At 69.9% G+C, this 40,998-nt stretch carries 37 protein-coding genes and 1 pseudogene (1 of these 38 running past the window's edge); 21 read left to right on the forward strand and 17 right to left on the reverse strand.

Annotated elements, in window-relative coordinates; genetic code table 11:
- The 4 genes from FMP39_RS13545 to FMP39_RS13560 all read left to right on the forward strand — a co-directional run.
- Positions 1 to 664: the 3' portion of a GNAT family N-acetyltransferase gene (locus FMP39_RS13545; RefSeq protein WP_141590303.1), read on the forward strand. Its footprint begins 314 nt before the window's first position; only the last 664 of its 978 coding nucleotides appear in the window; its start codon lies off the left edge, out of view; it ends in the stop codon at positions 662 to 664.
- The gene (locus FMP39_RS13550) at positions 665 to 1,720 is read left to right on the forward strand and encodes a DMT family transporter (RefSeq protein WP_141590304.1); all 1,056 of its coding nucleotides are present in this window, start codon (positions 665 to 667) and stop codon (positions 1,718 to 1,720) included.
- 120 nt (positions 1,721 to 1,840) lie between these two features.
- On the forward strand, positions 1,841 to 2,818 hold the full coding sequence (locus FMP39_RS13555) for an MBL fold metallo-hydrolase (protein ID WP_141590305.1): 978 nt from the start codon (positions 1,841 to 1,843) through the stop codon (positions 2,816 to 2,818).
- Between the two features lie 37 nt (positions 2,819 to 2,855).
- Positions 2,856 to 3,449 carry an MOSC domain-containing protein gene (locus FMP39_RS13560; protein WP_141590306.1) on the forward strand — a complete coding sequence of 198 codons (594 nt, stop codon included), beginning with the start codon at positions 2,856 to 2,858 and terminating at the stop codon, positions 3,447 to 3,449.
- A gap of 99 nt (positions 3,450 to 3,548) precedes the next feature.
- Here FMP39_RS13560 and FMP39_RS13565 read toward each other — a convergent pair whose 3' ends face one another.
- Positions 3,549 to 5,015, reverse strand: coding sequence for a pentapeptide repeat-containing protein (locus FMP39_RS13565; RefSeq protein ID WP_026114249.1), 1,467 nt, complete (start codon positions 5,013 to 5,015; stop codon positions 3,549 to 3,551).
- Positions 5,016 to 5,059: 44 nt separating this feature from the next.
- Between FMP39_RS13565 and FMP39_RS13570 the strand changes: the two genes are divergently transcribed.
- Together FMP39_RS13570 and FMP39_RS13575 are read left to right on the forward strand one after the other, a co-directional pair.
- On the forward strand, positions 5,060 to 6,016 hold the full coding sequence (locus FMP39_RS13570) for an RluA family pseudouridine synthase (RefSeq protein ID WP_011555863.1): 957 nt from the start codon (positions 5,060 to 5,062) through the stop codon (positions 6,014 to 6,016).
- Between the two features lie 27 nt (positions 6,017 to 6,043).
- Positions 6,044 to 8,617 (forward strand): penicillin-binding protein 1A, encoded by a 2,574-nt coding sequence (locus FMP39_RS13575; protein WP_141590307.1) that lies wholly within the window; start codon positions 6,044 to 6,046, stop codon positions 8,615 to 8,617.
- Here FMP39_RS13575 and pyrF read toward each other — a convergent pair.
- From pyrF to FMP39_RS13590, 3 genes are all read right to left on the reverse strand, one after another.
- Complete coding sequence (pyrF, locus tag FMP39_RS13580) at positions 8,598 to 9,464, reverse strand: orotidine-5'-phosphate decarboxylase (RefSeq protein ID WP_141590308.1); 867 nt, start codon at positions 9,462 to 9,464, stop codon at positions 8,598 to 8,600. The genes FMP39_RS13575 and pyrF overlap by 20 nt on opposite strands.
- A 32-nt stretch (positions 9,465 to 9,496) precedes the next feature.
- Positions 9,497 to 10,258: an SDR family oxidoreductase gene (locus FMP39_RS13585; RefSeq protein ID WP_141590309.1), complete on the reverse strand. Its 762-nt coding sequence runs from the start codon at positions 10,256 to 10,258 to the stop codon at positions 9,497 to 9,499.
- A gap of 88 nt (positions 10,259 to 10,346) precedes the next feature.
- Positions 10,347 to 11,390: a histone deacetylase gene (locus tag FMP39_RS13590; protein WP_141590310.1), complete on the reverse strand. Its 1,044-nt coding sequence runs from the start codon at positions 11,388 to 11,390 to the stop codon at positions 10,347 to 10,349.
- 93 nt (positions 11,391 to 11,483) lie between these two features.
- Here FMP39_RS13590 and FMP39_RS13595 point away from each other — a divergent pair, with 93 nt between their 5' ends.
- From FMP39_RS13595 to FMP39_RS13615, 5 genes are all read left to right on the forward strand, one after another.
- Positions 11,484 to 13,532: a HAMP domain-containing methyl-accepting chemotaxis protein gene (locus tag FMP39_RS13595; RefSeq protein WP_141590311.1), complete on the forward strand. Its 2,049-nt coding sequence runs from the start codon at positions 11,484 to 11,486 to the stop codon at positions 13,530 to 13,532.
- A 10-nt stretch (positions 13,533 to 13,542) separates the two neighbouring features.
- The gene (locus FMP39_RS13600) at positions 13,543 to 14,820 is read left to right on the forward strand and encodes an MFS transporter (protein WP_141590312.1); all 1,278 of its coding nucleotides are present in this window, start codon (positions 13,543 to 13,545) and stop codon (positions 14,818 to 14,820) included.
- Between the two features lie 132 nt (positions 14,821 to 14,952).
- Complete coding sequence (locus FMP39_RS13605; protein WP_141590313.1) at positions 14,953 to 15,501, forward strand: twin-arginine translocase TatA/TatE family subunit; 549 nt, start codon at positions 14,953 to 14,955, stop codon at positions 15,499 to 15,501.
- A gap of 48 nt (positions 15,502 to 15,549) precedes the next feature.
- The gene (locus FMP39_RS13610; protein ID WP_141590314.1) at positions 15,550 to 16,755 is read left to right on the forward strand and encodes a twin-arginine translocase subunit TatC; all 1,206 of its coding nucleotides are present in this window, start codon (positions 15,550 to 15,552) and stop codon (positions 16,753 to 16,755) included.
- A 13-nt stretch (positions 16,756 to 16,768) separates the two neighbouring features.
- A complete protein-coding gene (locus tag FMP39_RS13615) occupies positions 16,769 to 17,866 on the forward strand; it encodes a TrkA family potassium uptake protein (RefSeq protein ID WP_141590315.1) in 1,098 nt (365 codons plus the stop codon).
- Here the strand turns inward: FMP39_RS13615 and FMP39_RS13620 are convergent.
- On the reverse strand, positions 17,838 to 19,157 hold the full coding sequence (locus FMP39_RS13620) for an alpha/beta fold hydrolase (protein WP_141590316.1): 1,320 nt from the start codon (positions 19,155 to 19,157) through the stop codon (positions 17,838 to 17,840). The two genes, FMP39_RS13615 and FMP39_RS13620, sit on opposite strands and share 29 nt — an antisense overlap.
- 287 nt (positions 19,158 to 19,444) lie before the next feature.
- Entirely contained in the window at positions 19,445 to 19,813 is a 369-nt protein-coding gene (locus FMP39_RS13625) for a nuclear transport factor 2 family protein (protein ID WP_228557962.1), read from the reverse strand.
- Between the two features lie 166 nt (positions 19,814 to 19,979).
- On the opposite strand from FMP39_RS13625, the gene FMP39_RS13630 reads away from it, so the two are divergent.
- Complete coding sequence (locus FMP39_RS13630; RefSeq protein ID WP_194858385.1) at positions 19,980 to 20,840, forward strand: methylated-DNA--[protein]-cysteine S-methyltransferase; 861 nt, start codon at positions 19,980 to 19,982, stop codon at positions 20,838 to 20,840.
- Here FMP39_RS13630 and FMP39_RS13635 read toward each other — a convergent pair.
- From FMP39_RS13635 to FMP39_RS13650, 4 genes are read right to left on the reverse strand one after another with little or no spacing between them, the layout of a single operon-like run.
- Entirely contained in the window at positions 20,827 to 21,519 is a 693-nt protein-coding gene (locus FMP39_RS13635) for a histidine phosphatase family protein (protein WP_141590318.1), read from the reverse strand. The two genes, FMP39_RS13630 and FMP39_RS13635, sit on opposite strands and share 14 nt — an antisense overlap.
- Positions 21,519 to 22,592, reverse strand: a complete 1,074-nt coding sequence (locus tag FMP39_RS13640; RefSeq protein WP_141590319.1) for a phosphotransferase family protein — start codon at positions 22,590 to 22,592, stop codon at positions 21,519 to 21,521. The genes FMP39_RS13635 and FMP39_RS13640 overlap by 1 nt, the downstream gene beginning before the upstream one ends.
- Before the next feature lie 18 nt (positions 22,593 to 22,610).
- On the reverse strand, positions 22,611 to 23,435 hold the full coding sequence (locus FMP39_RS13645) for an SDR family oxidoreductase (RefSeq protein WP_141590320.1): 825 nt from the start codon (positions 23,433 to 23,435) through the stop codon (positions 22,611 to 22,613).
- 5 nt (positions 23,436 to 23,440) lie between these two features.
- On the reverse strand, positions 23,441 to 24,676 hold the full coding sequence (locus tag FMP39_RS13650; RefSeq protein ID WP_141590334.1) for an acyl-CoA dehydrogenase family protein: 1,236 nt from the start codon (positions 24,674 to 24,676) through the stop codon (positions 23,441 to 23,443).
- Positions 24,677 to 24,735: 59 nt separating this feature from the next.
- On the opposite strand from FMP39_RS13650, the gene FMP39_RS13655 reads away from it, so the two are divergent.
- Positions 24,736 to 25,641 (forward strand): LysR family transcriptional regulator, encoded by a 906-nt coding sequence (locus FMP39_RS13655; RefSeq protein WP_141590321.1) that lies wholly within the window; start codon positions 24,736 to 24,738, stop codon positions 25,639 to 25,641.
- A gap of 173 nt (positions 25,642 to 25,814) precedes the next feature.
- On the opposite strand, the gene FMP39_RS13660 is transcribed toward FMP39_RS13655, so the two are convergent.
- Both FMP39_RS13660 and pruA read right to left on the reverse strand, forming a co-directional pair.
- Complete coding sequence (locus tag FMP39_RS13660; protein WP_141590322.1) at positions 25,815 to 26,663, reverse strand: aldose epimerase; 849 nt, start codon at positions 26,661 to 26,663, stop codon at positions 25,815 to 25,817.
- A gap of 7 nt (positions 26,664 to 26,670) precedes the next feature.
- Entirely contained in the window at positions 26,671 to 28,326 is a 1,656-nt protein-coding gene (pruA, locus tag FMP39_RS13665; RefSeq protein WP_141590323.1) for an L-glutamate gamma-semialdehyde dehydrogenase, read from the reverse strand.
- 170 nt (positions 28,327 to 28,496) lie between these two features.
- On the opposite strand from pruA, the pseudogene FMP39_RS13670 reads away from it, so the two are divergent.
- Positions 28,497 to 28,634, forward strand: a pseudogene (locus FMP39_RS13670) (hypothetical protein); the annotation flags it as partial.
- 47 nt (positions 28,635 to 28,681) lie between these two features.
- Here FMP39_RS13670 and FMP39_RS13675 read toward each other — a convergent pair.
- The 4 genes from FMP39_RS13675 to FMP39_RS13690 all read right to left on the reverse strand — a co-directional run bounded on the left by FMP39_RS13675 (position 28,682) and on the right by FMP39_RS13690 (position 30,910).
- The gene (locus FMP39_RS13675) at positions 28,682 to 29,101 is read right to left on the reverse strand and encodes a DUF488 domain-containing protein (protein ID WP_141590324.1); all 420 of its coding nucleotides are present in this window, start codon (positions 29,099 to 29,101) and stop codon (positions 28,682 to 28,684) included.
- 135 nt (positions 29,102 to 29,236) lie between these two features.
- Positions 29,237 to 29,650: a response regulator gene (locus tag FMP39_RS13680; RefSeq protein ID WP_167371092.1), complete on the reverse strand. Its 414-nt coding sequence runs from the start codon at positions 29,648 to 29,650 to the stop codon at positions 29,237 to 29,239.
- Positions 29,651 to 29,800: 150 nt separating this feature from the next.
- The gene (locus FMP39_RS13685) at positions 29,801 to 30,136 is read right to left on the reverse strand and encodes a hypothetical protein (protein WP_225888097.1); all 336 of its coding nucleotides are present in this window, start codon (positions 30,134 to 30,136) and stop codon (positions 29,801 to 29,803) included.
- A gap of 111 nt (positions 30,137 to 30,247) precedes the next feature.
- Entirely contained in the window at positions 30,248 to 30,910 is a 663-nt protein-coding gene (locus FMP39_RS13690; protein WP_141590326.1) for a serine protease, read from the reverse strand.
- 379 nt (positions 30,911 to 31,289) lie between these two features.
- On the opposite strand from FMP39_RS13690, the gene FMP39_RS13695 reads away from it, so the two are divergent.
- The 7 genes from FMP39_RS13695 (at position 31,290) to FMP39_RS13725 (ending at position 39,137) form a co-directional block, all read left to right on the forward strand.
- The gene (locus FMP39_RS13695; RefSeq protein ID WP_141590335.1) at positions 31,290 to 34,874 is read left to right on the forward strand and encodes a protein kinase; all 3,585 of its coding nucleotides are present in this window, start codon (positions 31,290 to 31,292) and stop codon (positions 34,872 to 34,874) included.
- A 66-nt stretch (positions 34,875 to 34,940) separates the two neighbouring features.
- Positions 34,941 to 35,597: a 2-hydroxychromene-2-carboxylate isomerase gene (locus FMP39_RS13700; RefSeq protein WP_141590327.1), complete on the forward strand. Its 657-nt coding sequence runs from the start codon at positions 34,941 to 34,943 to the stop codon at positions 35,595 to 35,597.
- Positions 35,598 to 35,733: 136 nt separating this feature from the next.
- A complete protein-coding gene (locus FMP39_RS13705) occupies positions 35,734 to 36,381 on the forward strand; it encodes a hypothetical protein (RefSeq protein ID WP_141590328.1) in 648 nt (215 codons plus the stop codon).
- Between the two features lie 75 nt (positions 36,382 to 36,456).
- Positions 36,457 to 37,653: an acetyl-CoA C-acetyltransferase gene (locus tag FMP39_RS13710; RefSeq protein ID WP_090490422.1), complete on the forward strand. Its 1,197-nt coding sequence runs from the start codon at positions 36,457 to 36,459 to the stop codon at positions 37,651 to 37,653.
- A gap of 29 nt (positions 37,654 to 37,682) precedes the next feature.
- Positions 37,683 to 37,898 carry a hypothetical protein gene (locus FMP39_RS13715; RefSeq protein ID WP_026113800.1) on the forward strand — a complete coding sequence of 72 codons (216 nt, stop codon included), beginning with the start codon at positions 37,683 to 37,685 and terminating at the stop codon, positions 37,896 to 37,898.
- A gap of 163 nt (positions 37,899 to 38,061) precedes the next feature.
- Positions 38,062 to 38,259, forward strand: a complete 198-nt coding sequence (locus tag FMP39_RS13720; protein ID WP_013938428.1) for a hypothetical protein — start codon at positions 38,062 to 38,064, stop codon at positions 38,257 to 38,259.
- Positions 38,260 to 38,408: 149 nt separating this feature from the next.
- Complete coding sequence (locus FMP39_RS13725; RefSeq protein ID WP_140866253.1) at positions 38,409 to 39,137, forward strand: DUF1751 domain-containing protein; 729 nt, start codon at positions 38,409 to 38,411, stop codon at positions 39,135 to 39,137.
- Positions 39,138 to 39,155: 18 nt separating this feature from the next.
- Here FMP39_RS13725 and FMP39_RS13730 read toward each other — a convergent pair whose 3' ends face one another.
- Positions 39,156 to 40,793 (reverse strand): sigma-54-dependent Fis family transcriptional regulator, encoded by a 1,638-nt coding sequence (locus tag FMP39_RS13730; RefSeq protein ID WP_141590329.1) that lies wholly within the window; start codon positions 40,791 to 40,793, stop codon positions 39,156 to 39,158.
- Positions 40,794 to 40,998: the final 205 nt, after the last annotated feature.

Below are 40,998 nucleotides of genomic sequence, written 5' to 3' on the forward strand. Positions count from 1 at the left end.
CCGCTGGGTGGTTCCACTGCCCAGACCGCTGCGTCCGGCGCTGCGGCTGGCGCAGCAGGCCGCGTCCACGGCGTGGGCCTGGCCTCGGACCCGGCTAGTGTCTCGGGGTGTGTGGGACTTCCTCTTCGCCGGATGGTCGCTGCCGCTTCGTCGCCGCCTGGTGGGGCCGTTGGAGGTGCGGCTCCTGACGGCCGGCGACCTGGACGCGCTCCTGGCGTTCGCCCGTGAGCGGCTGGTGGTGTCTCCAGGCTTCCTGCGCCGTCAGCTGCGCGAGCGCTGGGGCCTGCAGGCCACGGAGCGCCGGGGCGCCGCGGCGGGCGCCTTCGACGCCCAGGGACGGATGCACGGCTTCGCCTGGGTGGACTCCTACCGGCAGGAGGGCTTGCAGTTGGAGGGCGTCTGGGTGCGCTCCCTGGTGGTGGCGCCCCGCGTGCGGCGAATGGGCGTGGCCACGGGGCTGCTGGAGTGCCTGATGGAGGAGGCCCGACGCCAGGGGCAGTCGCACGTCTTCGCGGACGTGGACGACGACAACACGGCGTCGCTGCGCACCTTCGAGCGGCTGGCATTCCGGCGAGCGGACGCCACGCTCACCCAGCAGGCCAACGAGGCCTGGGATGCCACGGGCCGCTCCAAGCGGCTGGTCGTCGTCGAGCGCACCCTGTAGGTGCGCCGCCGGAGGTTGCGCGGCCGCCCGGGCTGCGTCAAAAAGCCCGCGGCCGTGGCCGCCGTGACGTCACCTGGCGAGCCCGGCGTCATCCTCTCCGGTGGACCGCGCGATATGAGCACCTCGACGTCCGACATGCTGGAGGGGGGCACGGAGCCCTCGTCGCGGTCGCAGCGACTTCGCGCGGATGGGGCGCTGGCGCTCATCACTTCGTTCTGGGGCGTCACCTTCGTGGTGGTGAAGGACGCGCTCGGGCACGGCGACCCGTTCAGCTTCCTCACGCTGCGCTTCATCGTGGGCGCGGTGGTGTTGAGCGCCCTGGCGGGGCGGCAGGTGCTGACGGCGCGCAACCTGCGCATCGGCACGATGCTGGGCACCTTCCTCTTCCTGGGGTTCTCGCTTCAGACGGTGGGGCTCACCACCACCACGCCTTCTCGCTCGGCGTTCATCACTGGGCTGTGCGTGCTGCTGGTGCCACTGCTGTCGATGGTGCTCTACCGGAAGGCGCCGAAGTTCACCTCGCTGCTGGGGGTGGGCACGGCGGCGGTGGGGCTCTACTTCTTCACGCAGCCGGACGGAGGGCTTGGCAGTGGCGGGCTGTCGTCCGGAGATGTGCTGTCGCTGGGCTGCGCGGTGGCCTACGCGTGCCACATCCTCATGACGGAGCGGCATGCGCCGAAGCAGGGGGTGATGGGGCTGGTGGCGGTGCAGCTCTGGACGGTGGCGCTGCTGTCCGCGCTGTGCCTTCCCTTCGTGGAGCGGCGCGTGGCGTGGCATCCGTCCTTCGTGGGGGCGGTGTTCATCTGCGGTGTGTTCGCCAGCGCGGTGGCCATCAGCCTCCAGACATGGGGGCAGGCGCGCACCACGGCGGTGCGCGCGGCGCTCATCTACTCGTTGGAGTCGGTGTTCGCCGCGCTGTACTCGGTGCTGCTGGGCTACGAGACGCTCGGGCCTCGGGAGTGGCTGGGCGGCGCGCTCATCCTGTCGGGCGTGTTGATGTCGGAGGTGGGGGCGGCGGCCTGGGGATGGTGGCGTGCGAGGGCGCCAGCGCGGTAGCGGCCCTGCCGCGGGGCATGCGCGCAGCCATCCTGGGGCCTGTCCACCAGCCGGGCGGGCAGGGTGGTGAAGTGAAGGCGGCCACCGGCGAGTGGACGCGCTATACCCGGGGCCCTTCCCATGAGTGTGGAGCTGCGGCGAAACGGGATGCACCTGACGGGCACCCCCCTGTCCCTGGATGCGAAGCGCAAGTCGCCGCTGTGCTTCGTGAGTCACGGGCATTCGGACCACATTGCCCGGCACGAGAGCACCATCGCCACGGCGGCGACGCTGCGTTTCATGACGCATCGCCTGGGGCTGGTGCGTGAGCCGCGCGAGGTGCCCTTCCGGCAGCCCTTCGAGCTGGGGCCGCTGGTGCTGGAGTTGCTGCCGGCGGGGCATATCCTGGGCAGCGCGCAGCTCCGCGTGACGCGGCCGGATGGGCGCCGCATCGTCTACACCGGGGACCTCAACGTGGCGCCGTCACTCACGGCCGAGGCGACGGAGGTGGCGGAGTGCGACACGCTCGTCATCGAGTCCACCTTCGGTCATCCGCGCTACCGCTTCCCGCCGCGTCCGGAGGTGCTGGGGCAGGTGGAGACGTGGCTGCGGATGCAGCTGGAGCGTGGCGCGGTGCCGGTGCTGCTGGGCTATCCGCTGGGCAAGAGCCAGGAGGCGATGAAGCACCTGGCGGGACGTGGCTTCCCACTGGTGGCGCATTCCTCCATCTACGAGGTGGCGCAGCTCTACGCGGAGCTGGGCGTGCCGATTGAAAATCTGCGCTGCTACGACGGGAAGGTGGAGCCGGGTGAGGTGCTCTTCTTCCCGCCGCACCACGCGCGGGGCGGGGCGCTGGCGCCGCTGTGGCCTCGGGCGACGGCGGTGCTGACGGGGTGGGCGGTGGACCGGGGCGCGGTGCGGCGCTACGGCGCGGACGTGGCCTTTCCGCTGTCGGACCACGCGGACTTCCCGGGGCTGGTGTCCTACGCGAAGTCCACCGGGGCGCGGGAAGTGCTGACGTGCCACGGCTTCGCGGAGGAGCTGGCGCAGGCGCTGCGCGACGCGGGAATGGACGCGCGCCCGCTGGGCGGGAAGCCGCAGCAGCTCGGGCTGTTCTGACAGGCGGCGGGAGACGGGGTTCGGTAGAAGGACGGCAATGGCCCGCAAGACGCCGCAGTGGGAAGGACGCATCGTGCGCGTCCTCGTGTGTACCGAGCGCAAGAGCTTCGTCACGAAGGAACTGCCCGAGGCGAGGGTGTCCTTCGAGGGCTTGGAGGGCGACCGCCACGCGGGCCTGACGCGGGCGGCGGACGTGCGCACGCCGTGGTTTCCCAAGGGCACGCCCATCCGCAACACGCGGCAGTTCTCTCTGGTGTCGACGGAGGAGCTGGCGCAGGTCGCGGAGACGCTCGGCATTCCGCGCGTGCTGGCGTCATGGCTGGGCGCGAACCTGGAGGTGGTGGGCGTGCCTCGGCTGACGCATCTGCCTCCGGGCACGCGCCTGTTCTTCCCGGAGGACACGACGCTGGTGGTGGAAGGGGAGAACGAGCCCTGTATCGGCCCCGGGCGCGTCATCGAGGCCCATCATCCGGACGTGCAGAAGCTGGCGAGCCGCTTCGTGAAGGCCGCATGGCAGCGCCGGGGCCTGGTGGCCTGGGTGGAGCGCCCCGGCATCATCCGCGCGGGGGACACCGTGAAGGTGGTGCTGCCCAGGCCCGTGACGTACGTGCTCCCTTCGTCCGGCGTGTAGCACCGCGAACCCGTGCTCCAGAAACACCACGGGGCCGCCAGGTCCGGGAGCGTATCCCGGACCCCGCGGCCCCGCGGGCTTCGACTTGCACCGGGGCGGTTACTCCTCCGGTGACTGGACGATGAGCTTCTCCTTGCCACACACGTCACAGCGCAGGTGGACGAAGAGGTCGCCGTCGCTCTCCTCGGGAACTTCACCCTCGGGCACGCCCAGCTCCTCCTTCGCCAGCGCCGCCACCTTGGCGGGAATCTCCTCCGCCTTCAGCGACTGGACGTACGTCATCTCCCGCTCGTGGCACTCGCGCGTCTCGGGGCCCGTGAGCCACGACGGCTCCATGCCCTCCGGCAGCCGGCTCACCAGCTCCAGGTTGGTGACGGACTCGGCCAGGTAGGCCAGCCGCCGCAGCCGGGCCTCGTCCGGCAGCGCCGCGAAGACCTGGAAGCCCTCCAGCAGGGCATTGCGGTCCTCACCCGTGGCCAGCTGCGCCAGCTCCATCGACGCGTCGCTCGACTCCAGCGCCTCGTCCCAGTTGTTCTCCGGGTTGAAGCCCGCCTCCAGCAGCGACGTGTAGAGCTGCGTGGCCGCCAGCCGGCGCCGCGCCTCCTGCAGGTGCTCCACGACTTCGTGCGTCAAGCGCAGCTCCAGGAGCGCGCCCGTGGTGCGCGGGTCGATGGAGCCCGTCAGGTCATCCACCTCCACCTCTTCCCGCAGCGCACCCTTCAGCACCTGCGCCGCGGAGAAGCGGAACAGGGGCAGCACGCCCACCTCGCGCAGGTACATGGCCGCCACCGGGGCGTCCTTGGCGCCCATGCGGAGCGCCTTCTGCGCGCGGTCCACCACCGCCGGGTCCGCCGCGGGCTTCTTGTTCTCCAGTCGCGTCTTCACCGCCTCACGGTAGAGCGTCTCCATCGAGCTGCCCGGGGGCAGCCGCTGCGGCAGGAGCGGGCGCAGGCCCGGCACGTCCAGCACCCACAGCGGAGGCACGCCCATCCGCTTCAGCGCCCGGAAGAAGAGCGAACCAGGAGGGTCCTGGGGCCGGAAGGGGGGCAGCTCATCGCCAACGGGCTCACCCTGGAGCGCCGCGGCGGCCTGTACGCCCAGCGCCTTCTCCCGTTGCTCACGGGTGAAGGCGGTGATGCCCTGGGCGGGGGGCGGCGGAGGCGGCGGGGCCTCCTCGCCGTCCAGACCGACGACGCGGTCCATGTCCACGTCGTCCATCTCGATGTCGTCGAGCCCCTTGGCGCCCGTGAAGTCGCACCGCAGCAGCTTCAGCTTTTCGAACGTCGCGCCTTCGAGGTTCGCACCTCGGAAGTCGCAGTCCTGGAGCCGGCCGCCGTGGAAGTAGGCATTGGAAAGGTCCGCGTCCCGGAAGTTGACCTTGGACAGGTCGCACCGGTCCCATTCCGAGCCGATGAGGCCCAGCCCGGACAGGTCGGTGTTGGCGGAGAACAGTTGAGTGAAGGTGGCGCCGGTATGGTCGGTGGCGACCTGGCCGGACTTCCGCATCCGGTTCCATTCCGCCGAGCCACTCTGAAGAAGCTTCTCGATACTGGGGGCTTTCGCCATGGACCCGGGATTATTCGTATGGTCTGGTCCATGCGCCAGCACAAATGATCGAGTATCGAATCGAAGCCGACACCGCCGGGATGCGGCTGGACAAGCACCTGCGCAAACGGCTCCCCAATGTACCGGTGAGCCACCTCTTCAAGATGATTCGCACCAAGAAGGTGCGGGTGAACGGGAAGCGTGCGCAACCCGAGCAGTTGCTGTCAGAAGGAGACGTGCTCACCATCCGCGGCGACGAGCAGCAGCTCGTGGGGGCGGAACGTCCGAAAGTGGACCCGCCTCCACCACCGGTGGACCCCAGCCGGTTGGTCATCCTTCGAGAGGACGACTGGCTCATGGCCGTGGACAAGCCCAGCGGAATGGCCGTCCATACCGGCAGCGGCATCACCGGCGGAACGCTGGTGGACTACGTGCGCGCCTACCTGGGGCCCAAGGCCGTCCGCAATGACTTCGCGGCCTCGCCCGCCCACCGGCTGGACCGGGAGACCTCCGGCGTCATCCTGGTGGCCAAGCGGCGCCCGGCCATGGTGCATTTCACCGAGGTCTTCACCCACGGCCTGTCCCGCAAGCGCTACCTCACCCTGGTGAAGGGGAAGATGCCCCGGGACTCCGGGGTCATCGACCTGCCCCTGTCAGAACACCAACAGACGGCCGAGTCCAAGGCCCGTCGAGGGGTGAACATGCAGGCGGCCGTCACCCGGTGGAAGGTCGTGAAGCAGTCGAGCGAGGCGGCGCTCCTGTCCTGCGCCATCGAGACCGGGCGCACGCATCAGATAAGAAGGCATCTGGCGGCCATCGGACATCCGGTGGCTGGGGACAAGAAGTACGGTGACTTCGCCTTCAACCGCGACGTGCGGGCGCGCTGGGGGCTCAAAAGGTTGTTCCTGCACGCCGAGCGCATCGAATTCCCGCATCCCGAAGGCGGCGCGAAGGTGGCTGTCGAGGCTCCCCTCGCCGTCGAGCTCCGAGATGTGCTCAAGCGGGCCGCATTGGTGCCCTGACGCCCGCGAGGCACAAAAGAAACGCGTATGTCCGACCCTAAATCCGCTGACCGCAGCCGTTCGAAGCTGGTGCTCGACGGCGTCCCCTCCAAGCGCTGGTGGAAGTTCCTCCTGAAGACCGCGGGATGGCTTTCGCTGACCGGGGCCACGGGCGCCGTGGTTGCCGTGACGGCCGTGTACTACGTGTACGCGGATGGGTTGCCCGCCATCCCCAAGGTGGACGAGTACTGGCCGCCCATCGTCACCGAGGTCTACACGGATGACGCGGTGCTGGCCGGCGAGTTCTACGAAGAGCGCCGCAAGGTGGTGCCCTACGAGCGGATTCCGAAGCGCCTGGTGCAGGCCTTCATCGCGTCGGAGGACTCCAGCTTCTTCGACCACTTCGGCGTGGACGTGCTGGGCACCGCGCGCGCCGGCTTCAAGACGGTGAGCTCCAAGCTGGGGCTGCGCTCGGGCGGCATCCAGGGTGGCTCCACGCTGACGCAGCAGACCGCGAAGGCGGTGCTCATCTCCGCGGAGGGCTACAAGTCCGCCACCGCGAAGACGCTCACCCGCAAGATTCGCGAGGCCATCCTCGCCCGGCGCCTGGAGGAGTCGCTGACGAAGGAGGAGATTCTCTACCTCTACCTCAACAACGTCTTCCTCGGGCACCACAGCTACGGCGTGCAGAGCGCGGCGGAGAACTACTACCGCAAGGACGTGCGCGACCTGACGCTGGGCGAGATGACGCTCATCGCGGGCCTTCCGCAGGCGCCCAGCCGCTACTCGCCCTTCCTGCGCCCGGAGGCGGCCCGCAAGCGCCGCTCCTACGTGCTGCGCCGCATGTTGGTGGAGGGCATGATTTCGCAGGAGGAGCACGACACCGCCAACGCCGAAGAGGTGAAGGTGTACCCGGTGGAGGACGTGTTCCACGAGTTCGCGCCGTACTTCGTGGAGCAGGTGCGCAAGGACGTGGTGGACCGGTACGGCAACCCCGTGCTGCTCAAGGCCGGCCTCAAGGTCTTCACCACCATGGACAGCGAGCGCCAGCGCGCCGCGCAGGACGCGGTGCTCCACGGCCTGCTGTCGGTGGACAAGCGCCAGGGCTGGCGCGGCCCGGTGGAGCAGCTCGCGTCGAAGGAGGCCATCCGCGCCTTCATCGACCGCTCGAAGAAGCTCATGGGCGCGAAGGAGCTGGTGGAGAACCGGCTCTACGTCGCCGTCGTCACGTCCATTGACGGGGACGGCAAGGGCGCGGACGTGCAGGTGGGCGGTCACGCCGGGCGGCTGCCGCTGCTGGGCATGCGCTGGGCGCGCAAGGTGAACCCGGAGGGCTACTACCCGGCGATGATGATTAGCTCGGTGAAGAAGGCCATCTCCGAGGGCGACGTCATCGTGGTGCGCCACGTCACGAAGAAGGACCTGACGGACGACAAGGAGCAGTGGGACAAGAAGCTCGCGGACGAAATCCCCAGCGAGGGCGTGAAGCTCTTCCGCCTGGAGCAGACGCCCGAGGCGCAGAGCGCGCTCGTCTCCATCGACCCCCACCGCCAGTACCTCACCGCGATGGTGGGCGGCTACGACTTCGACGACAACGAGTTCAACCGTGCCTTCCAGGCGTGCCGTCAGCCGGGCAGCTCCTTCAAGCCCTTCGTGTACTCGGCGGCGCTGGAGCAGCTGAACTGGACGCAGGCCACCGTGCTGGTGGACTCGCCGATCGTGGAGCACGACCCGGACACCAAGGTGTCGTGGAAGCCGGCCAACTACAGCGACAAGTTCGAAGGCGAGGTGCTGCTGCGCACGTCGCTGGTCAACTCGCTGAACGTGCCCGCGGTGAAGACGTTCGGCGCGGTGGGCGTGAAGAACATGGCCGCGTGGAGCACGAAGCTCGGCATCACCACGCCCATGAACATGGACTTCTCCGCGGCGCTGGGCTCCTCGTGCGTGTACCCGGTGGACCTGGCCAACGCCTACGCCACCTTCAACCGCTACGGCCGCAAGAAGCCCACGTACTTCATCCGCAAGATTGAGGACCGCTGGGGCCGCACGTTGGAGGACCACACGGCCTTCGACGACGCGTGGGCGCCCCTGCAGGACCGCGTGGCCGCCGGCTACGCGCGCCTCTTCGAGCCGGGCGAGCAGGTGATGAGCCCGGAGGCCGGCTTCATCCTCACGCACCTGCTGCGCGGCGTGGTGCTCCAGGGCACCGGCGGCCCGGCGCAGCGCTTGGGCAAGCCGGCGGCGGGGAAGACGGGCACCACCAACGACTCCTTCGACGCGTGGTTCGCCGGCTACACCCGCGACCTGGTGACGGTGGCGTGGGTGGGCTACGACCTGAACCCGCATCCGCTGGGCCGCTACGAGACGGGCGGCCGCGCCGCGCTCCCCATCTGGCTCAACTACATGAAGAGCGCGCTGGAGGGCCGGCCGCAGTCCGAGTTCTACCCGTGGCAGTCCATGGACCTGGTGCGGCTCCACATCGACAAGAAGACGGGGAAGATTGCCCCCGCGGGCTCCCGGGATTCGGAGCTGATGTTCTTCAAGAAGGGCACCGAGCCGAAGGACGCGGTGCCCGACAAGAACACGGTCGACGTGGATCAGTTCATGATGGGCGCGCAGTAGCGCGGAAGGCGCGCGCTGGGGCCAGGTGCCGCTCCAGCGCCTGGCGCAGGGCGGTGGTGTCCGGCCCCGCCTCCAGCACCGAGCGCGTGGCGGTGGGGATGACCTGCGCCTCGCGCCCGGCGAACAGGCGCTTCAAGTCGTCGAAGCCGGCGCCCTGCGCGCCGATGCCGGGCGTGAGCAACAGCGCGCCGCCGAGCCGCTCGATGACGCCGCGGTCCGAGTCGGGGAGGGTGGCGCCCATGACGGCGCCCGCCACCGGCGCCGCGTCCTGGCCGGGCTTCTCGTTGAAGGCGCGCAGGCCGTCCGCCAGGGCCTCCGCCACGGTGCGGCCGTCCTCGCCGCGCGACATCTGGAGTGACGTGCCCTCCGGGTTGGAGGAGCGCACCACCAGGAAGGCGGCGGCGGCGGATGCGCGCGCCCGCTCCAGCGTCTTCAGCAGCGCGCCCAGGCCCAGGTAGGCGGTGAAGGTGGCCGCGTCCGCTTCGTAGGCGCTGCCCTCGCCGAAGACTGTCTCGGCGTAGGCCTCCATCGTGGAGCCGATGTCCCCTCGCTTCACGTCCAGCAGCGTGAGGGTGCCCACGGACTTGAAGCGCCGCATCAGCTCCTGGAGGACCTGGAGGCCCTCGGGGCCGTGGCGTTCGAAGAAGGCGCTCTGCGGCTTCACCACCGCGACGGAGCTGCCCGCCGCGTCGGCCACGCGCTCGCAGAAGTCGCGCAGGCCCCGCGCGTTGTCGGGCAGGCCCCAGCGCGTCAGCAAGTCTCTCGACGGGTCGATGCCAAGGCAGAACGGTGAGCGCTGCTCGGCTAGCTGGCTGAAACGGTGGGCGAAGGGCTGTGGCGTCGTCACAGGGCGGCTCCGGGAAAGGGGAGGAGGGAAGGTCAACGCAGCCGCCGCGCGGCCGCGTCGAAGAGCGGATTGGGCAGTACCTTCGCCATGCGCGTGGGCACCGCGAGCTGCCAGGGGAAGGACACCTCCGCGTCGCCCCGGACGATGCCCCTGCCCATCAGCTCCACCGCGTCATGCGTCTCCATGAGGAAGGGCATGGGGAAGTTGTTGGTGGCGGTCAGCTCGCTCTTCACGAAGCCGGGATAGATGCAGGTGACGTGCACGCCGGTGCCGCGCAGGTCCACGCGCAGGCTCTCCATGAAGGTGGACAGGAAGGCCTTGGACGCGGAGTAGGCCGCGTGGCCGGCCAGCCCGCGGAAGCCCGCGAGGCTGGAGACGCCCACCAGGTGCCCGCGCTTGCGCTCCACCATCTGGGGCAGCACGGCGCTCAGCGTGGCGGCGGCGCCGGTGACGTTGGTGTCGATGATGCCGCGCACGCGCTCCCACGAAAGGCGCTTCGCATTCGTCGTGCCGCCGATGCCCGCGTTGGCCACCACCATGTCCAGCCCGCCCGCTGCCGCGTCCAGCGCGCGGATGCGCTCCAGGGTGGCGTCCGCCTTCGTGACGTCCAGCTCCACGGGCTCCACGGTGACGCCGGTCGCCTGGGCCTCGTCCCGCAGGGCCTGGAGCTGTGGCAGGCGGCGTCCAGCGGCGAACACGCGGACGCCCCGCCTGGCGAGCCACAGCGCCAGCCCGCGTCCCAGGCCGCTGGATGCACCCGTCACCAACGCCGTCCGGTAGCTCATCTCCGCCATGCAGTCCTCCCGTGTGCTGCCGGGCTTCTGGCACGGTTGGCAGGGGATGAACAGCGGCGCGAGCCGCGGCGCGCCATCCAGCCAACGTCTAGACGCGAGGCCAGTACGGCCGCATCGCCTCGCGGCTCGCCCGCAGCGCGTCCTTTGCGTCCGCGTGCGTTTCACCCGTGGGGAAGCTGTCCTTGCGCCCGGCGAGCACCTCCACGCAGGCATGCACGGATTGGGACAAGCCCTCCAGCGAATAGCCGCCCTCCAGCAGCAGCACCAGCCGGCCCTGGCACACGCTGTCAGCCAGGGACTTCATCGCCGAGCACATGGCCGCGAAGCCGCGCTCGCTGACGTCCATGCCGCCAATCGGGTCGTGCTGGTGCGAGTCGAAGCCCGCGGAGACGAGGATGAGCTGGGGCCGGTACGCCTCCGCCACGGGCAGCAGCAGCTCCTCGAAAATCATCCCGTAGTCCGCGTCCGAGTTGCCGCCCGGCAGGCCCACGTTGACGGTGTAGCCCTCGCCCGCGCCAACGCCCACCTCCGGCGCGGCGCCAGTGCCCGGGAAGTAGGGGAACTGGTGCACCGACTGGTACATGACGTCCCGGCGCGACCAGAACGCCGCTTGCGTGCCGTTGCCGTGGTGCACGTCCCAGTCGAGGACCAGCACGCGCTCGGCGCCCAGCTTCCGGCCCGCCTCCGCGGCGATGGCCGCGTTGTTGTACAGGCAGAAGCCCATGGCCTTGTCGGGTTCCGCATGGTGCCCGGGCGGGCGCACCAGCGCGAAGCCGTTGCGGGCCTCGCCCTTCATCACCGCCTCCACCGCTTGCACGGAGGCGCCCGCGGCCAGCCGCGCCGCGTCCACGCTGTCGGGAGACACCTGGGTGTCCGGGTCGATTTGCGCGCGGTGCCCGTTGATGCGCTGGAGGTACGCCAGCAGCTCCGGCGTGTGGACCGAGGCCAGCTCCGCCTCCGTGGCGGAGCGCGGGGCGGTCATCACCGTGCCCTTCACCGGCGTGCTGGCCAGCACCCCGAGGATGCGGCGCAGCCGGGAGGGCGACTCGGGGTGGCCCTGCCCAGGGTCGTGCTGGAAGAAGAGGGGGTCCGTCAGTAGCAGGGTGGAGGACATCGGGATGACCTTACGCATCCGCCAGGCGGGAAGTCAGCGCCCCCGGGGGACAGGCCGCGTTGGCGCCCTGTTCTTGCCCTGCCGGTGTTTCCCTCCCTACAGTGCCTCGTCTTGGCTCTCCGGTTCAAGAAACCCGGCCTGCGCAGCCTGCTGCTGGGCTCCTTCGCGCTCGTCCTCGCCCTCATCCTGGGGACGCTCTTCTTCGTCGTCCCCTCGCGCGTGGAAGCCCACCTGGAGCAGCGCCTGCAGAAGCGGGGCGAGGCCCGCGCAAGTCAGGCCGTCAGCATGCTGATGGCCCAGCCCGCCGCGGCCCTGCCCGACAGCTTGGAGCGGCTGCGCGCGGGCGACGATGACTTCAAGGTACTGGCCGTCCTCTCCAGCGAGGGTCAGGTGCTGGCCACCCACCCGGCCGAGCCGCCCGCGTGGTTCCTGGCGGAGCTGAAGGCCCGGCAGGGCCAGCCGCTGGATGGCTTCCGCTTCGCCAATGGTGACCGCTCCGTGGCGCGCTCGGTGACGCTGTCGGGCGGCGTGGTGGGGCAGGCGCTGCTGGTGCTCGACAACTCCGGGCTGGACGCGGTCCTCACCGAACTCCAGCGTGTCGTGATGCTCGCGTTCGGCATCGGTCTGGCGCTGTTCCTGCTGGTGGCCTTCTTCATCTCCCGCGCCTTCATCCTGGTGCCGCTGGACGCGATGATGGGCATGGCCCGGCGCTTGGCGGAGGCGGACCTCACCGGCCGCGTGGACGTGGGGACGCGGGACGAGCTGGGCCAGCTCGCCGAGGCGCTCAACCGCATCGCCCAGAGCTGGCGCGACACGCTGGGCCGGGTGCGCGGCGTGTCGGACGTGGTGGCGGGCGTGGTGGAGCAGATTCACCGCACGGGCACCACGGTGTCGTCCGGCGCGGGCACGGTGCAGGCGCGCGTGGAGGAGACGTCCTCCTCCATGGTGGAGATGATGGCCTCGCTGCGAGGCATCGCGGAGAACGTGGAGGTCCTCTACCAGAGCGCCGAGGAGAGCAGCTCCTCCATCATGGAAATGGCCGCCACCAACGACGAGGTGGCGGAGAACGTCCAGGCCATGGCCGCCAGCGTGGAGGAGACCACCAGCGCCATCGAGGAGATGACGTTCTCCATCAAGGAAGTGGCCACCAACATCCAGGAGCTGTCCGCCTCCACGGAGGAGACGTCCTCGGCCATCAGCCAGATGGACGCCGCCATCGGTCAAGTGGAGGCCAACGCGAAGGAGACGGCCCGCCTGTCCGAGCAGGTCTTCGACGACGCGCAGACGGGCGTGGAGTCGCTGCGCAAGACGCTCACCGGCATCGACCGCATCAAGGAGACCAGCCGCAGCGCGGCCCACGTCATTGAAAGCCTGGGCCGGCGCATCTCCGAGATTGGCAACATCCTCAACGTCATCGACGACGTGGCGGAGCAGACGAACCTGCTGGCGCTCAACGCGGCCATCATCGCCGCGCAGGCGGGGGAGCACGGCAAGGGCTTCGCGGTGGTGGCGGAGGAAATCAAGGACCTGGCCGAGCGCACCGGCGCGTCCACGAAGGAGATTGCCGAGCTCATCCGCAGCATCCAGGAGGAGAGCCGCAACGCCGTGGTGGTAATGAACCAGGGCGTGCGCAGCGTGGAGGAGGGCGTGCAGCTGGGCCGGGAGGCGGAAGGGGCGCTGCGCAAAATCAACGACAGCACCCAGAAGTCCACGCAGATGGTGAAGGCCATTGCCCGGGCCACCGTGGAGCAGGCGCGCGGCAGCAAGCAGGTGACGGCCTCCATCCACCGCATCAGCGAGACGGTGCAGCAGATTTCCAAGGCCTCCAACGAGCAGGCCCGCGGCGGCGAGCAGATCATGAAGAGCGCGGAGAAGATGAAGGCGCTCACCGCCCACGTGCAGCGCAGCAGCCAGGAGCAGGCGCACGGCAGCAAGCAGATCACCCGCTCCATCGAGAGCATCAACGAGATGGTCACCCACCTGAACCGTGCCCAGAAGGAGCAGACGAAGGGCAGCGAGCAGGTGCTCAAGGCGGTGGAGACCATCAAGGGCGTGTCCGAGCACCAGACACGCTCCGTGAAGCAGCTGGAGGAGGCCATCGACAACCTCCAGCGTCAGGCGGAAATCCTCCGTGCGGAGGTTCGCCGCTTCCGGGTGTAGACACGTCTTCATGCCGAATCAACGACAGGTCTCCGAGCGCGCCGTGGTGGCCCTCATCGGCGCGGTCCAGTTCGTCAACATCCTGGACTTCGTGATGGTGATGCCGCTGGGCCCGGACTTCGCGAAGGAGCTGGGCATCGCGTCGTCGCACATCGGCATCATCGGCGGCGCGTACACGGCGGCCGCCAGCGTGGCGGGGCTGGCCGGTGGCTACTTCCTGGACCGCTTCGACCGCCGCAAGGCGCTGGCGGTGTCCATGCTGGGCCTGGTGGTGGCCACCGCGGCGGGTGGCTTCGCCACGGGCATGTCCACGCTGCTGCTGGCGCGCGTGGTGGCGGGCATCTTCGGCGGGCCGGCCACGTCGCTGTCGCTGTCCATCATCGCGGACCTGGTCCCCGTGGAGCGGCGCGGACGTGCGCTGGGCGCGGTGATGGGCGCCTTCTCCGTGGCCTCGGTGGCGGGCGTGCCCATGGCGCTGAAGCTGGCCGAGTTCGGCGGCTGGCGCGTGCCCTTCTTCGGGGTGGCCGCCATGGGCCTGCTGGTGGTGCTGGGCGCCATCTTCTACCTGCCACCCGTGCGCGGCCATCTGGACGCGGGGCCCCGCAAACAGGCCGGCGTGCTCGAGCTGCTGGGCAACCGGGACATCCAGCTGTCGTACGTGATGACGGCGTTGGTGATGATGGCGGGCTTCGTCCTCATCCCCAACCTATCCGCCTATCTGCAGCAGAACGTGGGCTACCCGCGGGAGCTGCTCTGGCTGCCGTACTTCGTCGGCGGCATCGCCAGCTTCGCGACGCTCCGGGTGGCGGGGCCCATGGTGGACCGGTACGGCTCCTTCAAGGTGGGCACGGTGGGCTCCGCGCTGGTGCTGCTGTCCACCTACGTGGGCTTCGTCCACCTGCCGCGCTGGATGCCCGTGCCCGTCATCTTCACGCTCTTCATGGTGGCCATGGGGACGCGCAACGTCGCGTACAACACGCTGACGTCCCGGGTGCCGGACACCCCGGTGCGTGCGCGCTTCATGTCGCTCCAGTCCGCCGTCCAGCACATGGCCGCCGCCGTGGGGGCCTTCCTCAGCGCCCGGCTGCTGACGGACCTGCCAGACGGGACCCTGGGCGGCATCCCCCGGATGGCCGGAGTGTCCATGGTCCTGACGCTGTTGCTGCCCGCCTTGCTGTGGGTGGTGGAGCGGCGGGTGCGCAGCAGGGAGCAGGCACGGGCGCTGGCGGTGGCTCCCTCGCAAGGAATGGCGGTTCCGCTCTCGCCCGGGGCGGATTCTCACGCGTAGTATGAAAGGGAGCCTTCGGGTTGCCTGCCGCCCATTCCGGGTGGCGGGCGGATGCTTTGGCGAGACGAACGGTTGCGCCTGTCTCCCCGGGGCGCGATAAACCGGGCTGCTCCGGGGAGCGCGTCAGGAAAAATGTTCAACATCGGCGCAGGCGAAATGGTGTTCATCCTGGTGGCCGCGCTGCTCATTCTCGGGCCGCAGCGGTTGCCCGAGCTCGCGCGCGGCATCGGCAAGTTCCTGCGCGAGTTCCGCCGCCAGACGGATGAGGTCCGCAACGTCGTGGAGCGTGAGTTCTACGCCATGGACCAGGAAATCGGAGAGCCTCCCACCGCGCCCGTGCGGCCCGGCACGCGCTTCGCCCCCCAGCCGCCGCAGGCCGTTGGGGGGCCCGAGGCCACCCTGCCTCCCGCCACGGACGGCGCGTCGCCTCCGGCCGATGCGGCGACTCCTCAGCCCTCGTCGCCCACGCAGGTGCTGGAAATGGACGCGCAGGGGCCTCGTGAGGTGGCCACCTCCGACGTGCATGCCGGGGAGACGCCCGCGCAGGACGCCGCGACGGCGGAGCCGGGCGCGGAGCCCACCGCCGAGGCGCCGCCCGAGCCCGCTGCTTCCTCCGCCACCTCGCCCACGCTGTCGCCCATCCCGGGGACGGTGGCGCGCAACGCCCCGAAACGGAGCTGAGTCCTGAGCCCCCCGCCCATCAACCCCGGTGCCGACTCCGAGCTGCGCATGAGTCTGGCGGATCACCTGACGGAGCTCCGCTCGCGCCTCATGCGGTGCACCATCGCCGTGCTCGTCCTGGGGACGATTTCGCTCGTCTTCGCCAAGCCGATTTTCGGCCTGCTGATGCAGCCGGTGCTGGATGCGCTGCCGCCCGAGAATCGCTCGCTCATCTACACGTCCGGCATCGAAGAGCTGAACGTCCTGATGAAGGTGGGCGTGTACTGCGGCATCTTCCTCACCACGCCCGTCATCCTGATGCAGATCTGGGGCTTCGTCTCGCCCGGCCTGTATCCGGAGGAGCGCCGCTTCGCCGCGCCCTTCGTGGCGTTCGGCTCCATCGCCTTCCTCCTCGGCGCCGCCTTCTGCTACTTCGCGGTGCTGCCCTCCATGTTCAAATTCCTCCTGAACGAGGAGGAGACGCTCGCGCTGGAGCAGCGCCTGGACACTGCCCGGCTGCGCGCGGATGACGCCTTGCGCTTCCTGCGCCTGGGCGAAGCGGAGGAGGCGGGGCGCATCGCGAAGGAGACGAGCACCCAGTTGCGCGCGGAGGGCCAGGGTCAGGCACCCGCGCCCGAGGTCGCGCCCGCCGCCAGCGTGGAGATGACGGGGCGGCTGGATGGCCTGGGGCGGCTCTTGGACGCGGCGTCGGTGGGCTACGGCGCGCAGTCCCGCGGCGTGCTGCGGCAGGCGGTGGAAAAGCGCGTGGAGGCCGTGACGGCCTACGAGAAGAAGGACTTCGCGGCGGCGGCGGCGGCCATGGACGGCTCGGCGAGCCTGCTGGCGGGCATCGCCCCCACGCGCACCGAGGAGCTGGCGGGGCTGTGGCGGTTGGAGAAGGAGCTGGCCACGGCGCACGCGGCGCATGAGGCGGCGCGGTGGACGCGGCCCATGTTGTCCATGCACGAGCAGCTCTCGCTGGTGCTGCTGCTCATCCTCGCCTTCGGCATCATCTTCGAGCTGCCGCTCGTCATGGCCCTGCTGGGCGTGGTGGGCGTGGTGAAGTCTTCCTGGCTCTTCAGGTACCAGCGCCACGCCTTCGTGGTGTGCCTCATCGCGGCGGCCATCATCACCCCCACGGGAGACGTGGTGAACCTGTCGCTGATGGCTGGCCCCATGCTGCTCTGCTACGAGCTGGGCGTGCTGCTGGTGTGGATGGTGGAGCGGCGTCGCGCGCGGAACTCGGCGGAAACGGGCATCACCCCGGCGTCGTAGTCGAGGAGCCTCCATGAAGCAGTCCCGCAGGCACTTCCGGGCCAATCTGCGCTACCTGCGGGCGCTGGTGCGGCGCTTTCGCACCACGCTGGTGCTGTCCGCCGCGTTATTCCTGGGAGGGCCGCTGCTTTTCCATTGGCGCTTCGTCGGGCCGGACGGCGATCGCATCGACTTCGGCGAGGCGCTGCACCACACCTACTTCCTGCTCTACGGTCAACCGTCGCTACCCTATGTGGACGACTGGCTGGTGGAGCTGCTCAACCTGGTGATTCCGCCTTCGGGCATTGCGCTGGTCGCGGATGGTGTGGTGCGCTTCGCGTACCTCTTCTTCGCCCGGCACAAGAACGACAAGGAGTGGATCGAAGTGGTCTCCGAGACGATGAAGGGCCACGTCGTGGTGTGTGGAGCGGGGCGGGTGGGCTACCGCGTGGTGACGCAGCTGCGGGAGATGGGCAAGGACGTGGTGGTGGTGGAGAAGCGCGAGGACGCGGCCTTCGTGTCCGCGCTGCGCGACGAGCTGGTGCCGCTGCTCATCGACGACACGCGCAGCCCGCTGTGCCTGCCTCGCACCAACGTGAAGGACGCGTCTGCCATCGTCTGCGCGACGGACGACGACCTGGCGAACCTCAACATCGCCCTGGATGCGCGCAAGCTCAACCCGGACATCCGCGTGGTCATCCGCCTCTTCGATGACGACTTGAGCGGCAAGGTGCGCGAGACGTTCAAGGCGGAAGCGCTCTCCAGCTCGTCGCTGGCGGCCCCGGCCATGGCGCTGGCGGCCATGGACCCGCGCATCGTCCACTCGTTCCACCTGGCGAAGCACCTGATGGTCGTCTCGCTGTTCGAGGCGCGCTTGGGCCTGCCGGGGCTCACCATCTCCGAGGTGCGGGACCGGTTCGGCTGCCTGGCGCTGTCGCTGCAACGCAATGGCGAGGAGCGGCTCCACCCGCAGGGGGATGAGGTCATCCGGCCTGGAGACGTGCTGTCGCTCCAGGCGTCCTATCCGGAGTACCGGCGGCTGCGCGCCTTCACCCACGAGGCCGATCCGCCCCTGTGGTCCCACCACGCGCCGGTGGCCGTGGTCACGCCTTCGTCCCGCAAGGTGGGTTGAGGGCGGGGCGCACTTCCGGCCAGCGCGGGAAGGCGTGCTCCGGGCTCCTGGCCGTGGGCAGGGCGAGCGCCCGCGCGAGCAGGACGGCCATGGCGTCCCACTCCAGCAGGAAGCCGTCGTGCCCATGCTGACTGGACAGCGTGGCGTGCTCGGCGTGGAGGCCGTGCTCGCGCAGCCGCCGCGCCAGTGTCGCCATGTGGCTGGGGAAGAAGAGCTGGTCGGTGTCGATGCCCACGCACAGCGCGCTCGCGCGGATGCGGGCCAGGCCGCCTCCCGGGAAGCGTGACAGGTCGTGGTGGTCCATGGCGCCCAGCTGCGCCAGGTACGCGCGCGCGTCGAAGCGGCTCTCCAGCTTCTGGCCCTGGTATTCCAGATAGCTGTGCATGGGGTGCAGCGCGCGTGAGGACCACTCGGCGGGGCGGCCCTGGAGCGCTTCCAGGCCGGGCTCCGCGCGGTAGGTGAGCATCGCGAGCTGCCGGGCCAATTCCAGGCCCCGGCGGGGGGACTCGGGGAAGCCCGGGTCCATCAGCAGGGCCTGCCGCGCCACGTGGTTGAGGCCCACCACCCACGCGGTGGCGGACTCCGTGGTGGCGATGGGGAAGAGTCGCGCGAAGCGCTCCGGCGCCAACGCCGCGAGGCAGAGCACCACCATGCCGCCCAGGGAGCCGCCGGTGACGAGCTCCACGTCGTCCAGACCCAGCGCGTCCATGGCCAGCAGGATGCTCCGGGCCTGGTCCCACGGCGTGACGGTGGCGGGCAGGCGCTGTTCGTCCTGGCGCAGGTCGCCCTTGGGCAGCGGCAACGGCGGACCGAAGCGCGCGTCATCCGTCCGCAGCGGGAAGCCCTCGTCGGCCGGGCCGCTGGTGCCGTAGCAGGAGCCCAGGTTGTTGAAGCACAGAAGCCGCACGCGGGACGGGTCCAGCGCGCGCCGCGGGCCGATGAGTGGCTCCCACCAGCCGCCCTTGCCGCCCGCGCGCATGTCGCCGGTGAGCGCGTGGACCAGCAGCACCGTGGGGACGGACGCGGGGGCTCGGGCCGGGCCTCGATGACGGGCTTCCGCCGCGAGCGCCTGCTGTTCGGCCACGGTGCGGCGGACGACGCGCAGCGCGCTCGCCTGGGCTTCGTCCTCGGAGAGGACGCGCGCGCGTGACTCGAGCCAGGGGACGTCCTCCGCGGGGCCCCACCACCAGCCGCGGACGAGGTGGTTCGTGATGCGGGCGCCTGCCTCCAGCGTCAAATCGGGCAGGGAGACGTCGAAGACACGCGGGGCGGGAAGGTGGGTGGTGGGCACGGAGACTCTCCGGGAGCGATGCGGGAACGGCCGTCCTGAATGCGGAGGGAGGGGAGAAGACGGCGTGCCGTCAGGTGGAGGCGCGCGGCGAGGACAGGGAGGCGCGCGTCCAGAAACGACGGAGCCCACCAACCCTCGCGGGTGGATGGGCTCGATGGCTCACCAGGGTCGGACGGACATCAGCCGAACTTGGAGGGCGAGAGCCCACCCGGCATCGACATTCGACACATGGCGTTTAGCGACGTCATTGGCGCCAACGGATAAGCGCTCGTCTTGCCGGAGTCAAGTCAACCCACCGCCGTGCACTGCGCCGCGACGACCTGGGGCGCGTCGTCCACAACCTGCCACACGCGCGTGTAACGGAAGTTCCCTTCGAAGCGGGCCCCCTGGAACTCACCGGATAGCGCGGCATGGACGACGACCACGGCGCCCGCGGAGAGGTAGCGGAAATGTGTGTCGGTGAAGTCCACCCGTGTGAGGCGCAGGGCTCCCGAGCGATGCGATTCCAGGTCGGATTCCTTGTCGAGGACGTGGCCGGTGTGGCTGACGAAGAGGAGGTCGTCGGAGAGGAGGGCGTCGAGCGCGGCGACATCGCTCGAGAGCATGGCCCGTCTCAGCGCCTCCTCCGCGGCCAGGAAGTCTTCCTCTGGAAGCATGGCGATCCTTGTCTGAGGCGACGTGCGGGGTGGAGCTTCCGGGTATTGCACAATGACACCTCATGTCATCGCACGCCCGGCGCGCGAGGACATCGCAAGAACCGGGTTGCTCCACCATGTGTTGGCGGACATACGTTTTCGCGAAGCGCATCCCAGGAGCATCGGCATGGCATCCAGCGACTACGCCCGCATCGAACAAGCCATCCTCTATCTCGACGCACATGCGCGCGAGCAGCCGTCCCTGGACGACGTGGCCGCGCACGTGGGGCTGAGCACCTTCCACTTCCAGCGGCTCTTCTCGCGCTGGGCGGGCATCAGCCCCAAGCGCTTCATCCAGGTGCACACGCTGAGCTCGGCCCGTCGCCTGCTCGACGAGCGCCGCAGCGTGCTGGAGACGTCGCTGGAGGTGGGCCTGTCGGGCAGCGGCCGGCTGCATGAGCTCTTCGTGACACTGACGTCGATGACACCGGGGGAATACAAGCTGGGCGGCGAAGGGCTCACCGTGCGCCATGGCGTCCACCTGTCACCGTTCGGCGCGTGTCTGCTCGCCGTCTGTGAGCGTGGCATCTGCGGCCTGCACTTCCTCGCGGGTGAATCAGAGGCGGAGGCGCTCGCCTCGCTGCGCAAGCAGTGGCCGCGCGCCACGTTCGAGGCGTCCGCGGAGGACACGGCGCCGTGGATGGAGCGCATCTTCCAGGCGGGACACGGTGGTTCGGAGTCGAGCCCCTTGTCGGTGCTGGTGCGGGGCACGCCCTTCCAGGTGCAGGTGTGGCAGGCGCTGCTGCGGGTGCCGTCGGGCGAGGTGACGACGTACGAGGACCTCGCACGCGCCATTGGCAAGCCCAAGGCGATGCGCGCCGTGGGCTCGGCAGTAGGCGAGAATCCCGTGGGGCTCCTGATTCCCTGTCACCGCGTGCTGCGCAAGACGGGCGTCTTCGGGGAGTACCGCTGGGGCGCCTCACGCAAGCGGGCGATGCTGGCGTGGGAGGACTTGCGGTACGACGGCGCGCCGGTCAGCGGTATGTGAGCAGCGCGCGCTGGGGGCCTTCGAAGTGGCTGTGCTCGTTGAGCGTGGACAGATAACGGCCGCGCTCGCTGTAGATGACCTTGGTGAGGCCGCAGTTCGCCAGCGTCAGGTTGAGGCGGAAGGCGTGCTCGTCGGGGATGCGGAGCAGCTCCTGGCAGATGGCGGTGATGGTTCCCCCGGAGGTGAAGACGAGCGCGTTCTTCGACGCGCCCATCTCCTGGATGAGGGCATCCATCGCGCGGCGGCACCGCTCGCCGAAGGCGGACCAGGGCTCGGTGTACTCCGCGTCGTGCTGGCCGGTCACCCAGCGCGCCACGGCGTCGGTGAAGAGTGCCTGGTAGGCCCGCCGGGGCGACTCCGTCTGAGACAGCTCCGCTCGGAGCACCTCCGGGTCCGCGTAGCGTGGTGTGTGCCGGGCGACGATTTCCTCGTGGTCGAACTCGTTGAAGCCCGCCGTCTGCACGGCCACGGTGCCGCAGCCGAGCGCGGCGAGGCACGCCTCCGCCGTCTGCCGGTGCCGCGCCATGGTGCCGGTGACGACGGCGTCCACGCGGGGGAGCCGCTCGCGCAGGGACTCACCGAGCACCCGGGCCTGTACGAGGCCCGTCTCCGACAGTTGGTCGTAGTTCGCCGCGCCGAACGAGGCCTGGCCGTGCCGGACCAGATACACCACGCCCATCAGCGCGCCCCCTTGCGGATGAGCCGGTGGCAGCGCCAGCCCAGGTAATTGACCAGCACCCAGAAGTTCTTGAACGCGGGGTTGCGCGTCTGCTTGTGGTGGTAGCGGTAGTAGATTTGCTGGGCGATGACGGCGAGCCGGAAGAGGCCGAACACCTCGTAGAAGGTCCAGTTGGCGGGCTTCAGCTTCGTCTGGTCCAGGTAGTACGCCACGACCTCTTCGCGCCGGAGCATGCCGGGCAGGTGCGTGGGCTGGCGCCGCGTGGAGCGCATCAGGAAGTCGTCGTCGGCATGGACCCAGTAGGCCAGCGCGCTGCCCAGGTCCATCAGCGGGTCACCCAGGGTGGCCATCTCCCAGTCGAGCACGCCGATGATGCGCGTGGGCTCCTCCGGGGCGAGCACCACGTTGTCGAAGCGCCAGTCGTTGTGGATGACGCACGTGGCGATGTCCGCAGGCGTGTTCGCCTTGAGCCAGTCGCGTACGTAGCGGAAGCTGGCGACGTTCCACGTCCGTGCCTTCTCGTAGCGCGCCGACCAGCCCTCCACCTGCCGCGTGGGATAGCCCGGCCCCTTGCCCAGCGACGTCAGGCCCACGGCCGCCGGGTCCACGGCGTGCAGCTCCACGAGCTTGGCGATGACGTTGAGGCACAGCGCTTGCGTCTGCTTCGCGTCCAGCGCCAGCCCCCGGGGCAGGTGCTTGCGCGGGATGAGCCCCTCGATGCGCTCCATGACGTAGAAGTCGGAGCCCAGCACGGCTGGGTCCTGGCACAGGCCCACCATGGTGGGCACGACGGGATAGGCCGGCTTCAGCGCCCGCTGCACCGTGTACTCACGGGCCATGTCGTGCGCCGACTTCGCCTTCGTCCCCGCAGGAGGGCGGCGCAGGATGAGGTCCCGGTTGGCGTACTTCAGCCGGTACGTCCAGTTGGAGGCACCGCCCGCGTACTGCGTGACTTCCGGCGTGCCTTCCAGCGTGGGGACCTGGGCCTTGAGCCAGGCATCCACGGCGGGGAGGTTCAGCTCCTCGCCCGGGCGCACGGCGCCAGCGGGGTCGATGGTCGCGGTCGGTGGCATCGGTGGGCTCTCTCTGGCTCAGCTCGGCTTCGGCTGCGAGCCGGGGCGCATGCCTCGCGTATTCCGGCGCAGCATCCACGAATAGAGCTCACGCGGCAGCAGGCGCTTCAGCCGCCAGGTCCTGCGGCCATCCGCGTGGGGCAGGACGTAGAAGCCGCGCTCGGCCACCGCGTCGAACACGTCGTTGGCGATGTCATCCGCGGTGATGGCGGAGCGCTCCAGCAGCCGCGCCATGGTGGCTCCCAGCCTCGGGTCCGTGGTGCGCAGCGAGTCACCCAGGTTCGTCTTGAAGAAGGACGGGCACACGACGCTGACGCCGATGCCGAACTCCGCCAGCTCGTTGTGCAGCGTCTCGGACAGCGACACGACGGCGGCCTTGGTCGCGTTGTAGCTGCTCATCAGCGGCACATCGAGCAGGCCCGCCATGGACGCCACGTTGACGATGTGGCCGTGGCCCTGCTTCTTGAAGGCAGGCGTGAACACCTTGCACCCACGCACGACGCCCAGCAGGTTGATGTCGATGATCCACTGCCAGTCATCAATCGACACGTCCTCGATGGCGCCCGCCTGCGCGACACCGGCGTTGTTGATGACCACGTCCGCGCCGCCCCACTGGGCCGTGAGCCAGTCCAGGGCCTCGCGCAGGTCCTCCTCGCGCCGCACGTCACAGCGCAGGTAATGGGCCTGGGGCGCCAGCGCGGAGAGCTCCTTCAAGGCCTCCTCGCCGCGGGTGTCGTTGACGTCGCCGATGCAGACCTTCCAGCCGGCGCGAGCGAAGCGCACGGCGATGGCCTTGCCAAGTCCGCTGGCACCACCGGTGATGAAGATGCGTTGAGTTGCCATGGCTGTCAGCTCCGGGAGAAGCCCCGCTTCGACAGCTCGATGCGGGCGATGAGACCCTTGTGCACTTCGTCCGGGCCATCCGCGAGGCGCAGGCTGCGCGCCTGGGCGAAGAAGCCCGCCAGCGGCGTATCTTGGGATACACCCGCGCCGCCGTGAAGCTGGATGGCGTCATCCACCACCTTCTGGAGGACACTTGGCGCGACGACCTTGATGGCGGAAATCTCCGTCATGGCTCCGAGCGCCCCCACCTGGTCCATCTTCCAGGCCGCGTAGAGCGTCAGGAGCCGCGCCTGGTCGATGGCGATGCGAGCCTCCGCCACCTTCTCGCGGTTTCCACCCAGGTTGAGGAGCGGTTTCCCGAAGGCCGTGCGCTTCATGCCCCGGTCAATCATCAGCTCCAGGGACCGCTCCGCCGCGCCGATGCAACGCATGCAGTGGTGGATGCGGCCCGGTCCGAGCCGGCCCTGGGCAATCTCGAAGCCCATCCCCGGTCCGGCGATGACGTTGTCTCGCGGCACGCGCACGTTGTCGAAGTGCACCTCGCCGTGGCCGTGGGGCGCGTCGTAGTCGCCGTACACGGGAAGCATTCGGCGGATGCTCACGCCCGGCGCGTCCAGTGGCACCAGCACCATGGAGTGCTGGTGGTGGCGGTCCCCTCCGGTGTCGGGCGTGCGGGCCATGAAGATGACCACCTTCGCGTTGGGGTGCCCCAGGCCGCTGGACCACCACTTGCTGCCATTGAGGACGACCTCGTCGCCGTCGACGATGGCGGTGGCCGCCATGTTGGTGGCATCCGACGAGGCCACGTCCGGCTCCGTCATGCAGAACACCGAGCGGATGTCCCCGGCCAGCAGCGGCTTCAGCCAGCGCTCCTGCTGCGCCTTGGAGCCGTACTTCCAGAGCACCTCCATGTTGCCGGTGTCCGGGGCGCTGCAGTTGAAGACCTCGGGGGCGATGAAGCTGCGGCCCGTCTCCTCGGCGATGGGGGCGTACTCCAGCGTGCTGAGCCCGGCGCCGAGCTTCTCGTCGGGGAGGAACAGGTTCCACAGCCCCTGGGTCTTCGCCAGGGCCTTCAGTTCCTCCATGACGGGGGGCACCCGCCACGTCTTCCAGTCGCCGCCCTGGGCGGTGGCTCGGAGCTCTTCGTGATAGCGGGCCTCCGCCGGCAGGATGTGCTCGCTCATGAAGCGCTTCACGCGCTCCAGGTAGTCCTTGGCTCGCTCACTGGGCTCGAAGTCCATGGCCTTCATCCTGCGCATGGGGCCTTGATGCATCCAGTGAATGTTGGTCATGTGTTACCATGAACCCTGTTCAGGATTCGGCGCGGCTCGCCCGGCTGGACCTCAACCTCTTCCGGGTCTTCGACGTGGTGCTCCGCGAGCGGAACCTGACGCGCGCGGCGGAGGTCCTGTTCCTCAGTCAGTCGGCCGTGAGCCATGCGCTGGCCCGCCTGCGCGAGCAGCTGGGAGAGCCGCTGTTCGTCCGGGAGGGGCGCGGTGTGGCGCCCACGGCGTTCGCGGAGCGGCTGGCGCCGGAGATTCGGGAGGCGCTGGCGCTGTTCGAACAGGCGGTTCATCGCGGACGCGGCTTCGACCCGCGCCGGGACGTGGGCCAGTTCACGGTGGCGATGAACGACGTGCTGGAGCCGTCGATTCTCCCGCTGCTCGTGGCTCGGTTACGGGCGCACGCGCCGAAGGTCCGCATCTCCAGCGTCCGGCTCGACCGGGCGCGGCTCGAGCGGGACCTCGCGTCGGGGCGGCTCGACCTCTCCATCGACGTGGAGCAGCAGACCGGAGCGGAGCTGAAGCGCACGGCCCTGTTGCAAGACACCTTCTGCGTGGTGAGCCGAGGCAGGCGCAAGCTGGACGTGGCGAAGTACATGGCGGCCCGGCACGTCACCGTGTCCTCGCGCCGCACCGGGCTGGCCGTGGAGGACCTGGTGCTCAGCCGCCTGGGCTACCAGCGTGACGTCGTCGTCCGGTGTCAGCACTACGAGGCCGCGTTCAAGCTCGTCGCGGACTCCGACTTGCTGCTGACGATGCCGAGGCGGCGCGCGGCGGAGTTGCACGCGCTGCTGGGCAACCACCTCCTGCCGATGCCGCTGTCACTGCCCCCGCTGGAGCTTCATGTCTACTGGCACCGGCAGGCGGATGCGGACCCGCGCAACCGCTGGCTGCGAGGCGAATTGCTCGCGCTGACGGGGTAGAGGGCCAGGAGCCCGTTGTTCGAAACCTCCATCGGGGACGGGGCCCCAGGTCCGGGAGGAGGCTGGGAGGTCGCTGTTCGGAAATGTCGGGGGTTTTGCGCGGCGGCAAATGTCCCGACATTTCCGAACAGCAAGGTGCAGGAGTCGCCCCGGGGGGCTCCGGGCCCTGCCGCTCAGCCTTGGATGTCGAAGCGAAGCGACGTCCGAGTTCCAGGCTGCACGTGCGGCAGCCCTTCGCCTGTGGCCAGCGCACCCTTGGCGGCGGTCCACGGCTCCACGCAGACGAAGTCCTTCCCACGTTGCGTCCACACGACGAGGACGCGGTACTCGGGGCTCCACGAGAGGCGAATGGGCTTGAGCCCAGGGCCCCGCTCCAACGTCGTTCCCGGCTTCGCGTGGTCCTTCAAGTGAAGGTCCACTTCCTCCTCGGTGAGGTTCAGCCCGGTGACGTTCACGTCCTGCTTGCGCCAGTTGTCCCACGCGCGCGTGGCGTCCGTGTCCACGCCCGCTTGGGCCTTCGCCGCGTCCGGCACGCGGAAGTACGGATGGAAACCCAGGTGCAGCGGCATGGGCCGCGTGTCCTGGTTCTCGAACGCGCTCTCCAGCGTGAGCCGTTGGCCAGCCAGCGAGAAGGTGAGCCGTGCGTCGAACCGCCACGGGAAGTGGCGCAGCGTCTCCTCGTTGGAAGACAGCTCCACCACGAGCCGTGACGTGTCCGCCTGCCGCACCTTCCACGGCAGTTTCCGCGCGAAGCCGTGCTGCGGCAGCGTGTACTGCTGACGGTCCACGGAATAGGTGTCCCCCGGCAGCGGCCCGGCATTGGGGAACAGCACGGGGATGCCCCCGCGCACGTTCTTCGCCGGGTCCGCGACGGTGGCCTCGTCGAGGTACAGCAACTCGTCACCGTCCACGCACATCCGGCTGACGAGGGCCCCGCGTGAAGGAAGGACCTCCACGCGGCACCCGCCGTCCACCAGCGCGTACGTGTCCAGGCCTGCGATGCCGGGGAACGGACCGTTCATACGTGCCTCAGATGGCGCCTTCGTTCGGGTCGTTGTCCATGAAGGGGTAGGGCACCTTCACGGGCGGGACGAAGGTCTCCTTGATGGTGCGAGGGCTGGTCCACCGCACCAGGTTGAGGGCCGAGCCCGCCTTGTCGTTGGTGCCGGACGCGCGGCCACCGCCGAAGGGCTGCTGGCCCACGACAGCGCCGGTGGGCTTGTCGTTGATGTAGAAGTTGCCCGCCGCGTGGCGCAGCTCGCGCAGCGCCGTGTCGATGGCCTTCCGGTCGCGCGCGAACACCGCCCCGGTGAGGCCGTAGGACGCGGCCTGGTCGACCTCGCGCAGCGTCTCCTCGTACTTCGCATCCGGGTAGACGTGCAGGCCCACCAGCGGCGCGAAGATCTCCTCGCGGAGGATGCGGTGGGTGGGGCTGTCGAGCTGCACCAGCGTGGGCTTCACGAACCAGCCCTGCTTCCGGTCCACGTCGCCGCCGGCCACGATGCTGGCCCCGCTGTCGCTCTTGGCCAGGTCGATGTACGAGGAGACCTTCTTGAAGGACTTCTCGTCGATGACGGCGCCCATGAAGTTGCGGAAGTCCGACACGTCGCCCATGCGAATCTCGCTGATGAGCGCCTGGAGGCGCGGCTTCAGCTTGGGCCACAGGGATTCGGGGATGAAGACGCGGCTGGCGGCGGAGCACTTCTGGCCCTGGTACTCGAAGCCGCCGCGGACGATGGCTACCGCGAGCGCCTCCAGGTCGTCCGCCGCGGACGGGTGGGCGACGATGAAGTCCTTGCCGCCCGTCTCACCGACGATGCGGGGGTACTGCTTGTAGCGGGAGATGTTCTCGCCCACCGTGCGCCACATGGCGTTGAACGTCGGCGTGGAGCCGGTGAAGTGGATGCCGCCCAGGTGCGGGCTGGCCAGCACCGGGTTGCCCACCGTGGGGCCGTCACCCGGGAGCATGTTGATGACGCCGTCGGGCAGGCCCGCCTCGCGCAGCAGCTCCATGATGTACCAGGCGCTCAGGGCCGCGGTGGACGACGGCTTGAAGAGCACCACGTTGCCCATGATGGCCGGCGCGGTGGCCAGGTTGAGGGCAATGGCCGTGAAGTTGAACGGCGCCACCGCGAAGACGAAGCCGTCCAGCGGGCGGTAGTCCGTCATGTTCCACGTCTGGTACGCGGCCTCCGGCTGCCAGCCGAGAATCTGCTCGGCGAAGTGCACGTTGAAGCGAATGAAGTCGATGGCCTCGCACGCGGCGTCAATCTCCGCCTGGTGGGCCGTCTTTCCCTGCCCCAGCATGGTGGCGGCGTTGAGGATGGGGCGGTAGCGCGTGGCCAGCAGCTCCGCGGCGCGCAGGAAGATGGCGGCGCGCGACTGGAAGGGCATGCGCGCCCAGTCGTCCTTGACGGCCAGGGCGGCCTGGATGGCCTGCTCCGCGTGGCTGGCGTCCGCCTCGTGCAGCGTGGCCAGCACGTGCTGGTGGTTGTGCGGCATGCGCACCGTGTCCGTCTTGCCGGTGCGGATGTGCTTGCCGCCGATGATGACGGGGATGTCGATCTGCTCACCGGCCATGCGCTTCAGCTCGGCTTGGACCTCCCGGCGCTCGGCGGTGCCGGGCGCATAGGAGAGGACAGGCTCGTTCTTCGGCGGCGGGACGCGGGTATGGGCGTTGATCACGCGGATTCACCTCGGGCGGAAACGAAGGGCGCGCAGCATAGCCAAGCAGCCCAGTGGGGGAAGCGTGGAAGGCGGCGCAATCTCCAGTGAACCCTTGGGGTTTTGGACAATTCCCCGCCATTCCGGGGCGCCTTGGCTCACTGACGCGGTGCGCGGGGACGATGAGGCCCATGCGCGTCCCCTCTCGCCCCGCCGAGCTTCCTTCCGGCGTGCGCGGTTTCTACCCGTCGGTGACGGGGGAGTTCGAGCTCACTGCGCTGGACGCGCACGACCACGTCCCGTTGCTGCTGAGTCCCTTCGGCTCCTCCACGTACCGGGGGCGTCGAGCCACGGCGCGCTGTCGCTTGGCGGTACGTCAGGTGTGTCGTGTCGAGCGGCCCCGGCCTCGCTGCGGGGCGCATGGAGACTTCTTTGGAGCGGCGCCGCCGGACGCCTCTTCGAGGAACTGTTGGAGGGCCGCCGCGTTGTTGTGCTCGGTGTCATGAGCGCTGTAGACGAGCGTCACCGTGCCGTGGCGCGCGGCTTCGAGCAGGGGCTGCCATGCCGCGGGATTCGCCGCGAGCTCGGCGGAGTATCTTCGGCAGAACTCGGACCAGCGGTCGGGGTCGTGTGCAAACCACTTTCGCAGCTCGGTGCTGGGGGCTGCGTCCTTCAGCCAGCCTTCGAGGGGAAGCGCTGTCTTCCGTACGCCTCGCGGCCACAGCCGCTCCACCAGGAAGCGCCGCCCATCCGTGCGGCTTGCTGCTTCGTACGCCCGCTTGAGTCGAATCGCCACTGGACCACCTCGCGTGTCACACGTTCGTTGGTGGCAACGCCCGGGCGCCCTGCGACCGTCCCGCGCTCCAGCGGGGCCGGCGCCCGTCCTCTCACTCGGGGCGCGCCGTGCCGGGGGGCGTCAGGGTGAGCGGCCTCAGCTCTTCCACGCGGGCTGGATGGTGGGCGCGGCCGGGGTGACGGCCTCCGTGCGAGCCAGCAGCGCGTGAAGCTGGGCGATGAGCACGGGCGGCTTCACCGGCTTGACCAGGTAGGCGTCCGGGACGGGCTGGTCCGCGGGCCCTTCCGTGCGAGGCGCATAGCCGCTGACGAAGATGACGGGGATGTGCTTGAGCGTGGGCTCGGAGCGGAAGTGGCCACAGAGCGCGTAGCCGTCCATTCCGTCCATGTTCACATCGGAGATGAGCACATCGGGCGGGTGCGCCAGGGCCTGCTGAAGCCCCGACTCGCCGTCGGCCGCCGTGGTGCAGTCAAACTCGCCGGAGAGCAGGAGACGGAGCGTCTCCCGCATCGTCCACGAATTCTCGACGATGAGGACCTTCGGCTTCACGACACCCCGACTCTCAGGGAGGCTGCCGCCCGGCGGTGCCCGGTGCACACGCTCTCCCCCGGCGAAAGGCCCAGCATCACCCCACGCGCCAGCCGGGGCAAGAGGGGGTGCACAGCACCCCTCGGGTCCGTGGGGGCCGCGGCGCGGCGCCTACTCCTCCGGAGGGGGGCTCACGAGGCCCTGACGCGAGACGGCGGAGTCGGGCTCCTCGTCGCCTCGGGCTTCCCTGTCCGGGACATCCTGGGACGTCCACTCCTCGCCGCGCTCCACGCGCGCCTCCCACGGCGTGTCGGCATGGGGCGCCGCGTCGCCGTGCTCGTGGGCGAGGTGCCGGGAGGCGTCCGCCGCGCCACGGTCCTGCGCGTCCGCCACCTGCCCGCGGTTGCGCGGTTGGAAATTCTCCCCGGCGTGGAAGCCCGCCTGCTGGTCATCGCCAATGTCCCTGGGCCGCGCGTCCTGGGGGCCCTTGTCCTTCTTGCCAGCCATGGTGCCGTCTCCGTGGGGCGGGAGGGCGTGAGGTTCCGCCCCGTTCGCTTCAAGTTCGGAGCGGGCGGCCCCTGGGGCAACGACGCCAGGGCCCACTGACGGGAGGGCGGCCTAGCGAGGCGGAGGCGGCGCCTGCCGGGCCAGGGCCGGTCCCCTTCGCGACAGTTGCGCCACCACCTCCGCGAGCCCCGCGGTGGGCGCGGCGATGCGGCAGGCGGCCCCGCCGTGGACCAACCCCACCACCTGCATGCGCGCGTCCACCAACGGCGCGCCGGAGTCTCCGGGCCGGCCCCGGATGGTGGTGAAGAGCGCGGCGGGCACCTCGGGAAGCGAAGGGCAGCGGCCCAGCCGCTCCAGCACGGCCTGCTGAGGTTCGTCGGGACGGTCATTGCGGCCCACGAACACCAGCGGCTGGCCCGGAGCGGGCAGGGCCTGGGCGACGTCCAGTGGACGCACCGGCGCTGGCGCGTCCAGGCGGAGGACGGCGATGTCCCGGCCCCGGTCTACGTGCACGGCGCTGCCGTCCATCCGGCGTCCGCCCAGGAAGGACAAGGGCACCCGCGTGTCCTCAGTCCGGAGGCAGTGCGCGGCGGTGAGAATGTGCCGGCCGTCTTCCACCACCACGCCCGCGCAGTGGCCCGGCTCCAGCGTCACCGTCGCCGCCGCCACGTCGTCGAGGTCCGGAGGTGCCTCCTCCTCCGACGTGTGGCATGCCGTCAGCAGCAACGCCCCCACGCCCGCCCCCAGCCACGTCCTCGAGCCCGCGTCCCTCATCCGTCACCCTCGTGGCCCGCTCACCTGGCCGGCGCCTTCGGAGGGAGGATGTGCACCCACGCGTCCGGGGCTCCGGGCAGGGCTGCCAGGCCGCCGTCCAGCCGAGGCCCGAGTTGTCAGGTGCTTGTCGCCTGGGGCCGCATGAGCGGTGCGACACTCAACGCCGACACGGCACTGATGATGTGTGCCTGTCGCAAGGAAACGTGATATCCCATTAACCTCTGCATTTCGCTGACCCCGCCGGTTCCCCTTCGTGAGCGACGAGGAGAAGACAGCAGTCCTGGACGAGCGCAGCCGTCCTCCGAGTTCATGGGGGGACCGCATCCGCACGCCCATCACCCTGCCGGGAGCGCGCGCCGGGGAGCGCCGCTCGTTGGCCGTGGGCATGGTGGTGACGGGGCGCTACCGGGTGGAGGGGTTGCTGGGCGAAGGCGGCATGGGCCGCATCTGGCTGGCCACGGACCTGCACGAGCACCGCCGGGTGGCGCTCAAGGAGATGCAGGTCCCCGCGGGCCTGACGGCGGGCAAGACGGAGGAGCTGGTGCTGATGTTCCGGCACGAGTTCTTCGCCATGAAGAAGCTCCAGCACCCCGGCACCCTCAAGGTCTTCGACTGGGGCATGACGGAGGCCGGCAACCGCTTCATCACCATGGAGGTGGTGGACGGGCAGGACCTGAGCTCGCTGGGGCGTGAGTCGCCGCTGGACACGCGCACGCTGTACCGCGTGCTCATCCAGATGTCCCAGGTCCTGGCCTTCCTGCACTCGCGGCTGTACGTGCACTGCGACATCAAGGCCAGCAACATCCGCATCACCAGCGCGGGCGCGGTGAAGCTGATGGACTTCGGCGTCATGCACCAGCTGGGCACCCCCAGCCCCGGCCGTCTCAAGGGCACGCTGGAGTACCTGGCGCCGGAGTGGCAGCGCGGCGCGAGCATCGACGGGCGCGCGGACCTCTATTCGCTGGGCGTCATGGCCTACTACCTGGTCACGCGCCGGCTGCCCTTCAAGCGCAACACCCCGGCGGCGCTCCTGGCGGACCACCTGACGCGGCCGCCGCCGAAGCCGTCCACGATTTGCCCGGTGGATCCACAACTGGAGGAGATCATCCTCCTGCTGTTGGCGAAGGATCCGCGCGAGCGCTTCCAGGACGCGAGCGAGCTGATGGAGGCGCTCTGCCACGCCAGCGGCGAGCCGATGCCGGAGGAGCCGCTGTCGGCGCGCGCCAGCTACCTGCACGTGCCGGAAGTGGTGGGCCGCGCCGCGGAGCTGGAAGCGCTGATGAACGGCCTGGCCGAGGCGGACTGGGGCCAGTCCCGCGCGGTGCTTATCGGCGCGCCGGCGGGCGTGGGCAAGACGCGGCTGCTCCAGGAGTTCGAGCTCCAGGCGAAGCTGGCGGAGCTGCCCTTCGGCCGGGGCCAGTGCCGCGCGGAGGGGCAGGCGCCGCTGACGCCCATCGTCCAGGCGGTGCGGTGTCTGGTGCCGCTCACGCCCTCGGAGATGATGGAGCGCCTCGGGCCGAAGCTGCGGCAGTTGCTCCCGGGCCTGACGCCGGACGCGGGCGAAGTGCATCCGGTGGCGGGCGAGGAGAAGCTGGCCTTCTTCGGCGCGCTGGCGGAGTGGGTGCAGGCGCTGGGCCGGCGGATGACGCTGGTGCTGTGCTTCGAGGACCTGCAGTGGGCCGACAGCGCCACGCTGGAGGTGCTCAACGTCCTCATCCGCGCCCTGTACGGCACGCGCGGCATGGTGGTGGGCACGTTCCGGAACGGCGAGCTGAGCCGCCTGAGCCTGGCCTTCCAGACGGTGGACGAGAAAATCACCACCCGCATGGACCTGGAGCCGCTGGCCGCCGAGCACGTGCGCACCCTGGTGGAGCTGGCGCTGCCGGGGCTGGCCGTGCCGGAGGCCTTCGTCACGCGGTTGCATGAGACGACGGGCGGCAATGCCTTCTTCGCCACCGAGTGCCTGCGCGCGCTGGTGGAGGAAGGCGCGCTGACGCGGGTGGGCGGCCGGTGGAGCGCCGTCGAGGGACTGGACACACGGCCGCTGCCCGCCAGCATCCACGACGCGGTGCTCGCGCGCCTGGGCAGTGCTCCGGCGGAGCAGGTGTCGCTGCTGCGCCAGTTGGCGCCCGCGGGCCGCAGCCTGGAGCTGCCCATGCTCCGCGCGCTGGCGGAGCTGCCCGAGTCCGAGCTGTTCGCGGTGCTGGACGGCATCGTGGAGCGGCAGTTCCTCCAGGAGGTGGAGGGCCGCTACGTCTTCACGCACGACACCGTGCACCAGGCCGTCTACGACAGCACGCCCGAGGAGGCGCGGCGCGTGGCGCACGGCCGCGTGGCGCTGGCGCTCCAGACGCTGCACTCGTCGCGGCCTGAGCTGTCGCGCACGGTGGGGTGGCACTACCTGCGCTCGTCGGAGCCGGAGCTGGCCATTGGCCCGCTGCTGGACGCGGGCCGGGCCGCCATCGAGGCGCAGGCGCTGCTGGAGGCGACGCTGCTGCTGAAGGAAGCGGCGATGCTGCTGGAGGCCGCGCCGGACTTCCCGGGCCGTGACAGGCTGCTCTTGCGCATCTGGGTGACGATGGTGGAGGTGGGCTATTCGAGCGACCCGCCCACCTCACTCGTCTTCGCGCGGAAGCTGAGCGACCACTGGACCTCCACGGTGGACCTGGCGGACGGGCGGACGCAGGCGGTGGCCGCGCTGGAGGCCGCGTGCGCCGCGCCCGAAGTGGAGCGTCCCGCGCGCCTGAAGGCGCTGTTCCGCGAGCGGGAGGCGGACACGTTCGCCAGCACCGCGGACGTCTTCTGGAAGCAGGCCGAGCTGCGCATCCTCCAGGCCATGGCGCTGGCCAGCGTGGGCCGCACGGAGGAGCTGACGGCGCTGCTGGAGCGCGTGCGGGCCGAGCAGCCGGAGGTGTCGCCCTACCGCGCCGCGGTGCAACTGGCGCCCGCCCAGTTGTGTGCCTACACGGGCCGCTTCTCCGGTGTGCTGGAGACGCAGTACGAGCAACTGAACCGGCTTCGCGGGCTGTGCGAGGTGACGGGCCGGCTCCCCAAGCGCCTGGCCTGGGCGCTGGGCATGGGCGGCTTCACGATGAACATGAACCTGGCGCTGCGCGGCGAGCCGCTGGACGCGCAGGCGCTGCGCGACGGGTACGCCGTGGCGGAGGCCCATGGGTTCACGGACGTGCGCGGCTTCCATCTGTTCGCGGTGGTGACGCGCGCGGCCTTCACGGGCGACGGCGCGGCGTTCGTCCCGGCCTTCACGGAGAAGACGGAGCTGGTGCGGCGGCTGGGCAACCCCCGGTTGATGGAGCGCAACCTGGCCCTCTTCACACCACCGTACTACCTGGAGCGCGGCGAGCACGAGCACGTGGCCGCGGTGGTGGCCCGCGCCGAGGCGCTGGCGCGGGTGCTGCCCGAGGACCGGTGGCTCCAGTGCCACCTGCGGGTGTATCAGGCCTGCCGCGACGTGCTCTTCGAGGATGCGGGGGCGGCGCGCCGCTCACTTCCCGCGGCCCTTGCCGCCGCGCGCGAGGGCGGCGTCCGCATGGAGACGCTGCTGCGCGTCTACCAATCCCGCTTCGAGCGGGAGCAGGGCAACCTGGTGGCGGCGCAGGACGCGGCGGAGGCGGCGCTGGCGCGGGCCACGGACCCGGTGCTGGCCAATCCGTGGGATGAAATCCTCTCCCGCCGGGCGCTGGCGGCGCTGCTGCCCGGTGAGGAGGGCCTGGCGCACCTGCGCCGGGCGCTCGCGCTGGCGGAGCTGACGGGCAACGTGCTCCAGGTGGGGCTGGTGCGCCTGGCGCTCGCGGAGCGCGCGCGGGACGCGGAGTCCTCCGTGGTGGCGCTGGAGGCGGCCGAGGCGGCCTTCATGGATGCCCGGGCCTCCAGCCTGCTGTCCCTGGCCAGTTCCCTGCGGGGTGCGCTCCAGCGCCGCGCCGGGGAGCTGCGTCAGAGCGCCTGATGTGACGCTGGAAAGTCGACGGGACTGTGTCCTCACGGCCCGGACGTGGGGCGTTAGACTCGGGCCATGGCCCCGACCCCACTGCGGTTCCTGCTGGATTTCATCTCGCCGTATGCCTACCTGGCCTGGACGCGCCTGCCGGCGCTCGCCGCGCGCCATGGCCGCACCGTGGAGCCGGTGCCCGTGCTGCTCGCGGGGGTGCTCAACGCGACGGGAAACATCGGCCCCGCGGAGGTCGTGCCCAAGCGGGCCTACCTCTTCAAGCAGACCTTCCGCATCGCCCATGACTTTGGCGTGCCCTTCGCGCCGCCGCCGACGCATCCCTTCAACCCGCTGCTCGCGCTGCGCGTGACGGCCGCCGTGGATGACGTGGAGGCCCGGAGCCGGCTGGTGAGCGCCCTGTATGCCTCCGCCTGGGGCGGCGGGAAGGGGGCGGAGTCTCCCGAGGCCGTGGGCGCGGCGATTCAGGCCGCGGGGCTGGACGCCCAGGCGCTGCTCGCGGCGGCCCAGACGCAGGAGGTGAAGGACCGGGTCCGGCGGAACACCGAGGCGGCGGTGGCCGTCGGGGCCTTTGGCGTGCCCACCTATCTGGTGGACGACGAGCTGTTCTTCGGCGTGGACTCGCTGGGGCACCTGGAGCAGTTCCTGCGCGGCGAGGACCCGCTCACCCCGGCGGACGTCGAGCGCTGGCGCACGCTGCCAGCCAGCGCGTCCCGGCGCTGAAGCCAGCGCACGCGGGCGCCGCTTTCCGCTAGGGTCCCGGAGTCATGGTCTCCGGTCGGCCCGCCTTGTTGACCTCCCTCGTTCGGCTCCTCGCGCCCGTGGCGCGGGGGGCGGTGCACCTGGAGGTCCTCCCTTCATGAACGTCCTCGCCGAGTTGGGCATCGCCGTCGCCGGCCTGGTGCTGGCGCTCGTGCTGCTGTCCATGAATCTATGGCGCAGCATCCTCTTCCTCTTCCCATCCAGCGTGCGGGTGGAGCCCGAGGCGCCCGCCGACCAGATGGATTTGCCCCTGGAGCTGTCGGGGCGCGCCAACCAGCTCCAGGCGCTGGGGTTCGTGCCGCTGGGCAGCCACGAGGAGAAGCCGCGCCTCCAGCGCGCCACGCGCTCCTACGATTGGGCCCACCCGGGTGAGCGCGTCTTCGCCACGCTCCACGAGGGGCAGGGCGGCGTGCCCCGGCTGTACCTTCTCACCCCCCTGGCCTCCGGGGGCTTCGTCATCACCGCGGACTACCGGCGCCCGGCGCTGGAGGTGCCCGGCGTCTATCTGGCGGGTTCACTGGAGGACGCTCCGCCCGACCGCCTGCTGCGCGCGCACCTGCGCCGCCTGGACGGGTTGCAGCCCGCCGGGGATTTCACCTGGGAAGGCAGGGTGGCCGCCGGGCGTTCCTGGTACCAGGGGCTCGGTCGCAAGGAAATCCGGAAACAGAACCTTCAAGGTTTGTTGTGGACCGTCATTGCGCTTGCCATCGTCGCCAGCGCCTTTTTCGGGCCGCGCGCGCCCTAGGGCGCCCGTCCCACACGTCACGACGTCACGGCGCGCGTGCACCGCGCGCCCCATGAGAGTAGGTAGACGACCATCATGAAGAGCGTGTCCAAGAACGAGGAAATCTACTTCCTGTCCGGCAAGCGCACCCCGTTCGGTACCTACGGGGGAAGCCTGAAGGACCTCAGTGCCACCGACCTCGCCGTGGAGTCGGCGAAGGCTGCGTTGGCCCAGGCGAAGGTGTCTCCGGAAGACGTCCAGCACGTCGTCTACGGCAACGTCGTGCAGACCAGCGCGGACGCCATCTACCTGCCGCGCCATGTGGGCCTGCGCACCGGAGTGCCCGTCCCTGTGCCTGCGCTGGGGGTCAACCGGCTGTGCGGCTCCGGCTTCCAGGCCTTCATCACGGCGGCGGAGCTGATGCTCACCGAGCAGGCCGCCGTCGTGCTGGCCGGTGGCACCGAGTCCATGAGCCAGGCCCCCCACGTCATCCGCGGCGCCCGCTGGGGCCTGCCGCTGGGCAAGGGCAGCCTGGAGGACATGCTGTGGACGGCCCTCACCGACAGCTACACCGGCCAGGCCATGGCGCTCACCGCCGAGCAGCTCGCGGTGGACTACTCGCTCACGCAGGACCAGGTGGACGAGTACGCCGTCCTCACCCAGAAGCGCTTCGCCGCCGCGCAGGAGGCGGGCCGCTTCCAGGATGAAATCGCCCCCGTCACGCTGAAGACGAAGAAGGGGGAGACGGTGGTGTCCCGGGACGAGCACAACCGTCCGGAGACGTCGGTGGAGAGCCTGCGCAAGCTGCCCAAGGTCTTCAAGAAGGACGGCGTGGTGCACGCGGGCGCGGCCAGCGGCATCTGTGACGGCGCCGGCTCCATGGTGATGGCCACCGGCAGCTTCGTGAAGAAGCACGGCCTGCAGCCCATTGCCCGGCTCGTCAACTGGGGCGTCTCCGGCTGCGACCCGAAAATCATGGGCATCGGCCCCGCGCCGGCCATCCGCCAGCTGCTGGAGCGCGCCCAGTGTCAGCTGTCGGACATCGACCTCTTCGAGGTCAACGAGGCCTTCGCGCCGCAGTACCTGGCGGTGGAGAAGGAGTTGGGGCTGCCCCGCGAGCGCACCAACGTCAACGGCGGCGCCATCGCCGTGGGGCACCCGCTGGGGGCTTCCGGCGCGCGCATCACCACCACGCTGGTGTACGAGCTGAAGCGTCGCGGCGCCCGCTATGGTATCGGGTCCGCCTGCATCGGTGGCGGCCAGGGCATCGCGGTGCTCGTCGAGGCGCTCTGATGACACAGGACTCCCAACCAGGACGCGAGATGAGCAACGAGGTGGACGCGAAGACGGCGCGTGAGCGGGCCAAGGCCATCGCAGAGCAGCGCCGCGCCGAGCGTCGCAACCGCAAGCGCAAGTGCGTGGTGTGTAGCGTGGAGGAGAGCGACAAGACGCCCCTGACGGCACACCCCGAAGGCATTGGCCCGGCCTGCAAGGACGAGGTCACCTGCCTGTCGCGCAAGGCCGCCAGCGGCCGGTGACGTTCCAGCCCCCGAGCCCGCGCGCTCCGTGCGAGGCTCGGGAGCCCACCTCCCAGGTGGGATGCCCAGGACGCGCAAGGGCCGGATTGTCGGGCCCGATTCTTGATGGCGGAATCGTCTCGGGGTAAACGTCCAGAATCTCTGGTTTATGACGAGGGTCGGAATGGGCGTTATCAGCTTCACGGGCGTCAAGGTGTTCTCCACCACGCTCGCGCGTGACCGCGAGAACATGGGTGAGAACATCACCAAGTGGCTCAAGGAGAACTCCAACCTGGAGGTGGTCGACAGGGTGGTGACGCAGTCCTCCGACAAGGAGTTCCACTGCTTGACCATCACGCTCTTCTACAAGCCGAAGGCTTGATTGGCCGCGAGGCAGTTGACGAAGCGTGGGTGTTCGAGGGCGCTTTCCCCGATGTCGGGGATGGGCGCCCTTCGTCATTTGGGGTTGCGAAGCGAGCGGTGTTCCACCACCTTTGGACGGCTCTGAGCAACGAGAGGATGGTGTACTGAATGCGACCGATGAGGAGCTTCGGAGGCGGGGGCGGCGGCATGGGACTGCCCGGCCTGGAGACCACGGCGTCCAAGTTGGCGGTGGCGCTGGTGGCGGGCTCCGTGATGTTCCACCTCACGAAGTCGCAGTCGGGTGGTTTGCTGCTGCTGTTCCCGGACCTGGTGTTCGGCAAGCTCTTCCTGTGGCAGCCGCTGACGTATGCCTTCATCGAGTCGAGCCCCATCGGCATCATCTTCGGTGCCATCATCACCTGGTCCATTGGCGGTTACCTGGAGTCCATCTGGGGCAGCAGGCGTCTGTTGATGGTGGCGCTGGGCATCGCGGTGAGCGCGGGCCTCATCACCTCGCTGCTGGCCATGCTGGTGCCCGGCGCGACGGTGCAGGCGTACGCGGGCGGCAACGTCATGACGTCGGTGCTGTGGGTGTCCTACGGACTCTCCATTGGCCGGGGGCAGACGAACTTCTGGGGTCTGCCGCTGTCGGGCAACGCGCTGGCGGGCATTGGTGCGGGCTTCGTCGTCCTGTCGGCCGTCACCAGTGGCTGGCAGACGCAGGTGCCGGACCTGCTGGGCCTCTGCATGGCGTTCGCCTACGTGCGCGGGGCCAGCCCGCGCAAGCTGTGGCTGCACCTGCAGCACTGGCGGCTGCAGCGTCAGTTGAAGGGCCGCTCCAAGCACCTGCAGGTGGTGCGGCAGGACCGGCCGGACCGGGACCAGTACCTCAACTGACGCCGGGCCCTTCGCGACTCAGTGGGCCGCCTCCGGGTGGCCGTACTGCTTGAGCTTGCGGTAGAGCGTCGCCACGCCGATGTCGAGCTGCTCGGCTGTGCGCGCGCGGTTGCCGCCATTCTGCGCCAGCACCGCCAGGATGTAGTGCTTCTCCATGTCCTCGAGCCGCTGCGGATTGCCGGTGGGCACCAGGCTGGGAGGCGCGGCGCGGACCTCCTCCGGCAGGTCCTCCCGCTCCACCCGAGTGCCCTCGCACAGCGCCACCGCACGCTCCACGGCGTTGCTCAGCTCACGCACGTTGCCGGGCCACGCATAGCGCAGCAACTGGTCCGCCGCGTCCGGGGACAGGCCCGACACCCTGCGGCCCAGGCGCTCCGCGGCCTCGGCGAGCAGCAGCCGCGCCAGGGGGAGCACGTCATCGCGGCGCTCACGCAGCGGCGGAATCTTCAGCTCGATGACGCGCAGCCGGTAGTAGAGGTCCTGACGGAAGCGCCCCTGGCGAACCTCCTCTGCGAGGTCGCGGTTGGTGGCGGCCACCAGCCGCACATCCACCTTGCGGCTGGCATTCTCGCCCACGCGGCGCACCTCGCGCTCCTGCAGCACGCGCAGCAGCTTGGCCTGCATGGAGGGTGGCACCTCGCCCACTTCATCCAGGAAGAGGGTGCCGCCATGGGCCGCTTCGAAGAGGCCGGCCCTGTCGTGGGTGGCGCCGGTGAAGGCGCCGCGCGCGTGGCCGAACAGCTCGCTCTCCAGCAGGCTCTCCGTGACGGCGGCGCAGTTGACGGCGACGAAGGCCTTGTGCGCGCGGCCTGACTCGTCATGGATGAGGCGGGCGATGCGCTCCTTGCCCACGCCGCTCTCGCCCGTGACGAGCACCGTGGAGTCCACCTTCGCCACCCTGCGCGCCAGGTTGATGACTCGCTGCATCGCCTCCGAGCGCGCCACCATGCCCGCAGGGTCCTCCGTCACGCCCGCGCGCGCCAGCGATTGCCGCTTCGCACGCAGCTTGCGCTCCGCCTGTCGCAGCGCCTCCGTCACCTGCGCCAGCATGCCTTCCATGCACTGGGTTTCGTAGAGGCGCAGCACCTCCGTGCACTCGGTGCTCCACTCCTCGGCGGGGCGGCCCACGTAGTGGCATGCCGCGTCGCCCTTGCCCACGCAGCGCAGCTCCGTGCCGTAGATGGGCTTGCCGTTGACGTAGCTCATGTAGCCGGACGCGAAGCCGGTGAGGCTCCAGCACACCGGCTGGTCGGACTGGCCCAGGTGCAGCAGGTGCTGCTCGGCTTCATAGGAGTCGTGCCACTGCGCTTCGGCGAAGGGCTCCGGGCCTTCGTCCGCGCGGCGCTGGACGGGCTCCACCCGGACCTGCCCCTGGAGGGTGTGCAGCCGCCCGCCGGCACGGCGCCACAGGGATTCGTCCTTCCAGGGAACCGCGCCCTTCATCGCTTCGGCCGTGCGCCAGCCGTGCGCGTAGCCCAGGCGCGTGAAGGTGCCGCGCGCCGCCGTCATCCCCATCAGCTTGATGAGCTCCTTGCGGAGCAGCCCCAGCGCCACCGGGTCCATCAGCAGCACGCGCTGGCCTCCGAAGTGGATGAGCCCGCCCCCCGGCTCGAACGACAGCAGCTCACTCAAGTCCAGCTCGAAACGGCCACCCACGCTGTACGACTCCTTCCAGAATGAGTGGAGTCTCTATCGTTTTGAGAGGTCCGTTGCACGGGAGGTTTAGGGAGCGGAGCAAATCCAATAGGTTGGAGTTTTGGGTGTCGTGGTCCTCCGGTTGCATTAGAAGGCGGCCGTCATGGGCGACGAACTCGACAGACGCGTGGTGCTTCAAGGCGCGGCGGCGGCCGGGGTGGTGGGC

The sequence above is a fragment of the Myxococcus sp. AB056 genome (assembly GCF_006547365.1).
GTDB lineage: Bacteria > Myxococcota > Myxococcia > Myxococcales > Myxococcaceae > Myxococcus > Myxococcus virescens.

Excerpts from the sequence above, each read along its gene's own strand:
- FMP39_RS13555 (WP_141590305.1), top strand. The coding sequence starts at position 1,841 with ATGAGTGTGGAGCTGCGGCGAAACGGGATGCACCTGACGGGCACCCCC.
- FMP39_RS13560 (WP_141590306.1), top strand. The coding sequence starts at position 2,856 with ATGGCCCGCAAGACGCCGCAGTGGGAAGGACGCATCGTGCGCGTCCTC.
- FMP39_RS13565 (WP_026114249.1), bottom strand. The coding sequence starts at position 5,015 with ATGGCGAAAGCCCCCAGTATCGAGAAGCTTCTTCAGAGTGGCTCGGCG.
- FMP39_RS13570 (WP_011555863.1), top strand. The coding sequence starts at position 5,060 with ATGATCGAGTATCGAATCGAAGCCGACACCGCCGGGATGCGGCTGGAC.
- FMP39_RS13575 (WP_141590307.1), top strand. The coding sequence starts at position 6,044 with ATGTCCGACCCTAAATCCGCTGACCGCAGCCGTTCGAAGCTGGTGCTC.
- FMP39_RS13585 (WP_141590309.1), bottom strand. The coding sequence starts at position 10,258 with ATGGCGGAGATGAGCTACCGGACGGCGTTGGTGACGGGTGCATCCAGC.
- FMP39_RS13590 (WP_141590310.1), bottom strand. The coding sequence starts at position 11,390 with ATGCGTAAGGTCATCCCGATGTCCTCCACCCTGCTACTGACGGACCCC.
- FMP39_RS13600 (WP_141590312.1), top strand. The coding sequence starts at position 13,543 with ATGCCGAATCAACGACAGGTCTCCGAGCGCGCCGTGGTGGCCCTCATC.
- FMP39_RS13605 (WP_141590313.1), top strand. The coding sequence starts at position 14,953 with ATGTTCAACATCGGCGCAGGCGAAATGGTGTTCATCCTGGTGGCCGCG.
- FMP39_RS13610 (WP_141590314.1), top strand. The coding sequence starts at position 15,550 with ATGAGTCTGGCGGATCACCTGACGGAGCTCCGCTCGCGCCTCATGCGG.
- FMP39_RS13615 (WP_141590315.1), top strand. The coding sequence starts at position 16,769 with ATGAAGCAGTCCCGCAGGCACTTCCGGGCCAATCTGCGCTACCTGCGG.
- FMP39_RS13625 (WP_228557962.1), bottom strand. The coding sequence starts at position 19,813 with ATGCTTCCAGAGGAAGACTTCCTGGCCGCGGAGGAGGCGCTGAGACGG.
- FMP39_RS13630 (WP_194858385.1), top strand. The coding sequence starts at position 19,980 with ATGGCATCCAGCGACTACGCCCGCATCGAACAAGCCATCCTCTATCTC.
- FMP39_RS13635 (WP_141590318.1), bottom strand. The coding sequence starts at position 21,519 with ATGGGCGTGGTGTATCTGGTCCGGCACGGCCAGGCCTCGTTCGGCGCG.
- FMP39_RS13640 (WP_141590319.1), bottom strand. The coding sequence starts at position 22,592 with ATGCCACCGACCGCGACCATCGACCCCGCTGGCGCCGTGCGCCCGGGC.
- FMP39_RS13645 (WP_141590320.1), bottom strand. The coding sequence starts at position 23,435 with ATGGCAACTCAACGCATCTTCATCACCGGTGGTGCCAGCGGACTTGGC.
- FMP39_RS13650 (WP_141590334.1), bottom strand. The coding sequence starts at position 24,676 with ATGGACTTCGAGCCCAGTGAGCGAGCCAAGGACTACCTGGAGCGCGTG.
- FMP39_RS13655 (WP_141590321.1), top strand. The coding sequence starts at position 24,736 with ATGAACCCTGTTCAGGATTCGGCGCGGCTCGCCCGGCTGGACCTCAAC.
- FMP39_RS13660 (WP_141590322.1), bottom strand. The coding sequence starts at position 26,663 with ATGAACGGTCCGTTCCCCGGCATCGCAGGCCTGGACACGTACGCGCTG.
- FMP39_RS13685 (WP_225888097.1), bottom strand. The coding sequence starts at position 30,136 with ATGGCTGGCAAGAAGGACAAGGGCCCCCAGGACGCGCGGCCCAGGGAC.
- FMP39_RS13690 (WP_141590326.1), bottom strand. The coding sequence starts at position 30,910 with ATGAGGGACGCGGGCTCGAGGACGTGGCTGGGGGCGGGCGTGGGGGCG.
- FMP39_RS13700 (WP_141590327.1), top strand. The coding sequence starts at position 34,941 with ATGGCCCCGACCCCACTGCGGTTCCTGCTGGATTTCATCTCGCCGTAT.
- FMP39_RS13705 (WP_141590328.1), top strand. The coding sequence starts at position 35,734 with ATGAACGTCCTCGCCGAGTTGGGCATCGCCGTCGCCGGCCTGGTGCTG.
- FMP39_RS13710 (WP_090490422.1), top strand. The coding sequence starts at position 36,457 with ATGAAGAGCGTGTCCAAGAACGAGGAAATCTACTTCCTGTCCGGCAAG.
- FMP39_RS13715 (WP_026113800.1), top strand. The coding sequence starts at position 37,683 with ATGAGCAACGAGGTGGACGCGAAGACGGCGCGTGAGCGGGCCAAGGCC.
- FMP39_RS13720 (WP_013938428.1), top strand. The coding sequence starts at position 38,062 with ATGGGCGTTATCAGCTTCACGGGCGTCAAGGTGTTCTCCACCACGCTC.
- FMP39_RS13725 (WP_140866253.1), top strand. The coding sequence starts at position 38,409 with ATGCGACCGATGAGGAGCTTCGGAGGCGGGGGCGGCGGCATGGGACTG.